A 56203-nucleotide genomic window follows, 5' to 3' on the forward strand; every position below is an offset into this window, starting at 1 on the left:
AAAAAGTGACTCGCCGTAAGGGCGAAAAGGTGATTAAGCGTCTCCATCGCAAATGGACCATGCCCATTATCAGCACCCACAAAAAGCAATAAAGCTTCAAGCTTCAAGCTTCAAGCTTCAAGCTTCAAGAAGCTTCAGAGCAGCCGCATAAGCCAAGCAAACCGAATCTACCCATCAAGCCCCTACCGTTCGGTTACCGAACACTTACCCCGACGTAGAATTGACGCCACAGACATCACTCCCCACCATGCACCAGCCTCGCGTGCCTCTGCCCAAAAACGGCCACGCCCACCGCTACTGACTACAATTTCAAGAACGAGCAGTTTTATGACCCACACCCACCCAGCCCCCTCAAAGCTGCGCAGCGCCCTCGCCGTCGGTAAAACCCGCTGGGGCATGCTCGCCCTGGTGTTCTTCGCCACCACGCTCAACTACATAGACCGCGCGGCCCTGGGCATCATGCAACCCGTGCTGGCCAAGGAAATGAGCTGGACGGCCATGGACTACGCCAATATCAACTTCTGGTTCCAGGTCGGCTACGCCATCGGCTTTCTGCTGCAAGGCCGGCTGATCGACAAGGTCGGCGTCAAGCGCGCGTTCTTCTTCGCCGTGTTGCTGTGGAGCCTGGCCACCGGCGCCCACGGCCTGGCTACCTCCGCGGCAGGCTTCATGGTATGCCGGTTCATCCTGGGCCTCACCGAAGCCGCCAACTACCCAGCCTGCGTCAAGACCGTGCGCCTGTGGTTCCCAGCCGGCGAACGCGCCATCGCCACCGGTCTGTTCAACGCAGGCACCAACGTGGGTGCCATGGTCACCCCCGCGCTGCTGCCGGTGATCCTGGCCGTGTGGGGCTGGCAGGCCGCGTTCATTGCCATGGGTTGCCTGGGGCTGGTGTGGGTGGTGTTCTGGCTGCTCAAGTACCACGACCCTGAGCAACACCCCAGCGTGCGCCAGAGCGAAGTGCAGTACATTCAACAGGACGCCGAACCCGAGCCTACCCGCGTGCCCTTCAGCCGCATATTGCGCCTGCGGGGCACCTGGGCCTTCGCGGTGGCGTATGCCATCACCGCGCCAGTGTTCTGGTTCTACCTGTACTGGCTGCCACCGTTTCTCAACCAGCAATACAGCCTGGGCATCGACGTAACCCAAATGGGCATCCCGCTGATCATCATCTGGCTCACCGCCGATTTCGGCAGTGTGGGCGGCGGCGTGTTGTCATCGTGGCTGATCGGCCGTGGCGTGCGCGCCACCAGCGCGCGGCTGGTGTCGATGCTGGTATTTGCCTGCACCATGATCAGCGTCACCTTTGCCGCCAATGCCAGCGGCCTGTGGGTAGCGGTGCTGGCCATTTCGCTGGCCGTGGGCGCCCACCAGGCCTGGACGGCCAACATCTGGAGCCTGGTGATGGACTACACGCCCAAACACCTGGTCAGTACGGTGTTCGGCTTTGGCAGCATGTGCGCCGCCATCGGCGGCATGTTCATGACCCAGATCGTCGGCAGCGTGCTAACCGCCACCCACAATAATTATGCCGTGCTGTTCACCATGATCCCGGCCATGTACTTCCTGGCCTTGGTCTGGATGTACTTCATGGCACCGCGGGCGATCGAGCAGGCCTGATCGCCGCGGCCAGTGGCTACAACGCCCAGTCGGCCTCCTGGCCGAAGAACGCCTGGGCGTTGGCTTGCAGGCTTGCCAGGTGATAGCCCCCCTCCTGCACGATCACGCTGGGCAGCCGTAGGGCGCGAACACGCTCGCCCAATGTGGCAAAGCCTGCGGTGGTGACCGCTACCTTGCTCTGCGGGTCGAGCTCGTAGATGTCAAAGCCCAGCGACAGCACCAGCACCTCGGCGCCAAAATCCCGCACCGCAGCCAAGGCCACCTCCAGGCTGGCCATGAAGTCCGCTTCACTGGCCCCGTGCGCCAGCGGCAGGTTCAGGTTGTAACCCTGCCCTTCCCCCGCGCCACGCTCATCATCGAAGCCGGCCACGCCCGGGTAGAAGTTGGTCGGGTCGCCATGTACCGACACGTACAGCACGTCATTGCGCCCGTAGAAAATTTCCTGAATGCCCTGGCCATGGTGCATGTCGGTATCCAGAATCGCCACGCGCCGGTAACGGCTACGCAGGGCCTGGGCGGCGACAGCTGCGTTGTTGAGGTAGCAGAAGCCCCCTGCCGCATCGAAGCGCGCATGATGCCCCGGCGGGCGACACAAAGCGTAGGCGGCGGGCTCGCCATCCAGGATGGCCTGGGCCGCAGACACTGCGCTTTGCGCCGACCAGTAGGCCGAACGCCAGGTGTGTTCGCCCACCGGGCAACTGCCGTCTGCGAGGTAGCGACCCGCCTGGGCAAGCACACCGCGCAAGGCATTGGGCTCACGCACGAAGAGGTTGGACATCACCTCGTCCCCCCAGTCTTCGGGCACTTCCTTCCAATGTGCGTGGGCGCTTTGCAGAAAGGCCAGGTAGGGCTCGCCATGCACGGCTGCAAGGGGCGCCAAGCCGGCATCGGCCGGTGCACAAATGTCGAAACCCAGGGTCTCGGCGGCCCGCACCAGGTTGAGCGCCCGCTCAGGCACCTCCTGAGGCGTACGCATGGCGCCGCGGGAATAATAGCTGCGCGGATGATGCAACAGCTGGTCGGGGTGGAAGTAGCAACGCATCAGGCTTCTCCTTCATCGACGCGGCCCGCGCGCGCGAGTACCGCATTAAGCAGTACATCGGCGCCCTGGCGGGCGTCATCAAACAGCACGTCTTCGGCTTCGTTATGGCTGAGCCCGCCCACGCAGGGGATGAACACCATTGCCGTGGGGCAATGCCGGGCCAACAGGATGGCGTCGTGACCGGCCCCGCTCACGATGGCTTGCTGGGCATAGCCCAGGCCGTCCACAGCCTGTTGCACGGTGGCCACGCACGCGGCATCGAACGGTGTGGCCGGGCTCACCCAGTGGCGCTCGATACGCACCTGCAAGCCACGGTTACGGGCGATGGCCTGCAGCTTCAGGGTCAGTTCGTGCTCCATCGCTTCGATGGCCTGGTCGCGGTGGTGGCGCAGGTCAACGGTGAACCGTACCTGCCCTGGGATGGTATTGCGCGAGGCCTTGGCAATGGCCAGTTCGCCTACGGTGGTCAGCCCCTGCGGGGCAAAGTCGGCCGCCAGTTGCTCGACGGCCTGAATCATGCGGGCGGCGCCGTAGAGCGCGTCCTTGCGCAAGGCCATGGGCGTGGTACCGGCGTGGGCAGCCATGCCCTCGACGGTGATATCCAGCCAGCGGATGGCCTGGCCGCCACTGACCACGCCAATGGCCTTGGCATTGTCCTCCAGAATCGGACCTTGCTCGATATGAGCCTCGAAGTACGCATCCACCTCGCCGCCAAGCGGCCGCTGGCCTGCGTAGCCGGTGGTGCGCAAGGCCTCGGCCACCGTAATGCCCTCGGCATCACGGATGGCCAACGCCGCCTGCAGCGTCAGCGCGCCAGTAAACACCGCCGAACCGAACATGGCGGGCGTGAAGCGTGCGCCCTCCTCGTTGGTCCACACCGCAACCTCCAGCGGCTTGCGGGTTCGGATGCCCAGGTCATCCAGGCGCCGCAGCACTTCCAGCCCCGCCAGCACCCCATACACGCCGTCGAAGCGCCCACCCTCAGGCTGAGTGTCCAGGTGGCTCCCCATCATCACCGGGGCAGCCGTGGGATCGATGCCGGCGCGGCGGGCAAACAGGTTGCCGATGGCGTCCACGGTCAGCGTCAGGCCGGCTTCCCGGCACCAGTGGCTGAACAGGTCACGCCCGGCCTTGTCCTGTTCGGTCAGGGCCAGGCGGCAGCTGCCGCCCCGTGCCGTGGCGCCGATCTCGGCCATGGCCATCAGGCTCGCCCACAGGCGCTCGCCATTGCTTTTCAACATGCGGGTACTCCAGAAACAGTGGGGGTTCATCAGGCCGGCTGCAGCTGCTGGCTACGGGCGTACTGGCGCGCCAGGGCCAGCACGCACACCAGCGACACACAGGCGATCAAGGTGTAGAACAGCGCCATCGGCCACCATTGGCCGGTGAAGGTATGGGCCAGCCAGGTGCCGATCAGCGGCGTGAGCCCGCCGGCAATGGCACCGCACACCTGGTAGGCCATGGAGATCGCGGTGTAGCGCACGCGGGTCTCGAACATGCCACTGACGTACCCGGCGATTACCGCGTAGAACGAGGCCATGCAGGCTGCAGCCAGGGCAATGCCCAGCACGATCATCGGCCCCTGCCCGGAACTCACCAGCACGAACATGGGGTACGGTGAGGCCATGGCCAGCAACGCCACCCACGCCAGAAAACGCGTGGCACCGATTTTTTCCGAGAGCCAGGCAGCCAACGGCTGCACGCAGAACTGAATCACGGCGACGAAGAACAGGCATTGCAGAATCAGCGAGCGCTCCAGGTGCAGTTGCTGAGTGGTGTAGCTGATCATGAAGGTGTTGGTGAAGTAGACCCCGGCGATGCCAAGGGTATTGGCACCAATGCACAGCAGCAGAGGTCGCCAAGCCGTGCGCAGCACCTCCAGGGCAGGCGCCTGTTCCTGGCACCGTGCGGTTTCGGCTTGCTGGCGGCTGGCGAGGAACTCGGGCGACTCGTTGACCCCCAGGCGAATCGCCAACCCCACCAGCAACAGCAGCGCGCTGGCCAGGAACGGCACGCGCCAGCCCCAGCTCATCAGGTCTGCTTCAGGCAGGCGAGTCACCGCACCGAAGGCCAGCAACGAAAGGATCAGCCCGGCCGGGCTGCCCAGCTGGGCAAACGAGGCAAAGAAGTTGCGCCGGCCCTTGGGTGCATGCTCGCCCGCCATCAGCACCGCCCCGCCCCACTCGCCGCCAACGGCAATGCCCTGCACGATCCGCAGCAGTATCAGCAGCACTGGCGCCGTTGCGCCGATCTGCGCGTAGGTCGGCAACAGGCCGATGCACACGGTGACGATGCCCATCATCAGTAGCGTGATCACCAGCGATTTCTTGCGCCCGATGCGGTCGCCCACGTGGCCGAAGATGATGCCGCCCAGCGGCCGGGCGAAGAACCCGACGGCAAAGGTGCCGAAAGCGGCCATGGTGCTGAAAAGGCTGTCGTCGGAGGGGAAGAACAGCGCCCCGAACACCAGCGCGGCGGCGGTGGCGTAGATGTAGAAGTCGTACCACTCGATCATGGTGCCGATAAAGGCGGCGGCGGCCGCACGGCGCGGCTGAGGGGCTGCGGTGGCTTGCATGGAAGGCTCCCTTGCTTGTTTTTTTGGCAGGAGTGTGGGGTCACGGTTGCGCTCTGTTGGCGCTTGGCAGGTTGCTGGATCTTGGCAATCGCAGCGGCCCTGGTGCCTGGGATTTATCGTCTGGGGGCTATGATTAGTCAATTTTCTATTTATTATTCCAATTATTAGCCCTGCTTATTATCGAGCCTGCCATGTCTGAGCGCCTGCTGAATGATCGACTGGACTGGAACCTGCTGCGTACCTTCCGCGTTATCGGCCAGGAGCTGTCCATAAGCCGCGCAGCCGCCCGGCTGCACCTCACCCAACCGGCAGTGAGCCAGGCGCTCAAACGGCTGGAACAGCAACTGGGCCGTCAACTGATTGCCCGCCGCGGCCCACGCTTTGTGCTGACCGACATGGGCGAGCAGGTATTCCGGCTGGCCGGCGAGGTCTACGGGCAGATGTCGCAGATCGGCGGCTTGCTGGAGCACCCGGGGGATGAACTGGTGGGCAAGGTACGGCTGCTGATGATCAGCCGCATCGTCAACGAGGCGTTCGACGACCTGCTCGCCGCTTTTCATCGCCAGCACCCCCGGGTGGAGCTTGAAATCGAGGTAATGCGCAGCTCCGACATTGTCGCCGCCCTGCAGGAGAAAACCGCCACTGCAGGCCTCAGCCTCAACCGCCGTGCCCAGACACGGCTGGAGCAACGGCTGTTTCTGCGCCAGCGCTATGCCTTTTTCTGTGGCAGGCACCACAGGCTGTTCGGCGAGGCCGAAAGCGACCTGCAGCGGGAGAACTTCGTCAGTTTCACCAGCGACCAGATTGGCGGCATGCTGTCACCGTTGACCATTTTCCGCGACCAGCAGGGGTTTGCCGGGCGCATCGTGGCATCGTCGCCCAGCCTTGAAGAAGTCCGCCGGCTGGTGATTGCCGGTTTCGGTATCGGCTGCCTGCCCGAACACGTGGTGGCGCCGGATGTACAGCAAGGCTTGCTGTGGAAGCTGCCACCGCTCGACGGTATTGCCGATGTCGATATCCACCTGCTGTGGAACCCGGGCCAGCGCTTCAGCCGAGCAGAACAGGTATTCATTCAGACCTTGCAGCAATGCACCACCGAGGCTGGCCGCTAGGCAAAGGAACGGTTGGTGGATAGCGCCCGACAGGGTATGCTGGCTGATATCAATGAGCCACTACCCAGCCAGGCTCGTTGCCCCTTCAAGGAAGACCCCCGTGCCCAGCCAGCCCACCCGCCAGACCATTGCCCGCCAGTGGGAACTTCTCAAACTGCTGCCTGGCCGCCAGCCCGGCCTTAGCTGCAGCCAATTGCAGGCTGCGCTGGCCACGGTTGGCCATGTGACCACCAAGCGCACCGTAGAACGCGACCTGGTGGAGTTAGCCGCCCTTTTCCCCCTGCAGTGCAACAGCAGAAGCCTGCCCTACAGCTGGCACTGGCAACCCGGCCTGAAGGCTAGCCACACGCAGCAATGGCTGGCTGAAGACATGGCCGGCCCCGCGCAGATAGAACTGCACGCCTGGGTCGATGATGCGCTGGCACGCGACCTTCAACAGCGCCCGGTGGGCGTGGGCATGCTATTGCTACCCCAGGCAGACGGCGGCGCCACCCTGGTGACCACAGTGGCTGACAGCCCCACGCTCATGGCGTGGCTGTTGTCTCAGGCGGGCTCGATTCGTGTTCAAGCCCCAAAGGAAATACGGGTAGCCATGCTGGACCAGTTGCGCCACAGCCTGGCACTGCACGAAGCTGGCTGAGAAACGCCGGGTCAGGCGATGCGGCGGCGTGAGAGGCAGGCGTAACCCAGCACCAGAACCACGCACACGAGCCCCGCGAGCAGTGCCATCAACTCTGTGCTGTAGCGGGCGACCCAGGCCGGGAAGCCGATGAAGGACTGGTAGACCTGCACCTCAGCCACGCCATCGGCATAGCTGATACCTACACCCCCCTGACGGATCTGCGAGTAATCGGCGTCGAAGTACACCCACACCTTGCTTTCCCCACCGGGCTCGATGGCGGGTATCTCCAGCTGGGCGGTGGCGTTTTCCAGCAGGGTATCGTTGCCGGCCGAATCCCGAACCTGCACAAGTCCCTTGGCAGGCAGGCGCACTTTCACCTGGTTGACCGGTGCGTCACCGGCATTGCGCAGTTCGATAAGAAGGCCGGTGCGATGGTCTACCAGGCCAGCCTCGAACGGCTTGGCGAACAGGCGGGCGTAAGGTGCCTGCGCCATCTCCACCAGCCGCTCGACCTGTTCGTGGCTCATTTCGCCCTGGCCGATGGCGTTGATGCGCCCGTGTAGCTGCTCGTACTTGAGCTGCTCGCTGGCCTGGCTGATGCGTTCGCTGAACTGGCCGGGGTAAGTCAGGTAGGAATAGGTAAGGGATGCCTCCAGGCGAGGGTTGCCGCCCAGCACCTTATAGGCGAGCAGCAGGGCCATCAGCCCGATCAGCACGGCTACGAGGAGTTTCCCCACCTTGTCCCAGCTCAATGAAAACTTCCTTATGTCGAGGTACAGACGATTCAAGCTGCCCAAGGGTGCCAACTTCGCAGCCCCCAGGCAAGCGTGTCGCTCGACTAGGTGCCGCCCTGCTCTTCCCGGGCCTGGCGCAGTTGCTGCACCTGGCCATCGATCAGCGCCTTGGCCATGCCGGCCAGGTAGTAAGTAGCCTGCATCATTACCTTGCGGTCTTCGGGCCTGTCGATGGCCTTGCGCGTAAGCTCGGTGACGCAGCCCATGATGCCTGACGCCTCCATCAGTGCGGTGCGCATGGGCAGTTTGGCCTTCATGTGCACCAGCTCGTTGTCGGAAGGGGCGAAGCGGCCCGCGGCGTGCAGCACGTTGGGGTTGCCGGTGGGTGTGAGCGTTTCTCTGTCCATGGTGTTTTCTCCTGTTGGCGAGCCTCCCGAGACTAGGGCCACACTCGCCCTCACCACAACGCCCCGACCGCGCCAAAGGCCATTTTCGGAAACTGCCTACAAGTACGGTGCCACTTGACCACTTTGCCCACGTCGCGGACGATCAGCGCTTCCCAAACAAGGACGTCATCATGCTACGTATTCTGGGCAGGGCCTCTTCGATCAACGTGCGCAAGGTGCTCTGGGCGTGCGCCGAGCTTCAGTTGCCGTATGACCGCGAAGACTGGGGTTCAGGCTTCCAGGCGACCCACACGGCGCAGTTTCTTGCACTCAACCCGAATGCCATGGTGCCCGTGATCCAGGACGGTGACTTCACGCTGTGGGAGTCCAACAGCATCATCCGCTACCTGGCCAACCGCTACGGTGATGGCACCTTGTATCCGGTGGACCCGCAGGCAAGGGCCAGGATCGACCAGTGGATCGACTGGCAGGCTTCTGACCTGAACCGGTCCTGGAGCTACGCTTTCATGTCACTGGTACGCCACTCCCCCGTCCACCAGGAGCCCCAGGCGCTTGCGGCCGGTTGCGCAGACTGGTCGCGGCACATGCGCATCCTCGACCAGCAACTGGCCCGCACCGGTGCCTATGTGGCAGGCAATCATTTCACCCTGGCCGACATCCCGATTGGCCTGTCGGTAAACCGCTGGTTCGAAACGCCCCTGGAGCACCCGGCCCTGCCAGCGGTACGTGATTACTACGAACGCCTGAGCGAGCGTGCCGCGTACCATGAGCACGGCCGCAACGGCACGCCTTGAACTGCTGTGGAGGTAGACCGATGAGCGCAACCCTGCGCCTGGCAACACCGGGCGATGTCGACGTGCTGTTCGACATCCGCACCAGCGTTACCCAGAACCATTTATCACGCCAGCAGATGCACGCGCTGGGCATCACCGCAGAGGTACTGACCGAGGCAATCAACAGCGCGCCCTGCGCTTGGGTGGCCGAATGGCACGACCAGCCCGCAGGCTTTGCCATGGTCGACCTGCAGGAAGGTGAGCTGTTCGCCCTGTTTGTGCGCCCCGGGCTGGAAGGCAACGGGTTGGGTACGCTGCTGTTGCAACAAGCCGAGCAAGCTCTGTTTGAGCACCACGCGGTCATTCACCTGACCACCGACGGCGACCCGGCCATGCGGGCCAATGCGCTGTACCGGCGTGCCGGCTGGGTGTGCACCGCTCAGCTGGATGCGCGAGACGTGCGGTTCGAGAAACACCGGCCCGTGGCAGCGGGCCGGTAGCCGCCCTCACACTGCGACCTGAGCCGCGCTGGCACGCCCCCGCCAGGCGAAAAGCACTACCATGGCCAGGCCCAGCGCAGCGGTAGCCGCCCCGGCGATGGCAATTGCCCGGTAGCCCAGCCCGGCATTGATCACTGCACCGCCCAAGGCAGCGCCGATGGCGTTACCCAGGTTGAATGCCCCGATGTTTACCGCCGAGGCCAGGTTCGGCGCCTGCCTGGTGGCTTCCATCACGCGCATCTGCAGGGGCGGCACCAACGCAAAGCTGGCCGCCCCCCACACCACGATGGCCATGGCCGTTGGCAGCGGCCAGGCGAGCACCCACGGTAACCCCAGCAGCACGGCAATCAGCACGGCCAGCGATACGACAAGGGTGCGGTCAACCGAACGGTCCGCTGCCTTGCCGCCCCAGACGTTACCCAGCGTCAGGCCAATGCCGAAAAGCACCAGCATGCCGGTGACGAAGGTCGTGGAGGCCCCTGCTTCGTTCTGCAAAATCGGTGCAATGTAGGTGAATACCGTAAACATCGCACTGGAGCCGACCACCGTCAGCAACAGCGCTGCCAGCACCGGGCCACGGGTCAGCACGCGGATCTCCGCCAGCACCCCGTCACCTTTGGGCGAGGGCACATTCGGCAAGGCGTACCACAGGGTAGTCATCGCCACCAGGCCAAGCCCGGCAATCCCCCAGAACGCGGTTCGCCACCCAAGCATTTCGCCGAACCAGGTCGCCAGCGGTACCCCGCCAATGGTGGCCAGCGTCAGGCCCATGAACATGGCGGCCACCGCCCCGGCGCGTTTGTCCGGCGGCACAACGCTGGCTGCCACTATGGCGCCGATACCGAAAAATGCCCCGTGGTTCATCGAAGTGACCACCCGCGCCACCAGGAGGCTGGTGTAGTCGCTGGCCAAGGCCGACATCACGTTGCCTAGGGTGAAAATCGCCATCAGACCAATCAGCAAATAGCGCCGCGGGATGCGCACAGTGGCCAAGGTCATCAACGGCGCGCCAATCAGCACGCCCAGGGCGTAAGCACTGACCAACAGCCCTGCAGCCGGGATGGAAACACCCAGGTCGGTGGCGATGCTGGGCAGCATGCCCATGGGGGCAAATTCAGTGACGCCGATGCCGAAGGCACCGATGGCAAGTGCAACAAGTGGGGGGTTGATACGCATGGCTGGCTCCTTATCTGTGCTGCAAATGCTACGATCTGTTTCGAAGCCCTACTAGACCGCTTTTTTACCAACCACCTTTGCTTGAGAGGCACAAATGGAACTGGCTGGACGCTCCGGTGAAATGGAGGTGTTCGCACGTGTGGCGCAAGCAGGCAGCTTGTCCGCCGCCGCCCGGGCGCTAGGCCTGACCCCCTCCGCCGTCAGCCGCATCCTGGCACGCACCGAGCAGCGCCTGGGCACGCGCCTGATGTTGCGCACAACCCGGGCGATCACCTTGACCCCAGAGGGCGAGGCCTACTTGCGCGGTGCGCACCGGGTACTTGCCGACATGCTCGAAGTGGAACAGGCCATCACCGACCAGGGTGTGCCCCGTGGCCGCCTGCGGGTCAGCGCCGCACTGGGGCACGGCCGCATGACCGTGGTGCCCCTGGTAGCAGCCTTCAGCGCCCGCTACCCGCAGGTGCTGGTGGACCTTACCCTCAGTGACGAACTGGCGGACATCCTGGGCGGCCAGGCCGACGTGGCCCTGCGTTTCGGTGAGCTCCCCGACAGTTCCTTGAGCGCACGCCTGATCGGCGACACCGGCCAGGCCATCGTGGCCTCGCCTGGCTACCTGCAGCGCTGCGGCACGCCCCACGTGCCAGAAGACCTGCAAAACCACAACTGCCTGCGTTTCAACTTCCGCCGGGCGACACCCGACTGGCCGTTCAGCCGTGACGGTCAACTGTTCAGGCTGAAGGTGAACGGCAACATCCAATGCAGCAGCGGAGAGGCATTGGCGCAGTTGGCCAGGCTGGGCGCGGGCGTGGCACGCATTGGTACGTTCACCGTGGCAGAAGACCTGGCTAGCGGGCGCCTGGTATCACTGCTCGACGGCTACAACCCCGGTGACCGCGAACCGATCCATGCCGTGTTCGCGGGCGGGCCGTCCATGCCCGCGCGGGTGCGGGTGTTCGTCGACTTTCTGGTGGCGCACCACCAAGGGCATCAGCATTGGGCTACGGCGTCGCCCCAAACGCCGCACAGATAGCACCTGTGGGGGTCAACCACCTGCGACGCGCCCTGCCATCCCAGCCAGCGCCTTGCGCAGGCTTGGCAGGTCGCTGTAGCGGTGCTCGGCGGTAACCTTGCCATGGCTCAGTTCCAGCCACTGCACCGAATCGCGGTCGCCCCCATACTGCGCTGCCACTTCGCCGCTGCGGTCGAGCAGAATGCGGTAATTGGCCGAGCGCATGGCTGGCACCATCACGGCCTGGACCATGCTGGGCATTTTCTCGATGTCGGCCACAAACACCACTCCGCGGGCCTCCAGATAGCCTGCAGGCGTATGCTCCACGGCGCTGTTGACCAACCGTGCACTGGCCATGCTGCGGGCCACCATCACCACCCGCGTGTCATCAGCAAGGGTATAGGCCTTGTCGTGCTGGTCATTCAACGTCCAGTTGCCGGCAGCCTGCGCCAGGGGCGTGAGCACTAAGGTCAGAAGCAGTAACAATGAGGGGCGCATGCGGCTGTCTCGCAGTGAAGGTTCACACACACTAGACGGGTTGTTCGCGCTCGCCAAGCCGCCGTGCTTGAAGCGGTGGGCAGATGTTGCACAATAGCGCGGTCAGATGCCCGTCAAAGGAAGCCTCATGCTGTATGTCGTCATGCTGGGCGGCCGCCACCCAGGCGCCAAGATCGAAGTGCACGACGTGGTCTTCGCCCAGGCCGAAACCCTTCAGCAAACCTACCCGCAGCTACGTGACGCCTGGTTCGGCAGCCTGCAGGGCCTGCACGTGGACAGTTGGCTGGAGGTAGACGGGGTGGACGGCCAGCGCATCGAGTGGCACACCCAGCCCCCTGCTCGCGGGGCCAACCGCCTGTATTTCATCAACCTGGGTGGCTACGAGCGGGGTGTGTTCGGCGAAGCGCACCGGTACCTGCTGGTGAGTGCCCGCAACAAGACCGATGCCAAAGCGCTGGGAAAACTGCAGATGGCTGCCGGGTGGTTGAAGCCGCATACCGACGCGCTGCTGAACGTGGACGACTGCCTGGCTATTGACCAGGTGGGCGGGCTGCACCTGCACCTAGTGCCGGGGCCACACAAACCGACCGTCGCGCGTAACGACTACATCCCCATCTGACTCGGACCCTTCAACCGCTGGCCCTACCCTTCCCCGCAGCCGATGGAGCTTCGGCGCCCTGAAGTGGTCTACCCCTCAAGCCGAGCCCACCGCCCCGAGGGGAATACCATGAGCCTGATCCCAGCCTTGCCTGGCCCCGCCAACGTACTGATTTGCGGCGCCAGCCGTGGCATCGGGCTGGCGCTGTGCAAAGCGCTGCTGGCCCGCGACGATGTGCGTGTGCTGGTTGCCGTGGCGCGCCAGGCCAGCACCTGCGAAGCGCTGGGGGCACTGGGCAGGCAGTATGGCGAACGTGTGAGGCTGGTCGACTGCGACGCCAGGCACGAAGGCTCACTGGCGCTGCTGGCCACGGAGGTGGGTAGGGTTTGTGAGCACCTGAACCTCGTTGTCAGCACCCTCGGCATCCTGCACCAGGAAAACGCCAAGGCGGAAAAAACCCTGGCACAGCTTGACCTGGCGGGCTTGCAAGCAAGCTTCGCCACTAACGCCTTTGCGCCAATCCTACTGCTCAAGCACGTGCTGCCTTTTCTGCGTAAGCAGCCTGCCACGTTCGCGGCGTTGTCTGCCCGTGTCGGCTCGATAAGCGACAACCGGTTGGGCGGTTGGTACAGCTACCGATCAAGCAAGGCGGCCCTCAACCAGCTGCTGCACACGGCCAGCATCGAGTTGAAGCGGGTCAACCCGGCTGCCACGGTGCTGGCACTGCACCCCGGTACCACCGACACAGAGCTTTCCCGGCCCTTCCAAGGGAATGTGCCGGAAGGCAAGTTGTTCGAAACAGGGTTTGCAGCGCGCTGCGTCATCGAACTGGTGGGGCGCTTGGGGCCGTCGGTGACGGGCAGTTTCTGGGGGTGGGATGGTGAGCGGATTGGGTGGTAGGGAACCTTACCTCGACCCTGCACCCGCTCGTCGTTGTGCGCACTAAAAAACGCGAGGCCTGTTCAATTTCCCCCATGACCCGCCGATACACCGTCAACGACTTGCCGTTTCCGGAGCCTTTCAATGTCACTGATCCCCGCACGTATCTCGCAGCGCATGACGTTAGCCATCCTGGCTTTGCTGGTTCTTACTGCTGCTGCGATATTTGCGGTGATTACCCTGGGTGGCAAACCCCGGCTGCTGGCCGCCGGAACGGACGCGGCCGAGCAGTCGGCAAAGGCCCTGACCAACGAACTGGCCCTGCCGCTGAACCGCATCGAGGGTACGGCCTCTGCCATGGCGCTGCTGGCACAGACCCTGCCTCACGATGTGGCGCTTTTCCAGGATAACCTGGCGGGCATTATCGACAGCCAAGGCAATGCCGCCATCGCAGGCGGCGGCGTTTGGCCAGAGCCCAACGCGTTCACGGCGGGGACCGAACGGCGTAGTTTTTTCTGGTCACGTAACGCCGACAACAAGCTGGTTTTTTCCGCCGAATACAACGATGCAAATACGCCGCCCTATCAGGCTGAGTCCTGGTATACCGGTGTCAAGTCCACCGCGCCTGGTCGTTGTGTCTGGTCGGACGCTTACCAGGACGCCGTAAGCGGTGTGGCAATGACCACATGCAGTGTGCCCTATCGCAATGGGGCCGCGTTCGCAGGTGTGGCCACCATCGACTTGAAGCTGGACGGCCTGGCCACTTTTCTCAAAGAGAAAGGCGATATAACAGGCGGTTATGCGTTTGCCGTGGATGCCTCGGGTAACGTGCTTTTCTTCCCCGATACCAAAGCCGACAAGGCACTGCTGACCGTCGCCACCCTGGGCCAGGAGCAGCCCTGGCTCAAGCCCGTGGCGAATCGCCTGGCCGACAAGTCGCAGGCCCTCTCAACCTTCAGGCTGGATGACGATGGTAGGCTGGGCACGCCGGCGTACGTGACGCTGGCAACCATGGATAGCACCGGCTGGCGAATTGGCCTGGTAACGCCTGAATCCAGAGTTGTGGGCCTGGCAAATCATCTGACCGCGCAGATACTCTTGTTCCTGTTACCCCTGATGGCCATCCTGCTCGGCCTCGCCTGGCTGGCCGGCAAGCGGCTGTTGGTGCAGCTTGAGGAAACCACGCGGCAAATCGATACCCTGGGCCAAGGCGGCCAGGCCGGGGCTGGGCTGGAAATCGTACGCGCCGATGAAATTGGTGCGCTACGCGAATCGGTCAATCATTACGCGGGCTCGTTGCGCGACATGCTGCACCGCATCGCCCAGGAATCTGTCTCGCTTGAGCGTCAGGCTGACGAGCTGGCGCAATTGTCACACGGCTTGGCTGAACGCGCAGAGGCCCAACGGCAGGACAACACCCTGCTGGCCACGGCAATCACCGAAATGTCGGCCAGTGCCAATGAAGTCGCACACAACACGTCTGATTGTTCCGACACTGCCCGGCGCTCATTGGATGACGCGCAGCAAAGCCAGAACCAGGTCAACGGCAACAGCCAGTTCATCGAGGGCCTGGCCACCGATATCTCCGGGGCTGCCGACGCTATCACGCAATTGGGAGCGGACATCGAACGTGTGGGGAGCGTGCTGGAGGTCATCAAATCCATTTCGCAACAAACCAACCTGTTGGCACTCAACGCAGCCATCGAGGCTGCGCGCGCCGGCGAGCAGGGGCGTGGTTTCGCGGTAGTGGCCGACGAAGTGCGTACGTTGGCCGGCCGCACGCAAACCTCTGCGAACGAGATTCAGGAGATGATTTCGCAACTTCGCCAGGCTTCAAGTTCAGCCGTTGCAACCATGCAAAACGGCGCCGAACGTACCCGGTCATCGGTTCAACAGGCGGCAGGTGTTGCATCCACACTGGGCACCACGGTGAAAAGCTTCGACGACATCGTCCAGCGCGCGCAACAAATTGCGGTGGCCGCTCAGCAACAAAGTCACGTCACCCACGAAATCAACGAACTCGCCGTGCGTATTCATGCCTCCAGCGAGCAAGGGGCACGGGATGCCAATGCACTGCGTGAATTAGGCAAAGGCATGCAATCGATCTCAAGCCGGCTGGGCGACTTGAGCCGGGGTGGGCGATAGTCCTTCAGTGCGGGGAGCAGTCAGGGACAGGATATTGATAGATAACAACCGCCGGCGCTGGAGTTTCCGCAGGCGGTGCTATAGGCACATCTCCCGAGCATGCGGCTCAGGAAATCGGCTCAAGGATGCTCGGTGGACACCGAGTTGTTAGCCTCAACATCCTTCATGTCCTCCTCCAGCACATCCGCATCACGGGCCTCATCCTCGTGGGTACGTGCAGTGCCGTTGTCGCGGGGTACCTGGCTGTCCTGATCGGAACCGGGGTTGCCTGGCGGTGGGTTCCAGTCTTCGGGCCGCTGCTGGGCCCCATTTTCCCCAGCACCCTGCTTAGGTTCGGATGGCGTCTGCTCCAGGCCGGAGCCATGGCCTTCACCGGTGTCAGCGATGTTGTGATCAATGGACATTGGCATTCTCCTGATAAAGGCGCTTGAATGAGCACCTGAAATTCAGAGCCGCTGGCTGACCCGGGAGTGCCTGATGGGCGACCAATGGCGCAGCAATGATCGGGAGGGTTTTTTGGACTACCACATTCGTGAAGCCACCTCAGACGATGCACAGGGCATCAGCAGCGTGATACTGGCCACGCTGCGCGTAACTAATGCGGCCGACTACGACGCGGAAACGCTGAGCCGGGTAGCGATGTCGTTCACGCCGGCTGCTGTAGCGCAGTTGCTCGAACGGCGGATAACGTTCGTCGCCGTCAGTGACGGCATCGTGGCCACCGCGAGCCTTGAAAGCGACGTTCTCAGGAGCGTGTTCGTCAACCCGGCGAACCAACGCTCAGGCATCGGTGAACAACTGGTTCACCGCGTGGAATGCGAGGCACTCAAACGCGGTTTTGCTCTGTTGAAGGTTCCGTCCTCCGTTACGGCGCAAGGCTTCTACGCCAAGCTGGGGTATCGAAAGGTCCGCGAAGTCCTTCACGGCCTGGAGCGCACCGTTGTCATGGAGAAGTCGCTGGCGGACAGCGCTAGACAACCTTGATCTGCGTAAGCCCCAACACCTCAGCCTGCGCCAGCACCTCTGCGGGCGTGGCATCGGCTGGTGGCATCACCAGGCTGTTCTCGCCATCACCAAAGTGCAGCACGATCAGGTGCAGCGCAGCGTCGTGGGCGGGGAGCTCAGCCTGGTTCAGCTCAAAGGTATGGCTCGACGCGTTGCCGTTGAGCAGGTAGTGAACGGTGAACGTTTGCATGAGCACCTCGATCATGAGTGGGGGTCTTATTACCTGACCGACAGGACAGGAAAAGATTCATGTCGGGGTGCTCGCAGTCCTATCCATCAGGGCAGACCCGCCCTGTTGAGGTAACGGTTACTGCTTCATGGTTTCTCGATAGGCCTCGATGAATGGTGCTTCGGCGGGATCGATCCGGTCCATGCCGGCCGCAATGCGGTGCCAGTAAGGGTACTGCGGTGCCAAGCGGGTAGCATTCTCGATCTGTTGCAGGTCTTCGCACGTCAGCTTCAGCGCCACGGCCTGCAGGTTGTCCTGCAACTGTTCAAGGGTGCGCCCGGCGGTGATGACGCTGGTGATACCGGGCCGGTCCTTCAGCCAAGCCAGGCATACCCGCGCGGGTGAACAGCCATGCCGCTCGCCAACCGAAATCAGCGTTTCGATGATGTCGTAGGCGCGCTCGCGGTCGTGCACATAGGGTTCCGGCCAATCGTTGCCCTGGCGCGTGCCCGTTGGCGTCTGCTGCCCGCGGCGAACCTTGCCGGTCAACAAGCCCTCCCCCAGTGGCCCCCACACCAGCGTTGCGAAGCCCTGGTCGATGGCCATCGGCAAAAGCTCGTACTCGGCCTCGCGCGACTCAGGGGTGTAGTAGATCTGTTGGGACACCGGCTGTTGCCAACCATTGAGTTGGGCACTGCCGAGGGTCTTCATCATCTGCCAGGCGGTGTAGTTGGAGGTGCCGAAGTAGCGGATCTTGCCGCTTTGCACCAGGTGGTCCAAGGCTGCAAGGGTCTCCTCGACAGGCGTAACGCCGTCCCAGTTATGGATCTGGTACAGGTCGATATGGTCAGTGCCAAGGCGCTTGAGGCTGGCTTCACAAGCGCGGATCAGGTGATAGCGTGATGCGCCGCTGTCATTGGGGTTGTCACCCATCGGGCTGCGCGCCTTGCTGGCCAGAATGACCGACTGACGTCGCTCGCCCAGCGCCTTGCCCACGATCTCCTCAGCCAGCCCGTGGGAATACAGGTCGGCCGTGTCCACCAGGTTGACGCCCGCATCAAAGGCCGCGTCGAACATGCGCCTGGCCAGGTCCACATCCACACTGCCGGTTTTCTCGAAGGCGCCGCGCCCACCAAATGGGACGGTCCCTACGACCAGTTCGGACACCATCAGCCCGGTATTGCCAAGTGCACGGTACTTCATGGGGTACTCCTTTCAAAAGACCTGAAGTACCGACGACAATGGCGGCTGAATCGTTCCATCCGTCGCACACGCACCTGGCGTGAAAACTTGTCAGGGCCGCATGAGGGGCTCTATGCCGATCCATTTCTTGACCGGGTGATAGCAGAGCTTCTGCGGCGGGATGGCCAGCGTCTGCCCCCCAACCTGCAAGCTACCCAGGTGAATGGTCCACCTGGAGTCGGCATTGAACTGGTTGGTATGGAAGATCACGTAGGCCGAGCCATATCGCTTGTTGTTGGTGAGTTTGGGAATCAGCCGGTGCACTTCATCGCTGTTGATGTCGTAGGGCGAAGGCCGGGCGGACTGCTCGGTCAACGAGGGGAAGTCGTGAATGTCGTCGCTGCCAACGTAGACCTCGGGGCGCGCGTTCAGCCGTGTACCATCGGCAAAGGTGATGTAGGCCTGGCGGCTGTCGTAGAGCACCGGCACAGGTGGCACGCCACGGGTCGAGCCTGATGAAGGCCGGGCGCGGTCCTGGTTGTAGGCAATCATCTGCACGTAGAACTCTGGCTGTTTGTACTGCTCGCCAGGGTACTCCACGTGCAACCCCTGTTCGTAGGGCTGATCCCGCCAGCGGGCGGCGTGGTCGTAGAGGTAGGTTTCAAGGTACACCGTGGTCTCACCCTGCGGGCCGGGCACCTTGAACTGGAACTCGGACTCGCACAGGTCCGCATACGCAGCACGCTCGCGCTGCCAGGGGACGCAGGCAGTGAGTGAGGTCACTGCAAGCATCAGCAGGGTAATACGGGCGCGTTTGAGCACTGCCACCACCTCCCTCGTCACGCTCGTCAGGTGGCTGAAGCCTGGTCAGCCAATTGAGCATGGGTGGCCAGTTCTTCGGCGATGAACGCCGAGATCATTGCCCGGTAAACCTGCTCGACGACTACCGGCGAGGCACCGGTTTCTTGCGCCATGGCGCGTACCTTGGCGATGACCTGCTCGACGCGCGCCGGGGCACGTACGTCGTCGGTGGTTTTCTTGAAGCCGGCAGCTTGCGCCACCAGGTCGCCGCGGCTGGCCAGCAGCGACACGACCTGCCGGTCGATCTCATCGATGCGCTGGCGGACTTCGTCCAGAGAGGTGCAACGCGTATCCATTCGCCAGGTTTCCTTGTGTTGGTGTTGAGGATGGTACCAATGGTTTGTCAGGTTCGATTTGACCCAGCCGGCAAGCGTAGAGGCTCGCGCGGCGTGCGGCAACCGCACGGCCAGTAGAAAACGTCAAACCCAATTACCCCCCTACAACACTGGCTTACGCGCAACCCCACTGCGAGCCTTGGCCATCGCCGCCAACCGCACCGCCACGTTGGCCGCCCCATACCCCGCGTACCCCCCTTTGCGCTGGATAATCTCGAAGAAGAACCGATCCTCGAACGGCTCGGTATACACGTGGAACAGCTCTCCCCCCTGCGCATCACGGTCATAGAGCACGTTGTAATAAGCCAGCTCGCTAAGAAACTCGTCATCGAAGTCAAAGCGCGCAGCCAGGTCATCGTAGTAGTTGAGCGGGATTTCCAGCAACGGCGCCCCCGCCAGCTTGGCCCGGGCCACTTCGCGGAAGATGTCCGCACAGTCGAATGCGATGTGGTGCACCCCCGACCCCCGGTAACTGGACAGCGCATGGGCAATGGCGGTGTTGCGGTTTTCCGAGATGTTCAGCGGTAAGCGCAGCGTACCGCAGGGGCTGCGCAGGGCACGGCTTTTCACCAGACCGTAAGGGTCAGGCAGCACCACTTCGTCATCAGCGGCAAAGCCGAACAGGCTCTTGTAGAACAGCACCCAGCTGTCCAGCGACTCGGCCGGCAGTGCCAGCGCCATGTGGTCGATACGCTGCAGCCCACCAGTGGGCGCGGCGCTCGGGTTCAGGCTGAAGTCGGTGTCATACAGGCTCTGGCCCGCACTGCCCTGCTCCACCAGATACAGCAGGCTGCCATCCGGGGCGCGCACGGCCGGCACCTCGCACTCGTTGGGCCCGACCAGCCCGCGGAACGGTTGGCCCCGGAACGCCGTGGCGCGCTTGAGGGCCGCCTGCTGGTCCTTCACCCGCAAGGCAGTAGCGCACAACGAAGGCCCGTGGGCTTCAAAGAAGTTGTGACCGAACGAGTAAGGCTCAGCATTGAGCACGATGTTGATATCACCCTGGCGCAGCAGTTGTACGTCCTTGCTCCGGTGCTGGCCCGCTTCGGCAAAGCCCAGTTTCTTGAGCCAACCGTTCAGGCGCGCGCCCACCGCTTCATCCACGGCAAACTCCAGAAACTCAACGCCGTCGTAGGTGCTGGCAGCAGGCGGCGCGAACAGCACGCCCGGTTCGATGCCAGTGCCTTCCTGCTCCAGGCGCAAGCGCGTCTGTTCTTCGAGGTACAGCAGTGAACGCAGGCCGTCGGCGGCGTTCTGCCGCGGCGGCGCAGCGCGGAAACCGTCGTTGAAGATTTCCAGGGACAACGGCCCGCGGTAACCCGTGGCCAGAATCGGCGCCAGGAACCCGGCCATGTCCATCTCACCCTGCCCCGGGAAACAGCGGAAATGGCGGCTCCACTCCAACACATCCATGGCCAGGATTGGCGCGTCGGCCATTTGCACGAAGAAGATCTTGTCGGCCGGAATGTCGCGGATGGCGGCGGGGTCACCCTTGAGCGACAAGGTGTGGAAGCTGTCCAGGATCACACCCAGGGCGGCGTGATCCGCCTGGCGTACCAGGTTCCATACCTGCTGGTAGGTATTCACATGGCGGCCCCAGGCCAAGGCCTCGTAGCCGATGCGCAAGCCGCGCTTGCCAGCGTGCTCTGCCAGCAGGCGCAGGTCGTCGACCAGCAGTTGCTCGTCGCCCAGCGCGTCGGCCTGAACGTTGCTGCACACCAGCACCAGGTCGGTGCCCAGTTCCTGCATCAGGTCGAACTTGCGCTCGGCTCGGTCAAGGTTTTTCTGCAGGCGGTCGCGGCGGCAGCCTTCGAAATCGCGAAATGGCTGAAACAGCGTCACGGCAAGCCCCAGGTCGGCGCACATCTGGCGTACCTGGCGCGGGCTGCCGGCGTAGTACAGCAGGTCGTTCTCGAAAATTTCGACGCCGTCGAAGCCGGCGGCGGCGATGGCCTCGAGCTTTTCCGGCAGGGTGCCGCTCAAGGACACGGTGGCGATCGAACGCTGCATGGCGGGAGTTCCTTGTTGTCAGGGGGATCACAGGCCAGCGGGGATGCAAAACCCCCGTTACAGTTTCTGGCACGATGGATTATTCGCAGGTAAAGTCGGCGCTTCAATCTCTTTGTACGGAATGGTTAGTTTTGCGTTCGATTATCGCACGAAACCCGTTTTAGCGAATTGCCTGACCGCTGGCCCGTGGTCAACATGCATCACAGACGCAGGCCCAATGTTCACCGCCTCCTGCCTTGGCGTTTCCAGCCGGAGCCTGCGCTACAACAATAACAACGGAGACAACGATGGCTCACTCCAGCTCTCAAGCCAAGAAAGCGACCGCCAGTGGATGGATAGGCTCGGCACTCGAGTACTACGACTTCTTCATCTACGCCCAAGCCGCTGCACTGATTTTCCCGCAGATATTCTTCCCCAATACCGACCCCAAAATGGCCATCATTGCCTCGCTGGCCACCTACGGTGTGGGCTACCTGGCGCGCCCGGTCGGGGCCTTCGTGCTCGGCCACTGGGGCGACACGCGCGGTCGCAAGAACGTGCTGCTGTTGTGCATGTTCCTGATGGGCATCTCGACCATGGCCGTCGGCCTGCTGCCCACCTACCACGACATCGGCATGCTGGCACCCGCCCTGCTGGTGCTGTTGCGGCTGGTTCAGGGCTTTGCCGTGGCGGGTGAAATCTCCGGCGCCAGCTCGATGATCATGGAGCATGCGCCGTTCGGGCGACGCGGTTACTACGCCAGCTTTACCCTGCAAGGGGTACAGGCGGGCCAGGTGATGGCTGCCGCCGTGTTCCTGCCGTTGGCTTACTTCATGCCTAGCGAGGCGTTCAATGACTGGGGCTGGCGCATTCCGTTCCTGATGAGCGCAGTGGTGCTGATTGCAGGCTTCATCATCCGCAAGGAAGTGCATGAAACCCCCGCGTTCGTGAAGGAAGAAAAGCAGGACAAGGTTGCCAAGTCCCCCATCAGCGAGGCCTTCCGCCACAGCTGGAAGCACATGGTGCTGGTGATGTTCATGGCACTGATGAACGTGATCCCAGTGGTCGCCACCATCTTCGGCGCGGCCTACGCGGTGCAGCCAGCCTATGGCATCGGGTTCGACAAGAGCGTGTACCTGTGGATTCCGGTGGTGGGCAACATCGTGGCAGTGCTGGTGATCCCGTTCGTGGGCAACCTTTCAGACCGCATTGGCCGTCGCCCGACCATGATTGCCGGGTGCCTGGGGTCGGGGCTGCTGGCATTCGTGTACCTGTACGCGATCAGCATCCAGAACGTGCCGCTGGCCTTCGCTTCGTCGATCGTCATGTGGGGCATGGTCTACCAGGGCTACAACGCGGTGTTCCCAAGTTTCTACCCAGAGCTGTTCCAAACCCGCTACCGCGTTTCGGCCATGGCCATCGCGCAAAACCTCGGCACCATGCTCACCGCCATGTTGCCGGCACTGTTTGCCATGGTGGCGCCGCCTGGCTCGGACAACATTCCGCTGGTGGTCGGCGGCCTGGCCTTCTTCATCACTTGCGTGTGCGCACTGGCGGCCTACATCGCGCCGGAAACCCATCGCCTGGCCATGGAAGACCTGGGTAATCCGCAGGCCAAACCGATGGAGAAAGAGGCCTACGAGGCCAGCCGCAAGGGGAGCTTGCAGGCCGTGAGCCAGTGATGGGTCATTGAGCCCAGCGCCTTGGGTGGCGGATCGCAAGCTGCGCTCCACCACCCAAGGCGCTGTCTGACAATCAGTTCACCACCCCCTGCAGCCCCCGCCACAGCCGCTCCACATCTGCCCGTTCGGTTGGCAACGCGCCAATCGAAACCCGCACCATCCAGCGGCCATCCAGCGTGGCCGGTGTCACGTAAGCTGCCCCGGAAGCGTTCAGCCGTTGCGCCCAGCCCCGGGTGTGGGTATCCAGCGCCTCGCCTTCCAGCCCCGCAGGCCGATGCCGAATGCACAGGGTTTGCAACTGCACCGGCGCCAGCAACTCCCAATCGGCGGCAGCCGCTACCTGCCCGGCCAACCATTGCGCATTGTCCAGGTCACGCCGCAGACGTGCCTGCAACGCCTCTACCCCTTCGCTGCGCAACATGAACCACAGCTTCAGGGCCCGGAACCTGCGCCCCAGCGGGATACCCCAGTCGCGCAGGTTCTTCACCTCGCCATCCACGGCCGACTGCAAGTAGCTGGGGTTGGTGCTCATGACGCGGATCAGGTGCTGCGGGTCGCGCACGTAGTAGATCGAGCAGTCGAACGCCACCCCCAACCACTTGTGCGCGTTGACCACCACCGAGTCCGCCAGCTCGATGCCGTCCCACATCCACCGGCACTCGGGCAGGATCATCGCCGAACCCGCCATGGCGGAATCCACGTGCAGCCACAGCTTGTGCGCCTGGGCGATGGCGCCGATAGCGCTTAGCGGGTCGAGGGCCGTGGTGGTGGTAGTGCCGGTGGTAGCAACCACTGCACACGGCTGGTTGCCTGCCGCCAGGTCCTGTTCGATGGCGGCCTGCAGTGCCTCGGGGCGCAAGGCGTAGCGTTCGTCGGTGGGGATAAGCCGAATGTTGGCGCGCCCGAAGCCGGCCAGCAGCGCCGCCTTGTCTACCGAGCTGTGGGCGTGGGCGCTGACATACACGATCAGCGGCCTGGCTTCGGCCTGCAGGCCGCCACGCACCAAGGCGTAATCGGTGGCGCGTTCACGGGCGCTGATCAGCGCAACCAGCGTGCTGGTCGAGGCGGTGTCCTGGATCACCCCGCTCCACTGGGCCGACAAACCCAGCAACTCACGCAACCAGCCCAAGGTGGTTTCTTCCAGCTCGCTCAAGGCCGGGCTGGACTGCCAGGACAGGCCCAGCACGCCCAGGCCGGTGCTGAGAAAATCGCCCAATACCGACGACAAGGTGCCGTTGGAGGGGAAGTAGCCATAGAAGTCCGGGTGCTGCCAATGGGACAACCCAGGCATGATCGCCTGCTGGACATCCGCGAGGATCGCTTCGAACGCCTCGCCCTGTTGCGGAGCGGCGTCAGGCAATACCGCCTTCAGGTAGCCGGGCTCAACCTGGGCCATCACCGGCCGCTCGCCCACGGTCTGGCGGTAGTCGGCAATCAGGTCGATCAGCTGGTGGCCGTATTGGCGGAATTGTTCGGGGGTCACGGGGGCTCTCCTGAGGAATGTGATTGCCAGATACTGCTCTAGTCTAGGCACAGTGCCCCTGGCGAATAACCCCGCTTCGTGCATAGCTGCTATGGCGAACCCGCAAGGCTCCTCATGCCAGCAGGTATACCGGGAAGCACTCACACAGATGCATCACACGGCGTCGGGTGTTTTCCAGCAGTGCGCTGTCGTTGGGCTGCGCCAGCAGGTCGGCGATCAGGCCAGCCACTTCAGCGCATTCAACCTCGCCAAACCCACGCGTCGTCAGTGCGGGTGTGCCAATACGGATGCCACTGGTGATCGTCGGTTTCTGCGGATCGCCTGGAATCGAATTTTTGTTCAGGGTGATATGGGCGCTTTCCAGCAGGGCTTCCGCATCCTTGCCGGTAATGTTCATGGCGCGCAGGTCAAGCAGGAACATGTGGCTGTCGGTGCCGCCGGACACAACCCGCAAGCCGCGCCGGGTCAGCACATCAGCCATGGTCCGGGCGTTGTCCACCACCCGTCGCTGGTACTGTTTGAAATCGTCGCTCAGGGCTTCGCCGAACGCCACCGCCTTGGCGGCAATCACGTGCATCAGCGGCCCGCCCTGGTACACCGGGAACACCGTCTTGTCGAGCAGGGCCGCGTATTCAGCCTTGGCCAAAATCAAGCCGCCGCGCGGGCCGCGCAGGGTCTTGTGGGTGGTCGAGGTGATGAAGTCGGCGATACCGACTGGCGAGGGGTACACGCCTGCCGCTACCAACCCAGCGTAATGGGCCATGTCGACCATCAGGTAGGCGCCGATTTCATCGCAGACTTTGCGAAAGCGCGAGAAATCAATGACGCGGGAATAGGCCGATGCACCTGCGATGATCATTTTCGGCCGATGCTCGCGTGCCAGCGCTTCCATCTGTTGGTAGTCGAGGGTCTCAATGCCTGGCTCAAGGCCATAGGCAAAGGCCTGGAAGAACCTGCCCGAAAAATTCACCGAGGCGCCGTGGGTCAGATGGCCGCCGTGAGCCAGTGACATCCCTAGAATGCTGTCGCCCGGCTCAAGCGCCGCAAGGAAAACTGCCTGGTTGGCCTGTGAGCCGGAGTGCGGCTGAACGTTGACATATTCGCAGCCGAACAGTTGGCGGGCTCGGTCGATGGCAAGGTTCTCGATTTCGTCGACGACCTTGCAGCCACCGTAGTAACGGCGGCCTGGATAGCCTTCGGCATACTTGTTGGTGAGTACCGAGCCTTGGGCCTGGAGCACCTGTTCGCTCACGTAGTTTTCCGAGGCGATCAGCTCCAGGTGGGTTTCCTGACGATTGCGCTCGCGGTCAATCAGACGAGCGATGGCGGGGTCGCGAAATTGCAAGCTCATGCGGAGATTCCTTGTGATGGCGCTGTGTTCAACGGCGTCGGCAACTGACCCGCCAGTGCGCCTGGCGGGCCGCCGGCGCTGCCGGAGAGGAAGATGGAGGTGTCTTTCAAGCCGCTGCCGGTGATCAGCACCACAGCGGTCTGCGCGGTATCGGGATGTGCCTGGGCATACTTGATCAGGCCGGCGAAGGCGCTGGCAGCACCCGCTTCGGCGAATACACCGGTGCGCGAGGCAAGCCTGGACGCCGCTGTCACGATGTCCTGGTCACTGACGCACATGAATTCGCCGTTGCTGGCTGTTACCGCGCGCATGGCCTTGAGGCGATCGCGTGGCAATGCCACGTTGATGCTGCTGGCCAGGCTGGTAGGTGCGATGCGTGCGGTGCGTGCCATGGAGCGGTCGCTGCGCCACGCCCGGTACATGAAGTTACTGTGTTCGGCCTGCACACCGATCAGACGCGGCATACGGTCGATCCAGCCCAGTTGCAGCAAATCGAACAGGCCCTTGTAGACTGAACCCAGGATGCAGCCATTACCGACCGGCACGAATATCAGATCGGGCACCTGCCAGTGCAGCTGTTCACAGATCTCGAAGGCAACGGTCTTCTTGCCCTCGCTCATGTACGAGTTAATACCGGTGGTTCGGTTGTACCAGCCGTGCGCCTGGCAGCCGGCCAGGCATTGCTCGAATGCCTCATCGTACTGGCCGTCCACCAATACGATCTCGGCCCCATAGCCCAACATCTGCGCGCGCTTTTCCCGGGGTGCGGTGCGTGGCAGATAAATCACATTGTGCAGGCCCATGCTGGCACTCATCCCGGCCAGCGCCGAGGCGGCGTTGCCCGTGCTGGCCACGGCCACGGTGCGGGCGCCCGACTGCAAGGCATGGGCTACAGCCAGCGCACTGGCGCGGTCCTTCAGCGACCCCGTGGGTTGCCTGGATTCGTCCTTGATCAACACCTTGATCGCCGAGCCTTCGCCAAGCAGATCGGCCGGCGCATACAGCGGCGTATTACCCACCAGCAGCGGCGGTACGTACTGGGTCGAACTGAGTGGCATCAGCCGGTCATAGCGCCACATGCCACGGGCCTGCTGGTCCGCCAGGGCTGCTCGGGGCCATTCACGCTTCAGCGTGGGGTAGTCGTAAAGCACATCGAGGGCACCTTCGCCCTTGCAATGTGGGCAAAAGTAACTGACCTCATGGGGCTGGTATTGGCGGTCGCACACCAGGCACTGCAATGCATACGCTTTGTACGAATTCTTCATGGCCATCCTTAGGAAGTGTGCTGTGCGGGTGCTTTCCCTGCCGACGTCGGTCCGCTGCACAGAACCGACGGGCACTCGCTGATAAAGGGCGCTTCAGACCACCATGATGGCGTCGATGGCAACCAGGGTATTGCGCGCCAGGGCGCTGGCCCCTGCGGTGGTGCGCGCCGGGTATGGCGAGGTGAAGTACTCTTGCATCACGCGGTTCAGGGTGGGGAACTCACTCAAGTCGGTGATGAACGCGGTTACCTTCACCACGTTTGCCAGTGTTCCGCCTGCCGCCTCGGCCATCTGCGCCAGGTTGTCGAGGGTCTGGCGCAACTGGCCTTCGAAATCCTGTGCCAACACTTCGTTGGTCAACGCCGAAACCGGTGTCTGTGCCGACAGGTAGATGGTCTGCCCGCGGCTCACCTTGATGCCCTGGGAATAAGTGCCCAGCGGCAACGGGGCCTTGTTGGTGAAAATCACGTTTTCCTCGGCCAGGAAAGGGGTGCCAGCAGTATTGATTTGAGCAGTGCTTTGCATGGAGACGGTCCTTGTTGAGTGTGAGGGTTAGTGCAGGTCGGCAACCTTCTTCACGGCCAGGCTGGCGAACGCCGTATCACGGCATCGCGCCGGGGAAAAAAGCAGGTAGTTCAGTTGCAGGGCCGCCAGGTCCTGCGGTACGGCCACGCCCAGCGCAGCATGCGCACACAGCCGCGCGATGGCGGGGGCGGCCTGAATGCCATAGCCACCCAGTGCGGCCAACCAGATGAAGTTTTCGTGTTGCGGGTCCTGGCCGAGCACTGGAGAGCGATCGGCAACAAACGTACGTAGGCGCGCCCACTTATTGATGATCGCCCGGGGCCGCAGCCGCGTTACGGTTTGCAGCCGGTCCATGGTGATCGCCAGCCCCAGCTCATCCGGCAACGCATCGCAGGGTGGCGAAGGGTCTTCATCGCACGGCGAAACGATCAGCCGCCCGGCTTCGGGTTTGATGAAGATGTCTTCGTCGACCGTGCCCAGGTACGGCGTGCCATGGACGTCGCACTGCGGGTCCACGGCCAGTACGGTACGGCGCAGCGGCCACACGCCAACCCTGGATACTGAGCAGCGCTCTGCCAGCTCGTCGGCCCAGGCGCCGGCGGCGTTCACGACGATGGCTGCCTGCAGGCGCTGACCGTCCTGGGTAAGCAATGTCCAGTGGCCGGGCTGCCATTCGCCTCTGAGCACTTCGCACGCCCGCTTGACCACCCCGCCCCGTTTGCGCAGCCCGCCAAGGTAGGCACCGTGGATAGCATGCACATCCAGGTCGAAGGCGCTGGGCTCGTAGATACCGGCGGCCCAGGCACCTTCGGCCAGGTAAGGCACATGCTCCAGCACCTGCTTGGCATCGAGGTAGCAGGCGCTGGGCACCTGGGCCGACACGGCCTTGAACCGTGCCCTGAGTTTGTCTTCGCGGCTTGCTTGCGCCACGATCAGCGCACCCCGGGGTGCCCACAGCGGGTGCTCGGCCAGGCCTTCGGGCGGGTTTTCGAAGAAGGCCCGCGAGGCACAGGTCAAGGAGCGGATTTGCTGGTTGCCATAGCTCTCCATCGAGATCGCAGCCGAGCGGCCCGTGGTGTGATAGGCCAGTTGCTGCTCCTGCTCAAGCAGGCACACGCTGCCATGAGCGGCCAGTTCGTAAGCCACCGACACCCCGGCGATGCCGCCACCCACCACAATGAAATCGTAAGACCCGCTCATGGTCGGCTGCCCTCGGTGATGGCGACGGTTTTGCTTTCCCGGGTCCAGGTCAGCGCGAAGTGGGCGACCAGGCCGAACACCAGCCCCCAGAACGCAGCCGCCAGGCCCAGGAAGCTCATGCCCGAGGCGGTGACAAGGAAGGTGATCAATGCGGCTTCGCGCTGTTTGTCGTCTGCCATGGCGCCGGTCAGGCCGGCACTGATCGCGCCGAACAAGGCCAGGCCCGCAAGGGATGCGATGAGTTCTTTGGGCAGCGCGGAAAAGACCGACGCCAGGGTCGCACCGAAAATCCCCATCAGAATGTAGAAGAGGCCGCAGGCGATTCCGGCGACATACCGTTTGTCACGGTCCTCGTGGGCCTCGCGGCCCGTGCAGATCGCTGCCGTAATGGCCGCCAGGTTCAAGCCATGGGAGGCAAACGGCGCCATCAGCACCGAACCGATCGCAGTGACCGAGATGATCGAGCGCGCCGGGGTGGTGTAGCCCGAGGTGCGCAACACGGCCATGCCGGGTACGTACTGGCCGGTGAGCGTCACCAGCGCCAGCGGCAGGCCCAGGTTGATGATGGCGTGCCAGTTCCACTGCGGTGCGGTGAATACGGGGTGGGCCACCGCGATCACGATCGAGTCGCTGTTGAGGGTGCCGAGCGAGCCCGCTACGGCGCAGCCGACAACCAGCACCGAGAGGATTGCGTAACGGGGGGACAGGCGCCTGAAGATCAGGTAAGCCGCGATCATCGACAACACCAGCGCCGGCTGTAGCGTCACTGAAGTGAATAGCTCGGTGCCGAAGCGGAACAGAATGCCGGCGAGCATCGCCGCAGCGATGGCTTTGGGTAAACGGTTCATCAGTTTGTCGAATGCACCGGACAAACCCACCGCCGCAATGATCAGCGACGCCACCACGTAGGCGCCCACGGCCTGTGGCAGCGTGATGGTGGGCAGTAGCGACACCAGCAGGGCCGCCCCTGGCGTCGACCAGGCTGTGATGACTGGGATGCGCAGGCGCCAGCTGAGCAAAAGGCCGGTGACCCCGCTGCCGATGGAAATTGCCCAGATCCAGGACGACACCACATCATCCGGCAGGTGCGCTTGCCTGGCGGCCTGGAACACGATGATCAGTGGCCCGGCATAAGAAATGATCACGGCGATGAGGCCTGCGATAACGGCGGAGAGCGATAGATCCTTTCTGATTGTGTCCATGAGGCCTCGGCTTGGCGCGGCGGCATTGCGCATTGGTTAGCAGGATTGAGTCGATTGATTCGATGCACAATGAGTGTATTGCAACAAATTGAAATGATTCAATACCTGATTGCCATCATTGGCTCAATTTTCATGAATACAGACTGTGAAAACAGCCTAACGACGATGTAGCACGTTGATTTATATGGAGTTAAAACGTAGATGAAATTATTCCACCCCCAGCGGCCACTGGCTTAGATCATTGATTCGAATCAATGAATCGCTGTTGCTGGGTTTTACTGGTGGATCAATGCCGCTGTGATATCCTCGGACATTGATCATTTATTCGATGGGCAGTGTCATTCATGTGGGTTCCCCAGCTAAACGAGTCCAATCAGCCGATGTACCTGTCGATCGCCGATGCGCTGGCACGGGATATCAACAGTGGCGTCTTGAACCAGGGTGATCGGCTGCCGACGCTGCGCGAGCTGGCGACTACCCTGAACGTCACACCCGGTACCATCAGCCGAGCCTACAACGAGGCCCATCGCCGTCGCCTGGTACAGGGGGAAGTGGGGCGCGGCACCTACGTGCTCAGCCAGGGCCAGCTGGAACTGCCGGCCAGCAACAGCGCTGCCCCGCTGAACCTGGGGCAGTCGGAGCTGCTTGATCTGTCGATCATCAAGCCCTATAGCGAAACCCTCGAGTACTGGCTGCGCGGCGCCCTGGTCGGCATGGCCAAAAGCACGGATTTCGCCCGCGCCCTCGATTACGCACCTGACGGCGGCCACCCTGCCCACCGTGAGGCGGGTGCGCAGTGGTTGCGCCACGCCTTGCCCGATGCCCAGTGGCAGCAAGTCGTGATCACTGCCGGGGCGCAACACGGCCTGATGGTGGCAATGAGTGCCTTGACCCATGCCGGCGACCTGGTGCTGTGCGAAGCGTTGTGCTACCCCGGCATCATTTCGGTTGCCCACAGCCTGGAGCGCCGCCTGCGCGGCATACCCATGGATGACGAGGGCATCCTGCCCGATGCGTTACGCGAGCTGTGCCTGCGTGAAAAGCCGGCCATGCTGGTGTGCGTTGCGACCTGCCAGAACCCCACGGCTGCCATCATGTCTGCTGCTCGCCGCGCGCAGATCGCGGCCTTGGCCGAAGAGTTCGACTTCATCATCCTCGACGACGATATCTATGGCTTCCTGGCTACGGACCCGTCTATCAAGCCCCTCTCGGCGTATGCACCAGACCGGTCGGTCTACCTCACCAGCCTGTCGAAGGCGATCATGCCGGCACTGCGCGTGGGGTACCTGTACAGCCCACCCAAACTGCTGTCGCGCCTGACCTCCATGGTGCGCAGCAGTGTGTGGATGCCCTCCCCGCTCACGGCCCAACTGGCCAGTAATGTCATCACCGAAGGCCTGGACAGCAAGCTGGTGCGCATCCAGCGTACCCAGGCGGCAGAGCGCCAGGCAATCGCCCGGGAAATCTTTGCAGGCTTCCAGTTCAAGACCCAGCCTTACTCGTACCACCTCTGGCTCACCCTGCCTGAGCCTTGGAGCGCCGACGAGTTCACCCTGCTCGCCCGCGCCAACGGCGTGCTGGTGCTGAGCGGCACCCAGTTCCAGGCCGAGCGTGGGGGGGATAACCGCTGCGTGAGGCTGGTGCTGATGTCGCCAACCAGTCACGATGAATTGCGCTTTGCCTTGACCAAGTTGGCCAGCCTGATCGATTCGGACCCGCGACGGTACTATTGAAGCCAACCGCCCTGATGCCCGTGGCTGTCAGGCGACCCCACCCTGCACGCCGAACTGCGACTGACGCCACAGCTCGAACACCCGGTTGCGCAACCAGCGATGCTCAGCCGAGGCCTGCAGGCGCTGATGCCAGACCACCCAATAACGCTGGGTGTGTTCCACGAAGCCCAGTGGCCGCCAGGCCAGCGCATGCAGCCGGCACAGTTGCCGCGCAATATGCTCGGGCACGGTCGCTACCGCCTGGCTGGCCACGATCACCTGCACCGCAGCGGAGAAGAACGGCACCTCCAGGCCTACCCGACGCTGCAGGCCCTGCGCCCGCAAATGGCGGTCGATGAAGCTGTCCTTGTCGCCACCCCCGGAAATACGCACGTGCTTGTGCGCCAGGTAATCGTTCTGGCCGAGCACGGGGTGGGCGGCCAGCGGGTGGTTGCGCCGCATCAAGCACACGGCCCGGTCCTCGCCCAGCAGGCGCCCGTGCAGGTTGGGCGGCGACTCGTCGAACAGGGTGGTGGCCAGGTCGATTTCGCCACTGGCAAGCAAGGCGTATTGCCCGGCCTGCCAGGTGCGGTACTCCAGACACACCCCAGGCGCCTCCTGCTCCAGCGCTGCCACCAGCAGCGGCAACATGTGCTCGGCCACGTAATCCGAGGCGGCCAGGCAAAAACGCCGTTCACAGCGGGCAGGGTCAAAGACGGCGGGCTGGCGCAGGCTGTGAAGCTCTTCAAGCACCTGGCGCAGGGGTTCGACCAGGGCCTCGGCGTGCTCGCTGAGCACATAGCCACGCCCTTGGCGCACCAGCAGCGGGTCGTCGAATGCTTCACGCAGGTGGGCCAGTTGCCGACTCAGGGCCGACTGGCTGACGCCCAGCCGCTCGGCAGCGTGACTCAGGTTCTTCAGTTGCAGCAGATGCTCCAGCGTGCGCAGGTGCGCCAGGCTGAGGGAGGCGAAACCAGGGTTCATACAGGCTGCCCTCGGGGGTATCGACAGCCCACAGACCAGGCGCAACCTGGCGGAGGTCACGCGCGGCCGTGGCCGCCGGCGTTGCCGGCGATCGGGCCGCGAAAGCGGCCCAGGCAGGTCACTCGGTCAGGCCCACGTACACGTTCTGTACGTCATCGTTTTCGTCGATGGCTTCCAGAAATGCTTCGACCTCGGCCAAGGCTTCGGCACTCAGGCTGGCCGCACTCACCGGGTTTTTGGGGGTGTAACCCAGCTTGGCAGAGGTCACGGTGAAGCCCTGCTCCGGCAACGCCTTCTGCACCGCATCCAGGTCTGTGGTGTCGGTGATGAACAGCGTGGAGCCTTCCTCGTCACCGGCTTCGAAGTCCTGGGCACCGGCTTCGATGGCAGCCATTTCAGGGTCGGCGTCGCCGGTGGGGGTGGCTTCGATCAGGCCAACGTGGTTGAAGTCCCAGGCGACCGAGCCGCTGGCACCAAGCTGGCCCTTGCGGAACAACACACGAATCTGCGCGACGGTGCGGTTGACGTTGTCGGTCAGGCACTCGACGATCAACGGCACCTGGTGCGGCGCGAAGCCTTCGTAGCTGACCGCCGCGTACTGCACGGCATCACCGTCCAGGCCCGCACCTTTGCGAATGGCCCGTTCCAGGGTCTCGCGGGTCATCGACGCTTTCTTGGCCTGGTCGATGGCCAGGCGCAGGCGCGGGTTCATGTCCGGGTCGGCGCCAGCCTTGGCGGCAATCTGGATTTCCTTGGACAGCTTGCCCATGACCTTGCCTTTGGCGTTGGCCGCGGCTTCTTTATGTTTGGCTTTCCACTGTGCGCCCATGTCGACTCTCTTGTTTCAGCGGCCGGTTCAGGAAGCGACCGGCACAAAAAGTGGGTGCATTTTATACGCCTCTGCCCCGTGATCGACAACACATGTCGGCATCAGGCCGCGCCTCAACGGGTCGCGACCACGAACAACCGCGGAAACGGCAACAGCACCTTGCCATCGCTGGCCGCCGGGTAGGCGTGCTGCATGGCCTGCAGGTACAGCTGCAGGAACTGCGCCTGCTCCTGGGCCTGCAAGCGTGCCAGGTAGGGCCGCAGGGCTGAGCCCTTGAACCACTCCACCACCGCCTGGGCGCCGCCGACCAGCGGGTGATAGTAGGTGGTACGCCACACATCCACCCGCGTGCACAGCGGGCTGAGCACATCGTAGTAGAAGCTGGCGCCGTGCCTGGGTGGCAATCGGAAATCAGCGAACGTTGCCGCCCATGGGCCCTGGCTGGCGATTTCACGCAGGGCGGCATGGGCCGGTTCCTCCAGGTTGTCGGGGGTCTGCACGGCCAGGCTGGCGCCCTCGCTGAGCTGCTGGACCAGGTGCGGATAAAGGCTGGCGTGGTCGGGTACCCACTGCAGCGACGCATTGGCCAGGATCAGGTCCTGGGGTTCGGCCGCGCACCAGCCGGTAATGTCGGCAGTGACCATGCGCACCCGCGGAATGCACAGGCGCTTGCGCTCACGGGCCTTGTCGATCATGTCGGCGTCACTGTCCAGCGCCGTCACCTGGGCGTCGGGGCAACGCTGCAGCAGCACTTCTGTCGAGTTGCCAGGCCCGCACCCAAGGTCCGTGGCGTGGCGCACCGGGCGCGGGGGCACCGCGGCCAGCAGGTCGCGCACGGCGCGGGTGCGTTCGTCTTCGAACAGGGAATACTGGGTGGCGGACCAGGACATGGGAGCAATCTCCTTGAGCGATGGGTGCAGCATATGCCATCTGCCGGGTGTCTGGGGCTGGGGAAGGCCCACAATGCAAAACGGCCGAGTCCCAAGGGAGCCGGCCGCAGCGTAACGCCGTTGACGCTTAGTGCTGGCGGCTGCTGCGCAGCTGATGCACCACGCCCATTGCCACCACCACCGCAGCGGCGATACCGGTGGAGATCACCAGAATCTGGTAGTCAGGCATGAAGGCCATGGTCACCAGGGCAGCAACGATGAACGCGATCACCAGGTAGGTCAGCCAGGGGAACAGCCACATCTTCAGGCGCACTTCCTTGCCCTCGGCAATCAGCTTGCGACGCATGCGCAGCTGCGAGCAGGCAATCACCAGGTACACCAGCAAGGCGATCATGCCGGTGGTGTTCATCAGGGTGTCCAGCACGTCCTTGGGGCGCAGTGTCTCGCTGAAGTTGATCAGCGCGCAGACGATGGCCACGGCGCACGAGCCCATGATTGCGTACACCGGTACGCCGGTGCCGGCCCGGGTGATCTTGAAGAACGACGGTGCATCGCCGCGCTGGGCCAGGGAGAACAGCATGCGCGAAGCTGTGTAATGGCCGGAGATCAGGCAGCTGCTTACCGAAGTCAGGACCACGAAGTTCATCAGCAGCTCGGCGTAAGGCACGCCCAGCAGCTCCAGGGTACGGCGGTAGGCACCGTAACCGGAGACGCCCAGGTGCGGGTCGTTCCACGGCACCAGGCAGACGATCAGGAAGATCGAGCCCACATAGAACAGGCATACGCGCCACACCACCGAATTGGTGGCCTTGACGATCTGCGCGGCAGGGTCCTTGGCTTCGGAGGCGGCGATGGTGACGATCTCGGCGCCCAGGAAGGCGAACATCACGCCCAGCAAGGCCCCGATCACCGTGGTGATCCCGTTGGGCATGAAGCCTTCGGCGGTAAGGTGAGTGATGCCGCGCACTTCACCGAACTGCCAGATGTTCAACACTGCGGCGGTACACACGATCAGGAAGCAGACGATCGCGATCACCTTGATCAACGCGAACCAGAACTCGAACTCGCCGTAGTGCTTGACGTTGAAGAAGTTGACCGTGATCAGCACCAGGGTGGTGGCCAGCACGAAGACGTTGACGCTGACATCCGGGAAGAACCCATGCAGGATCTTGCCCGCCACGTAGGCCTCCCAGGCCATGAGGATGACCCAGTACCACCAGTACAGCCAACCGATGGTGAACCCGGCCCAGCGGCCGATGGCGCGGTCGGCATAGGTGGAGAACGAACCGGTGTCGGGCGACGAGGTCGCCATTTCGCCCAGCATGCGCATGATCAGCACCACCAGGATGCCGCCTGCCAGGTAGGCCAGCACCGCAGCCGGCCCGGCGCTGTGAATCACGCTGCCGGAGCCGACGAACAAGGCGCCGCCGATCACCCCGGCGATGGACATCATCGTCAGGTGGCGCGACTTGAGCGAGGCACTGAGCTTGCTCTCGTGCCCGCCTTTCGCGGTGGTTGTTGTGGATGTTGCGTCCATCAGTTGTGTACCCCGTGCTTCTTTTTATCCAAGGAAATGCGTGAAACCCCGATGGCTGGCGGCTTCACCTGTACATCAGTGCTAATGCGGGCAGGATGGTGTGACAAACACACGCAGGCCTTCCATGGCGGCCTGCTGACGCGCCCCAGGGCTGACACCTGGGGCGAACTGAACATGCTTTATGTGGCGATATCCGACACCTAATGTAAAAATGTCCGACGCAGAGAGCCATGCACAGTGGCATGAAACTCGCACTGCACTGTATAGGCCGCCGACCCAGTACACCGGCAAGGCGCCTGGCTACACCCACCTGAAGGCACCCCATGCTGCAACTACATCCAGAGTCCACGACGCCGCTGGTCAACCAGATCATCGACGGGCTTCGCACCCTTATCGACAATCAGACGCTCAAGCCCGGCGCCAAGGTGCCGTCGATCCGCGCCTTTGCCGCCACCTACTCGGTGAGCACCTTCACCGTGGTCGAGGCGTACGACCGCCTGGTCGCTCAAGGCCTGCTGGTGAGCCGGGGCAATGCGGGGTTCTTCGTCAACCGGGCCGCGGGCGAACTGCTGGAGCAGCACACTGCCGAGGCTGACGCCAGCCGACCAACGTTCAACTCCGAATGGTACCTGCAGCAGATCTTCGAGATCCGCCAGCTGCCGTTCAAGCCGGGGTGCGGCTGGTTGCCCAACGACTGGATGTACGAGGACGGCCTGCGCCGGGGTTTGCGCCAGGTGGCCGGCAGCCCGCTGGAGTTGTCCGGTTACGGCGACCCCATGGGGTTACCGGAGCTGCGTACCCTGACCGCGCAGAACCTGCAACAGGAGCTGTCGATCGTCGCCAACCCTGCGCAATTGATGCTTACCCACGGCGCCAGCCAGGCCCTGGACCTGGCGGTGCGCACGCTGGTTCGGCCGGGTGACGTGGTGCTGGTGGACGACCCTGGCTACCCCAACCTGATGAGCATCCTGCGTACCCAGGGCGCCACATTGGTGGGCGTACCGCGCACGCCTACCGGCTACGACCTCAACCACCTCGAGCACCTGCTGACGCAGCACCGCCCGACGGCGTTCTTCACCCAGCCGCACCTGCACAGCCCGACCTGCTCGCGCACCCCGCTGCCGCAACTGCACCGCCTGCTGCAACTGGCAAGCCAGCATGGCTTCCGGTTGGTCGAGAACAACCTGTACGCCGACATGATCGCCGAACCCCAGCCGTGCCTGGCCAGCCTCGACCATCTGCAGCAGGTGGTGTACGTGGGCAGCTACTCGAAGAGCATCTCACCCAATGTGCGGGTGGGCTACATGCTGGCCAACCCGGGCCTAGCGCAGCAGCTGTTGCAGATGAAGATGCGCTCGGGGCTGACCACGTCCCAGGTGATGGAGCGTGTGGTGTATGCCGCGATCATCGACGGCCGCTGGCGCAAGCACCTCAAACGCCTGCGCCAGCGCCTGGCCGAAGCCCACCAGGAAGTCGGCCGGCACTTGCACCGGCTGGGCTTCGAGCTGTTCACCGAGTCGGACGAAGGCATGTACATCTGGACCCGCCACCCGGCGATTACCGACAGCGCGCTGCTGCTGGACGATGCGCTGGAAAAAGGCATCATGCTCGGGCCTGGCCAGCTGTTCATGGTCGATGCCGGGCAGACCGGGTGGATGCGCTTCAACGTGGCATTCAGCCTGGACCCGCTGATGTGGGAGATGCTGGAGCAGGTGCTGGCCAAGCATGTGCGGCGTGGGGGGGTGTGAAAGGGCGATGGCTGCAAGCAGCGCCGCTTTGCGGCGCATCGCTCGCTTCTACGAAACGAAGGTGGCTTTGGCGAGTACGGCTTTGGCCCGTTGCAGGGCCATGCGTGCCCGTTGTTCGCCACTGATACCCTGCTCCAGCAACTGGCGGGTCGGTATTTCCAGGCTCAGCGGCACGTTCGCTGGCAGAGCACGCAGCAACCCTACGAGGTCGGCATCGCCGCCGCCCGGAAAGCGCCGTTCGTTGCGGGCCTGGCGCAGGATTTCGTCCATGTCATCCGGTACCGGGCCCGCCACATCACACAACTGGGCATAGCGCATGCGCTCGGGTGCCAGCGTGGCCAGGTCTGCCAGCGCCGAAGCCGAGCGGTTGAAATGGAAGGCATCCACCAATACACAGGCATTGCCGCGATCAGCATTGGCTACAACGCGCATGGCCTGGCGCAGGTCACGCACATCTGTCCAAGGCATGAACTCCAGATGCGGGTAAATGCCGTAGTCTGCGGCCAGGTCACACAAGTGCGCGAACCGCTCGGTTAGCCGCGACTCGTCAGGGTCGTTGCCTGCCACCAACAGTTCGGTACCGCCCAGCTCCGCGCCCACGTCGAGAATGGCCTTGAAGTCCGCCACGCAGGTATCCGGCTTGAGCCGCAGAATCTCCAGGTCCAGCACTTTGATGCCGGTGTCGCGCAACCGCGCCTGGGTTTGCCGGCGCAAGCTCGCGTCGGCCACCAGCGGGAAGTGCTGTTCCTGCTCTGTCGCCGGCACCAGGCGCAGGCCTACGTGGCTATACCCCGCACGGGCAGCGGCTTCCACCATGTCCGGCGGCGACAGCTCCAGTACCGTAAGCGCTGCCAGGGAAAAAATTCGATCCGTCATTTTGCTTCACCGTCAATAAAGAACACGCCCGTCAGGCGATCAATTCTGGAGCACAGGCCCGGCCGCTGGCGGCTGCCCGGCGGATAGCGTCGACCAGTGCCAGGGTACGCCCACCATCGGCCGCATCAGTCAACGGGGCCTGCTCGCCACGGGCCACGCGCACGAAATGCTGCAACTGAAGGGTCAAGGCTTCGCCAACCGGGATACTTTCCTGACTTTGCAGCAATGGCGTATGCCACCCCGCCCCCGCCTGGGCGTAATGCCAATGCTTGAGCTGCGGAATGCTCAGTGAGCCCCGGGTGCCCGCCAGCAGGTAGCAGGGCTGATCCGGCTGACGTGGGTAAACCGGGCTTTCGCCCGAGTCCAGTTCCCAACTCCAGGGCGCCGCCACAGCGTCTGAACCGGTCAGGCTGCCCAGGGCGCCGTTCTCGAACTGCAGCAGCACGGCCGCGCTGTCTTCATTGGCAAAACCGCGCACATCGTTGCGGGTGAAAGCCTGCACCTGCACCACTTCACCGCACAGGTAACGCAGCAGGTCGAGGTCGTGAATGAGATTGGTCAGAAGAAAGCCCGCCCCCGGCTCGCGTCGCCATGCAGTGTCGAAGTAACTGTCAGGCTTTTGCAGTTGCCACATGGCCGTCACATTGATCAGCCGGCCGAGCGCGCCGTCGCCAATGACCTGATGGGCCTTAGCGATCAGCGGGTTGTGCCGGCGGTGGTGCCCGACAAGCACGGGCACACCCGTGCGCCGTGAAGCCTCCACCAGGGTGCGCACTTCATCCAGGTGCACACCCACCGGCTTTTCCACCAGCACAGGCACTCCCGCCTGCACACAGTCCAGGGCCGTCAGCACGTGCTGGTTGTTGGGGTTGGCGACGATCACGGCCTGCGGCTGCACCTTGTCGAGCATCACGCGGTGGTCCGCGAACCAAGGGACTGCGCATTCAGCAGCGAACGCCTCGGCCTGTGGGCCTGGGTCTGCTACCGCGCACAGCTGCGCGCCCGGCACGTGCTGCAGGTGCCGGTAGTGCTGGCGGCCCATGATGCCTGCGCCGACCAGCGCGATACGTAGAGGTGAACTCAAAGGAAGGTCCTCGGCAGATTATTGTTGGTTTTCTGGAACAGGATTCCGGATTCAATAACCAGCACTGTAGAACTTCGTTCCTGTTTTCGACATCCCTGCCATCAGACACTGTTCGGTAATCGACCAGTAAACGCCTTAGGCAAACAGCTCGCTGGCCGGGCTTGCCACCGACAGCTCCTGCGCCGCCGCCAGCAACAGTGGCGCTAGCTCGGCCAGGCGCCCTGGCGCAAGCCGTGCACTGGGCCCGGCAATGCTCAGCACGCCGATCACCCCCAAGTCGCTGGGGCGTCGAATCACCGCCGCCAGGGCAGACATGCCCACTGCGGACGTCTGCTCCACCCAGGCGTAGCCCCGCTCCCTGGCCTGGTGCAGGTAGCCGAGCAACTGGTCCATGGAGCGCGGCGCGTTCGGCCCAAACTGTTCCGGGTCGGCGATGCCCTGGCGCAGCACCATCTGCACGGCCTGCTCGTCCTCCAGGCTGGCCAGCCAGGCATGCCCGGAGGCGGTATAGAACAGCGGCGCGTCACGGCCCATGTCCGGGTCGTACCGCAGGCCGGAGCGCGCCCCCTGGGATTTTGCGATCCACACTTGGCGGGCACCGTCGATCACCCCAAGGCGCACCAGTTCACCACTGTCCTGGGCCAGGCGATCAAGGATTGGCTGGACGATGTCAGCACCACTGCTGGACAGGTACCGGAAGCCCAGCGCCACCAGCTTGGCCGACAACTGGTAGCGGCTGGTGTCACGGTTCTGGCGCACGTAGCCCAGCCGCACCAGCTCGGCAAGCATGCGGTGAGTGGCGCTTTTGGGAATACCCAGGCGATCCGCAAGGGTTTGCAGGGCCAAGCCCTGGGGCTCGCCGGTAAGGCTTTCGACAAGGCTGAATGCGCGCTCGATTTGACTGCCGGCCATAGGGAGTGTCCTGAAAAAGGGAACGAATTGTGAAAGATGATTCCATGTCGATAAAGGCGCGTGCAGTGTTGAACGGGCCGATTCGACCGATTATCGCCCAATAAACGCGGACTTTGACGCTTCGCTACTTGCGGCCAATGCCGGCCCTCATAAGAATATGGAATCAAGTTCCAATAAAAATACAGGAATCTCGCGATGTCTGCCGCGCCCGTTGAAACCGAATGCGATGTACTGGTCATTGGCTCTGGTGCTGCCGGCCTGGCCGCTGCCGTTACGGCTGCCTGGCACGGGCAAAAGGTAGTGCTAGTGGAAAAGGATGACGTGTTCGGCGGGGCCACCGCCTGGTCCGGGGGTTGGGCCTGGGTACCGCGCAACCCCTTGGCGCGGCGTGCCGGCATCGAAGAAGACCTCACCCAGCCACTGACGTATCTACGCCATGAATTGGGCGAGTTCTACGACGCAGAGCGCGTCGAGGCCTTCCTGCACGCCTGCCCGCACATGGTGGCGTTCTTCGAGCAGCACACAGCGCTGCAGTTCGTGGACGGTAATGGCATCCCCGACATGCACGGCGATACCCCAGGCGCGGCACAAGGGGGGCACCAGGTGATTGCTGCACCCTACGACGCCCGCGAAGTCGGCGCGCTGCTGCCGCGCCTGCGCAGGACGCTGCGCGAAACCTCGTTCATGGGGATGCCCATCATGGCGGGGCCAGACCTGGCCGCGTTCCTCAACATGACCCGCTCGCCCAAAGCGCTGCTGCATGTGTGCAAACGCTTCGGCCGCCACCTCTATCACCTGGCACGCTACGGCCGGGCCATGCACCTGGTCAACGGGGTGGCGCTGGTTGCACGCCTGGCCAAGTCGGCGCAGGACCTGGGTGTGCGCCTGCAGGCGTCGTCGCCGGCCAGGCACCTGCTGATCGAGCAAGGCAGGGTCTGTGGCGCATCGGTCACCACACCCAATGGCGAGCAACGCATCCGCGCCCGCGCCGTGGTGCTGGCCGCGGGCGGGTTCCCCCACGACACCGCGCGCCGTCAGCAATTATTCCCCCGCGACAGTAGCGGCCACGACAACCTGGCCCTGCCCCCCAAGGGCTGCTCAGGCGATGGCCTGCGCCTGGGTGAGTCGGCGGGCGGCATCGTTACCACCGACTTGAAGTCTCCCGTGGCCTGGGCGCCGGTCTCCCAGGTACCGCACAGCGACGGCAGCATCGGCCACTTTCCGCACATCATCGAGCGAGGCAAGCCGGGCATCATCGGCGTGCTCGCCAACGGCAAGCGTTTCGTCAACGAAGCGCACGGTTACTACGACTACGTATCTGCGATGGTGGCGGCGGTACCGGAGGACCAGGAGGTGTGCTCCTGGCTCCTGTGCGACCATCGGTTCATTCGCCGTTACGGCTTGGGCCATGCACGCCCGGCACCGCTGCCGGTGGGCCCACATGTGCGCAGCGGCTACCTGAAGCGGGCTGCCACCCTCGAGTTGCTGGCGCAGGCATGCGGGATCGACCCTGCGGGGCTGCGCGCGACGGTGGATGCCTTCAACCTGCATGCCCGCAATGGCCAGGACCCGGCCTTCGGCCGCGGCTCGACACCGTTCAACCGCAAGCAGGGCGACCCGCAGCACAACGGCGCGAACCCCTGCGTGGCCCCTATAGAACATGGCCCGTTTTACGCCGTGAAGGTCAAACCAGGTTGCTTTGGCACCTTCGCCGGCCTGCGCACCGATGGCAATGCCAGGGTGTTGGACGCCAACGGGAAACCGGTCGAAGGGTTGTACGCGGCGGGCACGGACATGGCCAGCATCTTTGGCGGTTGGTACCCCTCAGGGGGCATCAACCTGGGGCCTGCGCTTACATTCGGCTACGTGGCAGGCCGGCACATTGCCGGCGCCACCGCGTATGAACAGCCAGCGGCGGCCAACGGTTCAGACATGCTGGGTGAAGGCGCCACCCGCTGAGGCGTCCAGCCGGTTCTGGCACCACGCGCCCGTGGTGCCGCCGGCCTGCCCTGCGCTTCGCGTAAAGACCCTGCGCATGGCCGTGCAGACCGGCGAATCGGCCAGCGCCAGGTTCACCAGGCACTGCTCTACGGTCTGCAGGTGCACCTCCAGCCGTTGGCGCACCTCACGCTCACCGCACATGGCCAGCAGCGTGGACTTGCCCTGGTCCAGGCCTGTGCTCTTGCCGCTGGCCGGGTCGCGGTCGTGCAGGTCATCGTGCAGTTGAAACGCCTGGCCCAGGGCGTCGGCCAGGCGGTGCAAGCAGGCCAGCTGCGCAGTGCCGGTACCGGCCAGCCGGCCTGCCATGCCCAACAGCGCAGCGAACAACGCGCCCGTCTTGAGCTGGTTGGTCTCGGCGATTTCCGCCGCCGTGCGCGGGCGCGCGCCATCGCGCAAATCCTGTAGCTGCCCTTTGACCAAACCCTCGCTGCCAATGGCAGCGGTGAGGGTTACCACCAGGTCGCTGCGCACCTCCGGTGCCACCGTCTGCAGCCCGGCGACCACGCCAAAGGCGCGCGACAGCAATGCAATCGCCGTCAGTACCGCTACATCCTCGCCGAAGGCCAGGTGCAGCGTTGGCCGGCCACGGCGCAGCGCTGCGTTGTCCATGCAAGGCAGGTCGTCCAGCACCAGGGAGGCCGCGTGCACCATCTCCACGGCGCAGCCCAGGTCAAGCGCTGCCTGCGGGCAAGCCCCCAGGCCCTTGGCCGTGAACAGCAGCAACATGGGCCGCAAGCGTTTGCCCGGTGCCAATGTGCAGTCACGCATGGCCGCCGCGACCAGGTCCCGTTCATGCCCGGCGGGGGGCAACAAGGCGGCCAGCCGGGCTTCGATGGCGGCATGCGCTGCAGCCAGCTGGTGATCGTGGCCGGCGTCGGCGGCGCTGAGCGTGGGGGCTGTGGTCGTCATCCTTGCCTCGCGATGTGGGCGGCCCATTGACCGTAGTAGAAAAGGAACGACTGATGCACGCCGTTGCCTGATGCTGTGCCAATTTTCAGCTTAGCTATACAAAGCGCGTCGCGTTGTACAAGTTGTCTGGCTCATGCACACAGACCGCACGCACCGCAGGATGATTCCCTGGCAATGGAGCCGGCATGAACAAAAGCCCGTTGAGTCAACGCAAGGACGATCATTTGGATATCGTCCTGGCCACCAGCAGCGCCAGCCATGGGGTCGACCCCGGGTGGTCGGCGCTGCGTTTCGAGCACTGCGCCCTGCCTGAAATGGCACTGGACGACGTAGACCTGGGCACCCAGCTGTTCGGCATGCCCCTGCGGGCGCCCTTGCTGATCAGCTCGATGACCGGAGGGGCGGAACGGGCCCGTTTTATCAACCATCACCTGGCCGAAGCGGCCCAGGCACTCGGCGTTGCCATGGGGGTGGGTTCCCAGCGGGTCAGCCTGCGCACCGGCCAGGACCAAGGCCTGACTGGTGAATTGCGCCGCCTGGCACCTGATACACCGCTGCTGGCCAACCTGGGCGCCGCGCAGCTGCGTGAGCTCGATGGCCTGGACCTGGCCCGGCGCGCCGTGGACAGCTTGCAGGCCAACGCGTTGATCATCCACCTGAACCCTTTGCAGGAAGCCGTGCAGCCCGAGGGTGATCGCAACTGGCAGGGCGTACTGGCGCACATCGAGCACTTGTGCCGGCATCTACCCGCGCCCGTTGTCATCAAGGAGGTAGGGGCTGGCATCTCCCCGGCAGTGGCACGCCAGCTGAGCGATGCCGGCGTCGCGATGATCGACGTGGCAGGCGCCGGCGGCACCAGCTGGGCTGCCGTGGAAGCCGAACGCGCGCAGAATGCCGCCGATCACGCGGTGGCGATGGCGTTCAGCGGGTGGGGTATCCCAACGGCGCAGAGCCTGCTGGCGGTGCACCGCGCCGTACCCGGTATTGGCCTGATCGCCTCGGGCGGTGTGCGCGACGGGGTGGATGTGGCCAAGGCCATCCGCCTGGGCGCCGACCTGGTGGGCCAGGCCGCCGGGGTGCTCACAGCGGCCATGGCGTCAACCGAAGCGGTGGTGACGCACTTCGACGTGATCATCCGCCAACTGCGCATCGCCTGCTTCTGCACCGGCTCGCAAAACCTTGCCCAGTTGCGTCGGGCACGCCTGGTGCCGCCGCGCCTGGACCTGGTATGAGCCACTTTGCGGTCGTTGCACCGCCCTACCCCAGCCACTTTGCGGCCATGCAGGCGCTGGGCGCCGAGTTGGTTGCGCGTGGGCACCGGGTGAGTTTTTTCCATCAGCCTGAAGCGCAGCGCTGGGTCAGCGATACACGGCTGGGTTACGTCGAGGTTGGCCATGCCGACTGCCCGCCGGGTAGCCTGGACCACGCCATGGGGCTGGTGGCCAGGCCAACCGGGCCGCTGCAACTGCGCCAGCTGATACGGCACCTGGCACAGACCACCGCCATGCTGTGCAAATGGCTGCCTGCGGCGCTGCGTGAACAGCACGTGGATGCGGTGATCTGCGACCAGATGGAGCCCGCAGGTGCACTGGCCGCCGAACATTGTGGGCTGCCGTTCTTCTCGGTGGCCTGCGCATTGCCGATCAACCGGGAGCCCGGCCTGCCGCTGCCCGTCATGCCCTTCAACCATGGCCTTGACCCGCGCATCTACGAAGGCAGTGAGCGCGTGCATGACTGGCTGATGCGGCCCATGCAACATGCGTTGGAGCAAGCGTGCCTGGCGCTGGGCCTGCCGGCACGCCAGGCGGCCCACCAGTGCCTGTCGCCCTTGGCCCAGTTGAGCCAGACACCCTGTAGCCTGGACTTCCACCGGCAAGGGCTACCCGCACACTTCCATGCGGTGGGCCCGTTGCGCGGCGCACCTTCCACCGCAACCCCCGACTGGGCGTTCGACGCCGGCAAACCACTGGTATTCGCCAGCCTGGGCACCCTGCAAGGTCACCGCTTCGAGCTGTTCGCGCGTATCGCCCAAGCCTGCCGTCGCCTGGATGCTCAACTGCTGGTTGCCCACTGCGGCGGGTTGAGCCCGGCACAACAGGCCAGCCTGCTGCACCTGGGCGCCACCCTCGTCACCGATTTCGCCCCCCAACACTGGGCCGTGCGCCAGGCCAGCGTGGTGGTCAGCCATGGCGGCCTGAACACCGTGCTCGATACCGTGGCGGCTGGCACCCCGCTGCTGGTCATCCCCATCGCCTTCGATCAGCCTGGCGTGGCTGCGCGCGTGCGCTACCACCGGCTCGGTGAGGTGCTGTCGCGCCATGCCGGGGTCGGCCCCATCACCGATGCACTGGGGCGGCTGCTCAGCCAGCCAGCCCCCACACACCCCGCGCTGCAGGCCGAACTCGCCACCTGCGGCGGCGTCCAGCGCGGCGCTGACATCCTTGAAACCGCATTACGCAGCGGCAAACCTGTGCTGAGGGAGGGCAACCTGTGCGCCATGACCTGATTCTGCTGGGCGGCGGCCTGGCCAATGGCCTGATTGCCTGGCGCCTGCAGCAACTGCGACCGGAACTGCGCCTGCTGTGCCTGGAGCAAGCCGCCGAGCTGGGTGGCAACCACACCTGGTCGTTCCATGATGCCGACCTGACGCCACCGCAGCAGCGCTGGCTGGCACCGCTGGTGGTCAAGCGCTGGCCGGCCTACCACGTGCACTTCCCGGCTTTTTCGCGGTGCCTTGCCAGTGGCTACGCCAGCATCACCAGCGAGCGCTTCGCCCAGGTCATCACCCCTGCCCTGGGCCCCTCACTGCGCACGGGCTGCCACGTAACCGAGGCTCGCCCCGACCAGGTCACCCTGGCCAGTGGCGAAACCCTGCACGCCAACGTGGTGCTGGACGGGCGTGGCATTCAGCCCAGCCCGCACCGGGTACTCGGCCAGCAGGCGTTTCTCGGCCAGGTGCTGCGCCTGACCGCCCCCCACGGCTTGCAGGCCCCCATCCTGATGGATGCCCGGGTGCCGCAAGGCCAAGGCTATCGCTTTGTTTATGTGCTGCCGTTCAGCAGCGACACCCTGCTGGTGGAAGACACCCACTACGTAGACCGCCAGGCACCGGCCCCCGAGCAGTTGCGCGAACATATCGGCGCCTACCTGCAACAGCGCGGCTGGCACGTTGCCGAATGCCTGCGCGAAGAACAAGGCGTACTGCCCATCACCCTGGCCGACGATTTTCCCGCCTGGTGGGCGGCGCAGCACCGCCAGCCTGCGGTCGGCCTGCGTGCCGGGCTGTTCCACTGCACCACCGGCTACTCGTTGCCGGACGCGGTACGCCTGGCTGACTGGCTGGCCGCCCAACCACTGGACAGCGCAGCCTCGCTGACCGAGGCGCTGGGCGGCTACCTGGAACAACGCTGGCGAGACCAGCGCTTCTACCGACTGCTCAACCGCATGCTGTTCCTGGCCGGGCGACCGGACCAGCGCTGGCGTGTGATGCAACGCTTTTACCAACTGCCCGAAGGTTTGATTGCCCGGTTCTATGCGGGCCACAACACCTGGCGCGACCGCCTGCGCATTTTGTCTGGCAAGCCGCCAGTGCCGGTCGGTGAGGCCATCCAGGCCGCCTTGCGCCATTCTCCAGCCCATTTCAAGGACCCTTCATGAGCAACGAACGATCCGCTTTGGTTGTCGGCGCAGGCCTGGGCGGCCTCGCTCTGGCCATTCGCCTGCAGGCTGCCGGCGTACGCACCACCCTCCTGGAGGGGCGCGACAAGCCGGGCGGGCGCGCCTACGTCTATCACGACCAAGGCTTTACCTTCGACGCCGGCCCCACGGTGATCACCGACCCGAGCGCCATCGAGGCGCTGTTCACCCTGGCCGGGCGCCCCATGCAGGACTACGTGCAATTGCTGCCGGTGGCGCCGTTCTACCGCCTGTGCTGGGAAGATGGCCGCGCCTTTGACTATGGCAACGACCAGGCCGAACTGGAGCGCCAGATCGAAGCTTTCGAGCCAGCGGATGTAGAGGGTTACCGGCAGTTTCTGGCCTACTCCAAGGACGTTCTGCAGGAGGGCTACATCAAGCTCGGCGCGGTGCCCTTCCTGTCGTTTCGCGACATGCTCCACGCTGGCCCGCAACTGGCGCGGCTGCAAGCGTGGCGCAGCGTGTACAGCATGGTCGCCAAGTTCATCAAGAACGATCAGCTGCGCCAGGCGTTCTCGTTCCACGCCTTGCTGGTCGGCGGCAACCCGTTCGCCACTTCATCGATCTACACGCTGATCCATGCCCTGGAGCGTACCTGGGGCGTGTGGTTCCCCAAAGGTGGCACCGGCGCCCTGGTACAGGGCATGGCCAAGCTGTTCACCGACATGGGCGGCACGCTGGCGCTCAACGCCCAGGTGGAGGCCTTCGAAACCCAGGGCAGCCGCCTGACCGGCGTGCGCACCCGTGACGGGCGCCGCTGGGAGGCCGACGCGGTGGCCTCCAATGCCGACGTGGTGCACACCTATGCCGACCTGTTGGGCGGGCACCCCCGCGGCGCTCAAGAGGGCAAACGGCTCAAGGGCAAGCGCTTCAGCAATTCACTGTTCGTGGTGCACTTCGGCCTCAAACGCCCCCAGCCCCACCTGCAGCACCACACCGTGTGCTTCGGCCCGCGCTATCGTGAGTTGATCGACGATATCTTCAACGGCTCCACCCTGCCTGATGACTTCTCGCTGTACCTGCATACCCCCTGCGCCACCGACCCCAGCCTGGCGCCCGAGGGCTGCTCGAGCCACTACGTGCTCGCGCCGGTGCCGCACATGGGCAATGCCCCTATCGACTGGGAAGTGGAAGGCCCACGCTTGCGGGACCGTATCCTGCAGTACCTGGAGCACCACTACATCCCCGGCCTGCGCGACGACCTGGTCACCTGCCGCATCTTCACCCCGCAGGACTTCCACCACGAGCTCAACGCCCACGTAGGGTCGGCCTTCTCGCTGGAGCCGTTGCTGACCCAAAGCGCCTGGTTCCGCCCGCATAACCGTGACAGCCAGGTGAGCAACCTGTACCTGGTGGGCGCTGGTACTCACCCAGGTGCCGGGGTACCCGGCGTGATCGCTTCGGCCAAGGCCACCGCCGCCCTGATGCTGGAGGACCTGCACCCATGACCCCGGCCAGCCATGACGCGTTGCTGGCCCACGCCGAACACAGCATCGCGGTGGGCTCCAAGAGCTTCGCCGCCGCCTCCCGCCTGTTCGACGCGCAAACCCGGCGCAGTGCTGTACTGCTGTACGCGTGGTGCCGGCACTGCGACGATGTGATCGATGGCCAGCAGGCGGGCCACGATGCGGTGGTGCTGACGCCTCAGCAGGCCCGCGAACGCCTGGCCACACTGCAATTGCAGACCGACGCCGCCTGCGCCGGCCGGCCGGTGCATGACCCGGCCTTCGCCGCCTTGCAGGAGGTGGTGCGCCGCCATGGCGTCACCCGGGACGAGGCATTCGCCTTGCTGGAGGGCTTTGCCCAGGATGTCTCGGGCTGCCGCTATCAGACCCTGGACGAGGTAATGGGCTACTGCTACCACGTGGCCGGCGTGGTCGGCCTGATGATGGCGAGGGTGATGGGGGTTCATGAACAACAGGTACTAGACCGGGCCTGCGACCTGGGCCTGGCCATGCAACTGACCAATATCGCCCGGGATATCGTCGACGATGCCCGGGTGGGCCGCTGCTACTTGCCAGCCACCTGGCTGGCAGAGTTCCAGGTACCCGCCCAGGCACTGGCCGACCCCCGCCACCGCCGCGCCGTGGCGAGCATGGCCCAGCGCCTGGTGGCCGAAGCCGAGCCTTACTACGCCAGCGCCCAGGCGGGGCTGGCAGCACTGCCGCTGCGCTGCGCGTGGGCCGTTGCCACCGCTGGCCAGGTGTATCGGCGTATTGGCCACAAGGTGATGCGGGCAGGCACCGACGCCTGGGACGGGCGCCTGTCCACCACACGGCTGGAAAAGGTGGGCGCGTTGCTCAGTGGCCTGTGGCAGGCCCTGACCCGGCGGCTGCATCGCCACCCTCGGCGGCCTGCGCAGCTGTGGCAGCGCCCTTGCGACGCAGTGGCCCATCATGATGAGCACGCAGTTGCCGACGCAGCCGCTCGATAGACGGCGCGTACAGGAAGCCGAACGAGACGCACCCCTCTTTGCCCGGTACCGCGTGATGCAACAGGTGGGCCTGGTAAAGCCGCTTCAGGTAGCCCCGGCGCGGCACCACCTTGAACGGCCAGCGCCGGTGCACCAGGCCATCGTGGGCCACGAAATACAGCAGGCCGTAGGCAGTCATGCCCGCGCCTACCCATTGCAGCGGGTACCACCCGGCGTTGCCCAGGGCGATCAGAATGATGGCCAGCACGGCAAACACCACCGCATACAAGTCGTTCTTTTCGAACAGGCCAGTGCGCGGCTCATGGTGCGAGCGGTGCCAGCCCCAGCCGAAGCCATGCATGATGTACTTGTGCGCCAGCCAGGCAACGGCTTCCATGGTTGCCAGGGTGCCGAAGAAGGTCAGCAGCGTAACGGTCATGCTTGCGCTCCGGGCGATGTCGGACAACGAGGGCGTCCGGTGGTGGATAGTGCAGCTAAGAGTACGAGGGGGCGCTCAGTGTTCCATCACAGCGCTGCCCAAACGGTGTTCATGCTGCCAATCGGCAGTCTCACACAGGATCCCGTATGCTGCCAGGGCAGTGAACGGGTTTAGCCAAGGTTGCTCATGTATTCCTCAGAACGCCTGAAAGGCATTGATGTGTTCGTTACCGTGGCCGACCTCGGCAGCTTCACGGCAGCCGCCGAGCGGCTGAACCTTACCGGCTCTGCGGTGAGCAAGAGCATTGCCAGGCTGGAGGCGCGCCTGGGCACGCGGTTGTTCAACCGCACTACTCGCCGGTTGGCACTCAGCGAAGCCGGCGTGACGTTTTATCGCACCTGCACCTGCGTACTGGCCGACCTCGAAGAGGTGGAGCACGCATTGCTGGTAACAGGCGACCAGCCCCACGGCAAGGTACGCATCGAGCTGCCGGCGTCCTACGGGCGCCTGCATGTGTTGCCGCTGATCCTCGACTTCATTCGCCTGCACCCTTTGCTGCAGCCCCATGTGTCGTTCTCGGACCGTTTCGTCGACCCGGTCTACGAAGGCATCGACATCGTGGTACGCATCGGCGGCCCCGACACCTGGCCAGCAGCGCTGGGGCACCAGTATTTCGGTGCGCAGCGCCTGGTGTTCTGCGCAGCGCCCGCCTACCTGGCCGAGCACGGCGTACCCCAGCATGAGCGGGACCTGGAACACCATCACTGCGTCGGCTATGGGCATACCGACGGCCAGGTCAGCCCCTGGTTGTTCAAGGGCCGCCAACCGGGCGAGATGGAGCAACGCACGCTGCAACCGCGTATCGCGGTGGGCGATGGCGAGGGTGAGGTCGCGGCGGTGCTGGCCGGCCATGGGATCGGTCAGTTGCCCACCTGGCTGACCCAACGGCACCTGGACCGGGGTGACCTGGTGGAAGTGCTGCCAGGGCTGGCGACCGACGGCCTGCCGATGAACCTGGTATGGCTGAAAAGCCGCGAAGCCCTGCCCAAGGTACGGGCGTTGCTTGACTACCTGCTGGCGCGGCTGGCGCCACACGGCACACGGCCAGGGCCGTCAGCCTGAGGTGCAAGGCCCCGCACCAAGGGCACCAGCAACAGCGCCAACAACGCCACCGCTGCGGCCACATAGCCCAGGTTTTCGATGCCAAGGGCAGGAATGGCCAGGCCACCCAGCACGGCCCCCAAGCCGATACCGGCATTGGCTGCGGAAACGTTGGTGGTACCTGCCAGCGCTTGAGCGTGGTTTACCGACGCCATCACCCGGACCTGGCTGATGGGGTACAGCGCGGTGTTGGCCACGCCCCACACCGCCAGTGCCAGGCAAAACAGCACGCCCATATGTGCCAGCGGCACCAGTGCTGCCATGCCCATGCCCAGCAACGCCAGAAAACCGGCAGTGGCCATAAGCGCCGAACGCTCCACCGCCCGGCCACCGGCCCAGTTGCCGAGCAACCCGACTGCCCCGAAGCCCATCAGCCACCAGCCGGTGTGGGCTGCCGGCACGCCGGCGACGCGCTGCAGCAGGTCGGCCAGGTAGGTGTAACCGGTGAACATGGCGGTAAACACCACCACTGACAGCAGCACGTTGGCGAGGAAGAAGCGCTCGGTGAAGATCCGCGCCTGACGGGCAAAATCCACCTTCGCCGTACGGGGCACCTGCGGCATCCACACCCACATGGCCAGGGCCATCAGCAGCGACAAGCTGGCCAGCACCCAGAACGCGCCGCGCCAGCCCATGGCCTGCGCGGCCAGGGTGCCAAGTGGAATGCCCAGCAGCATGGCTGCCGAAATGCCCAGGTATACCCTCGATACCGCCCGCCCGGCGTTGCCCGGCCCGGCCAACTGGCCAGCCGTCTCGCTGGCAGTGCCCCAGAACACCGGCAGCGCCAGGGCTGGAATCACCCGCGCAATGGCCAGCACCCAAAAGCTGCCCGAGACGGCGGCCAGCGCATTGGAGGCGGCAAACAGCACGAGAATGCCGATAAACAGCCGCTTGCGGTCCAGGTGGGCCAACAGCGCGGTCAGCAAGGGCCCCGCCAGCATGACCGTGAACGCGAACAGGGTGACCAATTGCCCAGCCACCGAAATCGACACCCCCAGGTCGCGACTGAGCGCGGGCAACAGGCCGACGATCAGAAATTCGGTAGTCACGATTAGAAAGGCGGAAAAGGCCAGGATGGCGATGCTGATCCCGGCGTTTCGATCACCGGGGGGAACGGCAAGATCAGGTTGTGCAACAGGCATCGGTTAGTACTCACAACAGTAAAGCATCAGTCTATTCGTTCTCTGGCTTCTTATTGCCGGCCATATTTCACAAATTGCCTGAATCCAGATCATCAATTAAGCGCTGATGTATACAACTTTTCAGATTCCTGATTACATAACCTCTCGCCTACGACGTCTGTCATCGCTGACGCGTATTGCGACAGGCTCAAGCCATGTCACTCGTACAACCCAAAAAAACACTGCTGGTCAAAAATGCTGAACTGCTGGTGACCATGGACGGCCAACGCCGCGAAATACGCGGCGGCGGGCTGTTCATTGAAGACAACCTGATCACCCAGGTCGGCCCCAGCGACACCCTGCCCCAACACGCGGATGTGGTGCTGGACATGGCCGGCAAGGTGGTTATCCCAGGGCTGGTCAACACCCACCACCACATGTATCAGAGCCTCACCCGGGTAGTGCCTGCCGCCCAGGATGGGGAGCTGTTCAACTGGCTCACCCAGCTGTACCCGATCTGGGCACGGCTGACCCCGGAAATGATCGCGGTATCGACCCAGACCGCCATGGCCGAACTGATCCTGTCCGGTTGCACCACCTCCAGCGACCACCTGTACATCTACCCCAACGGCTGCAAGCTCGACGACAGCATTCACGCGGCCGCCGACATCGGCATGCGCTTCCATGCCGCGCGCGGCAGCATGAGCGTGGGCCGCAGCCAGGGCGGCCTGCCACCAGACTCGGTGGTGGAGAAGGAACCCGACATCCTCAAGGAGTCGCAACGGCTGATCGAGGACTACCACGACGCCAGCCACGGCGCCATGCGCCGCATTGTGGTAGCGCCCTGCTCGCCGTTCTCGGTCAGCCGCGACCTGATGCGCGAAGCGGCCGTGCTGGCCCGGCACTACGGTGTGTCGATGCACACGCACCTGGCGGAGAACGTCAACGACATCGCCTACAGCCGGGAAAAATTCGGCATGACCCCTGCCGAATACGCCGAAGACCTTGGCTGGGTGGGGCACGATGTCTGGCACGCCCACTGCGTGCAACTGGACCAGCACGGCATCGAACTGTTCGCCCGCACCGGTACCGGTGTTGCCCATTGCCCATGCTCGAACATGCGCCTGGCTTCGGGTATTGCCCCGGTGCGCCGCATGCGGGATCACGGGGTGCCGGTGGGCCTCGGGGTGGACGGCTCGGCGTCCAACGATGGCGCCAGCATGATTGGCGAGGTACGCCAGGCCTTGCTGCTGCAGCGGGTAGGATTCGGCCCGGATGCCATGACCGCGCGCGAGGCGCTGGAGATCGCCACACTGGGCGGGGCGAAGGTGCTTAACCGTGATGATATCGGCGCACTGGCCCCTGGCATGGTGGCCGACTTCGTCGCTTTCGACCTTGGGAACGTGGCCTATGCCGGGGCTCACCACGACCCGCTGGCGGCGTTGGTGTTCTGCACCCCAACCCAGGTGCACACCAGCGTGATCAATGGCCGCGTCATGGTGCAGGGCGGGCACCTGGTTACCGTGGACCTGCCACGGGTACTGGAGCGCCACAACCAGCTGGCGCGCCAGCTGGTCAGCGGCGACTGACCGCCCAGCCGGGCCCGCGCAGGGTGTGCGCAGGCCCGGCCGTTTTCACAGCGCCATCACCATCTCGTGCCAGGCCATGCCCCCATGCTCGGAGGGTGACGGCTGCACATAGCGGTAGCCCATCTTCTCGTACAACGGCACATGCTGGGCCTTGCACATCAAGTGGATGGTCTGTTTGCCTGCGGCCTTCATCTGGGCGACAAAGGCCTGCATCAGCTGCCTGGCGTAGCCCTTGCCCTGCTGGGCGGGGTCGACCACCACCGACATGATCACCACGTTCGGTGCGGCCGGGTCGTGCCCCACCAGCTCCTTGAAGGCCTCGTCCGACATGACTACCTGGTGGGCACAACCGCTGTTGATGAAGCCAACGATATCGCCATCGCTCTCCAGCAGCAGGAAGCCTTGGGGGTATTGGGTGATGCGGGTGGCAATCTTTTCCAGCGTGGCGGCTTCGTCCCCTTCGTAGGCGCCAGTTTCGATGGCATGGCAGCGGTAGGCATCCTCTGCGACCGGGGAGCGGAATTGAAGCGTGGGCATGGCGGTTATCCTTGGGTGAGGCGTAGGGCTGGTCTATGGTAACCGCCCGTCAAGCTTGCCGCGATGCCGTAATGGCAAGCATCATGGGCACCTTACTTGATGCTGCGGATTTACCGATGACCGTTGTACCCTTGCCACCTGCTGAAGCAAGCCGCTGCAAACGCCTGAAAGCGTCCACTCACCGGGAGCACGACAGCGTCGATCAGCTGGTGGTGGCCGCACGGCCATTCGAAAGCCGCGAACGCTATGCCCGTTTCTTGCAGGTGCAGTACCAGTTCCACGGCAGCCTTGTGGGGCTTTATCAGGATGAACAGCTGAACCGGCAACTGCCGGGCCTTCATGGGTTATCGCGTTTTGCCGCAGTGCAGCAGGACATGCAGGACCTGCTGCTACAGCAACCGCCCCTGCCCACGCGGGTACGGGTAAGTCCGGCCCAGGCGCTGGGTTGGCTGTACTGCTGCGAGGGTTCGAACCTGGGGGCGGCCTTTCTGTTCAAGTGGGCCCAGCACCTGGGCCTGGACGGCACTTGCGGTGCCCGCCATCTGGCCGCCCACCCGCAAGGGCGCGCCCTGCACTGGCAGGCCTTCGTTGCCGGCGTCGATGAACTGAGCCTGACGCAGCTGCAGGAAACCGAGGCGATCGACGGCGCCATTGCCGCATTCGACGCCTACCGAAGCCACCTTCACAACGTGTTCGACGCCAGGCATTAGCGTAGCGCCCTTAAAACTTGGCCAGCTCTTCCCGGCAAAACTCGACGAACAACTGTGCAGGCTTGGTCAGGTGCACCCGCTTCAACCAGGCGGCAGCCAGACCCGACAGGGCGACCGGCTCGGTAATGTCGAGCATCGCCAGGCGCTGGCCATCGTAGGTGTAGGGCGAATGAGGGCGGGTGACCAGCAGCGAGAAACCAAAACCCTGCCCCACCATGCCGCGCACCATCTCGATGGAGGGTGAGCTGAAGACGATGTTGGGGGTAAGGCCCATTTCATTGAACAGGCTGACGAAATAGGTGCGGCTCGGAGCAACATCCAGCAGGATCATCGGCTCCGGGCACAGGTCACGCAGCGACACCTGCGCCTGCCCAGCAAAGCGGTGGTTTTCCGGCAGCAGCACATAGGGCTTCTGCGGCGGCATCAGTGGCTCGGCCTCAATGGTGCCATCCAGGTCATGGTCGTACAGAAACGCCAGGTCGAAGGTGCCCGCCGTCAGGCCTTGAATCAAATCTTGCTGTTCGCCGTCGCGCAAGCGGATGTCCACGCCGGGGTAGCGTTGCCTGAACCCTGCGATCAGGCGCGGCAGGTACAGGGGCGCGACCGTTTCGAAACAGCCGATGTCGATCTGCCCGGCGACGGTGTCATTGTCGGCCAGGGCATTCTGCTCGAACTCATGGGCCATTTGCAGCAGCGACTTGGCCTTGGCGTAGAAGCGCTTGCCGCTAGGGGTCAACGATACGCCCTGGGCGTGATGGCGGATGAACAACTGCACGCCGAAGCTTTCTTCCAGGCCCTTGATCGCCGTGGAAATGGACGGCTGTGCGATGTAGAGCTGCCGTGAGGCCTCGGCCACGCTCCCGGCCTCAACGGTGGTAACGAAGTACTTGAGTTGTCGCAAGGTGTAGGCGGCCACAGGTTCCTCTCTGACGCGTCAGGGCGCTCGGGAATGATGACCACACTTTACCCCCCGCAGGGTCACGGGTGGCGCAGTACTGGCAAGCATTTGGCTATGACCAGAGCAGGTTTTTTATGGTCACCCGCTGCGCCCAAGGCTGGTCAAACCCGCGAGAGCGTCTTTACTGGTAGTAACAGCCCCAGCCCAGGTGCATGCCT

General features: G+C 64.0%; 52 protein-coding genes and 2 pseudogenes. 23 read left to right on the forward strand and 31 right to left on the reverse strand.

Annotated features, from left to right (window positions below; translation table 11 throughout):
- The first annotated feature begins 327 nt into the window (after positions 1-327).
- The gene (locus PPA02S_RS07000; protein ID WP_028634329.1) at positions 328-1620 is read left to right on the forward strand and encodes an MFS transporter; all 1293 of its coding nucleotides are present in this window, start codon (positions 328-330) and stop codon (positions 1618-1620) included.
- Positions 1621-1636: 16 nt separating this feature from the next.
- Here PPA02S_RS07000 and PPA02S_RS07005 read toward each other — a convergent pair whose 3' ends face one another.
- From PPA02S_RS07005 to PPA02S_RS07015, 3 genes are read right to left on the reverse strand one after another with little or no spacing between them, the layout of a single operon-like run.
- Complete coding sequence (locus PPA02S_RS07005; protein ID WP_028634330.1) at positions 1637-2662, reverse strand: histone deacetylase family protein; 1026 nt, start codon at positions 2660-2662, stop codon at positions 1637-1639.
- Positions 2662-3903: a Zn-dependent hydrolase gene (locus PPA02S_RS07010; protein WP_028634331.1), complete on the reverse strand. Its 1242-nt coding sequence runs from the start codon at positions 3901-3903 to the stop codon at positions 2662-2664. Before PPA02S_RS07010 ends, PPA02S_RS07005 begins: the two co-directional genes overlap by 1 nt.
- A gap of 29 nt (positions 3904-3932) precedes the next feature.
- The gene (locus tag PPA02S_RS07015) at positions 3933-5237 is read right to left on the reverse strand and encodes an MFS transporter (RefSeq protein WP_028634332.1); all 1305 of its coding nucleotides are present in this window, start codon (positions 5235-5237) and stop codon (positions 3933-3935) included.
- Between the two features lie 191 nt (positions 5238-5428).
- On the opposite strand from PPA02S_RS07015, the gene PPA02S_RS07020 reads away from it, so the two are divergent.
- The gene (locus PPA02S_RS07020; protein ID WP_028634333.1) at positions 5429-6349 is read left to right on the forward strand and encodes a LysR family transcriptional regulator; all 921 of its coding nucleotides are present in this window, start codon (positions 5429-5431) and stop codon (positions 6347-6349) included.
- Positions 6350-6449: 100 nt separating this feature from the next.
- Positions 6450-6989, forward strand: coding sequence for a WCX domain-containing protein (locus tag PPA02S_RS07025; protein ID WP_028634334.1), 540 nt, complete (start codon positions 6450-6452; stop codon positions 6987-6989).
- Positions 6990-7000: 11 nt separating this feature from the next.
- Here the strand turns inward: PPA02S_RS07025 and PPA02S_RS07030 are convergent, their stop codons facing one another.
- Together PPA02S_RS07030 and PPA02S_RS07035 are read right to left on the reverse strand one after the other, a co-directional pair.
- Complete coding sequence (locus PPA02S_RS07030; protein WP_028634335.1) at positions 7001-7723, reverse strand: hypothetical protein; 723 nt, start codon at positions 7721-7723, stop codon at positions 7001-7003.
- Between the two features lie 86 nt (positions 7724-7809).
- Entirely contained in the window at positions 7810-8112 is a 303-nt protein-coding gene (locus PPA02S_RS07035) for a DUF3077 domain-containing protein (protein ID WP_028634336.1), read from the reverse strand.
- Between the two features lie 170 nt (positions 8113-8282).
- On the opposite strand from PPA02S_RS07035, the gene PPA02S_RS07040 reads away from it, so the two are divergent.
- Positions 8283-8906 carry a glutathione S-transferase family protein gene (locus tag PPA02S_RS07040; RefSeq protein WP_028634337.1) on the forward strand — a complete coding sequence of 208 codons (624 nt, stop codon included), beginning with the start codon at positions 8283-8285 and terminating at the stop codon, positions 8904-8906.
- 20 nt (positions 8907-8926) lie between these two features.
- Positions 8927-9385: a GNAT family N-acetyltransferase gene (locus PPA02S_RS07045; RefSeq protein WP_028634338.1), complete on the forward strand. Its 459-nt coding sequence runs from the start codon at positions 8927-8929 to the stop codon at positions 9383-9385.
- Positions 9386-9391: 6 nt separating this feature from the next.
- Here the strand turns inward: PPA02S_RS07045 and PPA02S_RS07050 are convergent, their stop codons facing one another.
- On the reverse strand, positions 9392-10561 hold the full coding sequence (locus tag PPA02S_RS07050; protein ID WP_028634339.1) for an MFS transporter: 1170 nt from the start codon (positions 10559-10561) through the stop codon (positions 9392-9394).
- A 94-nt stretch (positions 10562-10655) separates the two neighbouring features.
- On the opposite strand from PPA02S_RS07050, the gene PPA02S_RS07055 reads away from it, so the two are divergent.
- Positions 10656-11591: a LysR family transcriptional regulator gene (locus PPA02S_RS07055; RefSeq protein WP_042141427.1), complete on the forward strand. Its 936-nt coding sequence runs from the start codon at positions 10656-10658 to the stop codon at positions 11589-11591.
- A 12-nt stretch (positions 11592-11603) separates the two neighbouring features.
- Here PPA02S_RS07055 and PPA02S_RS07060 read toward each other — a convergent pair whose 3' ends face one another.
- Positions 11604-12068 carry a hypothetical protein gene (locus tag PPA02S_RS07060; protein ID WP_028634340.1) on the reverse strand — a complete coding sequence of 155 codons (465 nt, stop codon included), beginning with the start codon at positions 12066-12068 and terminating at the stop codon, positions 11604-11606.
- 127 nt (positions 12069-12195) lie between these two features.
- On the opposite strand from PPA02S_RS07060, the gene PPA02S_RS07065 reads away from it, so the two are divergent.
- The 4 genes and pseudogenes from PPA02S_RS07065 to PPA02S_RS23735 all read left to right on the forward strand — a co-directional run bounded on the left by PPA02S_RS07065 (position 12196) and on the right by PPA02S_RS23735 (position 15690).
- Positions 12196-12687, forward strand: coding sequence for a DUF1543 domain-containing protein (locus PPA02S_RS07065; RefSeq protein WP_028634341.1), 492 nt, complete (start codon positions 12196-12198; stop codon positions 12685-12687).
- 108 nt (positions 12688-12795) lie between these two features.
- Complete coding sequence (locus PPA02S_RS07070; protein WP_028634342.1) at positions 12796-13566, forward strand: SDR family NAD(P)-dependent oxidoreductase; 771 nt, start codon at positions 12796-12798, stop codon at positions 13564-13566.
- 336 nt (positions 13567-13902) lie between these two features.
- Positions 13903-14295: pseudogene (locus PPA02S_RS23730) on the forward strand (cache domain-containing protein); the annotation flags it as partial.
- Between the two features lie 162 nt (positions 14296-14457).
- On the forward strand, positions 14458-15690 hold the full coding sequence (locus PPA02S_RS23735) for a methyl-accepting chemotaxis protein (RefSeq protein WP_500799102.1): 1233 nt from the start codon (positions 14458-14460) through the stop codon (positions 15688-15690).
- A 119-nt stretch (positions 15691-15809) separates the two neighbouring features.
- On the opposite strand, the gene PPA02S_RS07080 is transcribed toward PPA02S_RS23735, so the two are convergent.
- A complete protein-coding gene (locus PPA02S_RS07080; RefSeq protein ID WP_042141430.1) occupies positions 15810-16094 on the reverse strand; it encodes a hypothetical protein in 285 nt (94 codons plus the stop codon).
- Between the two features lie 73 nt (positions 16095-16167).
- On the opposite strand from PPA02S_RS07080, the gene PPA02S_RS07085 reads away from it, so the two are divergent.
- Positions 16168-16674 (forward strand): GNAT family N-acetyltransferase, encoded by a 507-nt coding sequence (locus PPA02S_RS07085; RefSeq protein WP_245614647.1) that lies wholly within the window; start codon positions 16168-16170, stop codon positions 16672-16674.
- On the opposite strand, the gene PPA02S_RS07090 is transcribed toward PPA02S_RS07085, so the two are convergent.
- From PPA02S_RS07090 to quiC, 5 genes are all read right to left on the reverse strand, one after another.
- The gene (locus PPA02S_RS07090; RefSeq protein ID WP_028634346.1) at positions 16661-16885 is read right to left on the reverse strand and encodes a hypothetical protein; all 225 of its coding nucleotides are present in this window, start codon (positions 16883-16885) and stop codon (positions 16661-16663) included. The two genes, PPA02S_RS07085 and PPA02S_RS07090, sit on opposite strands and share 14 nt — an antisense overlap.
- 117 nt (positions 16886-17002) lie before the next feature.
- Positions 17003-18067, reverse strand: a complete 1065-nt coding sequence (locus tag PPA02S_RS07095; RefSeq protein WP_028634347.1) for an aldo/keto reductase — start codon at positions 18065-18067, stop codon at positions 17003-17005.
- Between the two features lie 90 nt (positions 18068-18157).
- The gene (locus PPA02S_RS07100; protein WP_028634348.1) at positions 18158-18844 is read right to left on the reverse strand and encodes a hypothetical protein; all 687 of its coding nucleotides are present in this window, start codon (positions 18842-18844) and stop codon (positions 18158-18160) included.
- Positions 18845-18894: 50 nt separating this feature from the next.
- On the reverse strand, positions 18895-19203 hold the full coding sequence (locus PPA02S_RS07105; protein WP_028634349.1) for a chorismate mutase: 309 nt from the start codon (positions 19201-19203) through the stop codon (positions 18895-18897).
- A 141-nt stretch (positions 19204-19344) separates the two neighbouring features.
- On the reverse strand, positions 19345-21252 hold the full coding sequence (quiC, locus tag PPA02S_RS07110; RefSeq protein WP_028634350.1) for a 3-dehydroshikimate dehydratase QuiC: 1908 nt from the start codon (positions 21250-21252) through the stop codon (positions 19345-19347).
- A gap of 287 nt (positions 21253-21539) precedes the next feature.
- Between quiC and PPA02S_RS07115 the strand changes: the two genes are divergently transcribed.
- Complete coding sequence (locus PPA02S_RS07115; protein WP_028634351.1) at positions 21540-22913, forward strand: MFS transporter; 1374 nt, start codon at positions 21540-21542, stop codon at positions 22911-22913.
- Between the two features lie 73 nt (positions 22914-22986).
- Here the strand turns inward: PPA02S_RS07115 and PPA02S_RS07120 are convergent, their stop codons facing one another.
- From PPA02S_RS07120 to PPA02S_RS07145, 6 genes are all read right to left on the reverse strand, one after another.
- A complete protein-coding gene (locus tag PPA02S_RS07120) occupies positions 22987-24396 on the reverse strand; it encodes a DOPA decarboxylase (protein WP_028634352.1) in 1410 nt (469 codons plus the stop codon).
- Between the two features lie 112 nt (positions 24397-24508).
- Positions 24509-25747, reverse strand: a complete 1239-nt coding sequence (gene glyA / locus PPA02S_RS07125; RefSeq protein ID WP_028634353.1) for a serine hydroxymethyltransferase — start codon at positions 25745-25747, stop codon at positions 24509-24511.
- A complete protein-coding gene (locus PPA02S_RS07130) occupies positions 25744-27012 on the reverse strand; it encodes a threonine synthase (protein ID WP_028634354.1) in 1269 nt (422 codons plus the stop codon). The genes glyA and PPA02S_RS07130 overlap by 4 nt, the downstream gene beginning before the upstream one ends.
- Positions 27013-27105: 93 nt before the next feature.
- Complete coding sequence (locus PPA02S_RS07135) at positions 27106-27537, reverse strand: Rid family detoxifying hydrolase (protein ID WP_028634355.1); 432 nt, start codon at positions 27535-27537, stop codon at positions 27106-27108.
- 27 nt (positions 27538-27564) lie between these two features.
- Complete coding sequence (locus PPA02S_RS07140) at positions 27565-28737, reverse strand: NAD(P)/FAD-dependent oxidoreductase (protein ID WP_028634356.1); 1173 nt, start codon at positions 28735-28737, stop codon at positions 27565-27567.
- Positions 28734-29939, reverse strand: a complete 1206-nt coding sequence (locus tag PPA02S_RS07145) for a benzoate/H(+) symporter BenE family transporter (RefSeq protein WP_028634357.1) — start codon at positions 29937-29939, stop codon at positions 28734-28736. Before PPA02S_RS07145 ends, PPA02S_RS07140 begins: the two co-directional genes overlap by 4 nt.
- Before the next feature lie 344 nt (positions 29940-30283).
- Between PPA02S_RS07145 and PPA02S_RS07150 the strand changes: the two genes are divergently transcribed.
- Positions 30284-31672, forward strand: coding sequence for an aminotransferase-like domain-containing protein (locus tag PPA02S_RS07150; protein WP_028634358.1), 1389 nt, complete (start codon positions 30284-30286; stop codon positions 31670-31672).
- Positions 31673-31699: 27 nt separating this feature from the next.
- Here the strand turns inward: PPA02S_RS07150 and PPA02S_RS07155 are convergent, their stop codons facing one another.
- The 4 genes from PPA02S_RS07155 to PPA02S_RS07170 all read right to left on the reverse strand — a co-directional run bounded on the left by PPA02S_RS07155 (position 31700) and on the right by PPA02S_RS07170 (position 35891).
- Positions 31700-32635: a LysR family transcriptional regulator gene (locus PPA02S_RS07155; RefSeq protein ID WP_028634359.1), complete on the reverse strand. Its 936-nt coding sequence runs from the start codon at positions 32633-32635 to the stop codon at positions 31700-31702.
- Between the two features lie 118 nt (positions 32636-32753).
- The gene (locus PPA02S_RS07160; protein WP_028634360.1) at positions 32754-33464 is read right to left on the reverse strand and encodes a YebC/PmpR family DNA-binding transcriptional regulator; all 711 of its coding nucleotides are present in this window, start codon (positions 33462-33464) and stop codon (positions 32754-32756) included.
- 113 nt (positions 33465-33577) lie between these two features.
- A complete protein-coding gene (gene tam / locus PPA02S_RS07165) occupies positions 33578-34354 on the reverse strand; it encodes a trans-aconitate 2-methyltransferase (RefSeq protein WP_028634361.1) in 777 nt (258 codons plus the stop codon).
- A gap of 127 nt (positions 34355-34481) precedes the next feature.
- Entirely contained in the window at positions 34482-35891 is a 1410-nt protein-coding gene (locus PPA02S_RS07170; protein ID WP_028634362.1) for an amino acid permease, read from the reverse strand.
- Between the two features lie 323 nt (positions 35892-36214).
- Between PPA02S_RS07170 and PPA02S_RS07175 the strand changes: the two genes are divergently transcribed.
- A complete protein-coding gene (locus PPA02S_RS07175) occupies positions 36215-37639 on the forward strand; it encodes an aminotransferase-like domain-containing protein (protein WP_028634363.1) in 1425 nt (474 codons plus the stop codon).
- A gap of 48 nt (positions 37640-37687) precedes the next feature.
- Here the strand turns inward: PPA02S_RS07175 and PPA02S_RS07180 are convergent, their stop codons facing one another.
- The 3 genes from PPA02S_RS07180 to PPA02S_RS07190 all read right to left on the reverse strand — a co-directional run bounded on the left by PPA02S_RS07180 (position 37688) and on the right by PPA02S_RS07190 (position 40511).
- A complete protein-coding gene (locus PPA02S_RS07180; RefSeq protein ID WP_028634364.1) occupies positions 37688-38515 on the reverse strand; it encodes a sugar phosphate isomerase/epimerase family protein in 828 nt (275 codons plus the stop codon).
- Positions 38516-38546: 31 nt separating this feature from the next.
- The gene (locus PPA02S_RS07185; protein WP_028634365.1) at positions 38547-39599 is read right to left on the reverse strand and encodes a Gfo/Idh/MocA family protein; all 1053 of its coding nucleotides are present in this window, start codon (positions 39597-39599) and stop codon (positions 38547-38549) included.
- Between the two features lie 135 nt (positions 39600-39734).
- Positions 39735-40511, reverse strand: a complete 777-nt coding sequence (locus tag PPA02S_RS07190; protein ID WP_028634366.1) for an IclR family transcriptional regulator — start codon at positions 40509-40511, stop codon at positions 39735-39737.
- A 195-nt stretch (positions 40512-40706) separates the two neighbouring features.
- Here PPA02S_RS07190 and PPA02S_RS07195 point away from each other — a divergent pair, with 195 nt between their 5' ends.
- Positions 40707-42470, forward strand: coding sequence for an FAD-dependent oxidoreductase (locus tag PPA02S_RS07195; RefSeq protein WP_042141436.1), 1764 nt, complete (start codon positions 40707-40709; stop codon positions 42468-42470).
- Here the strand turns inward: PPA02S_RS07195 and PPA02S_RS07200 are convergent.
- On the reverse strand, positions 42438-43421 hold the full coding sequence (locus PPA02S_RS07200) for a polyprenyl synthetase family protein (protein WP_080667871.1): 984 nt from the start codon (positions 43419-43421) through the stop codon (positions 42438-42440). The genes PPA02S_RS07195 and PPA02S_RS07200 overlap by 33 nt on opposite strands.
- A 185-nt stretch (positions 43422-43606) precedes the next feature.
- On the opposite strand from PPA02S_RS07200, the gene fni reads away from it, so the two are divergent.
- The 5 genes and pseudogenes from fni to PPA02S_RS07225 all read left to right on the forward strand — a co-directional run.
- Entirely contained in the window at positions 43607-44653 is a 1047-nt protein-coding gene (gene fni, locus PPA02S_RS07205; RefSeq protein WP_028634367.1) for a type 2 isopentenyl-diphosphate Delta-isomerase, read from the forward strand.
- Positions 44650-45927, forward strand: coding sequence for a glycosyltransferase (locus PPA02S_RS07210; RefSeq protein WP_028634368.1), 1278 nt, complete (start codon positions 44650-44652; stop codon positions 45925-45927). Before fni ends, PPA02S_RS07210 begins: the two co-directional genes overlap by 4 nt.
- Positions 45912-47078, forward strand: coding sequence for a lycopene beta-cyclase CrtY (gene crtY / locus PPA02S_RS07215; RefSeq protein ID WP_033728074.1), 1167 nt, complete (start codon positions 45912-45914; stop codon positions 47076-47078). Before PPA02S_RS07210 ends, crtY begins: the two co-directional genes overlap by 16 nt.
- Positions 47075-48565, forward strand: a complete 1491-nt coding sequence (locus tag PPA02S_RS07220; protein WP_028634369.1) for a phytoene desaturase — start codon at positions 47075-47077, stop codon at positions 48563-48565. The genes crtY and PPA02S_RS07220 overlap by 4 nt, the downstream gene beginning before the upstream one ends.
- Positions 48562-49494: pseudogene (locus tag PPA02S_RS07225) on the forward strand (phytoene/squalene synthase family protein); the annotation flags it as partial. The gene PPA02S_RS07220 and the pseudogene PPA02S_RS07225, both read left to right, overlap by 4 nt.
- On the opposite strand, the gene PPA02S_RS22540 reads toward PPA02S_RS07225, so the two are convergent.
- A complete protein-coding gene (locus PPA02S_RS22540; RefSeq protein ID WP_028634370.1) occupies positions 49418-49969 on the reverse strand; it encodes a sterol desaturase family protein in 552 nt (183 codons plus the stop codon). The pseudogene PPA02S_RS07225 and the gene PPA02S_RS22540 overlap by 77 nt on opposite strands.
- Positions 49970-50155: 186 nt before the next feature.
- Between PPA02S_RS22540 and PPA02S_RS07230 the strand changes: the two genes are divergently transcribed.
- A complete protein-coding gene (locus PPA02S_RS07230; RefSeq protein WP_028634371.1) occupies positions 50156-51091 on the forward strand; it encodes a LysR family transcriptional regulator in 936 nt (311 codons plus the stop codon).
- On the opposite strand, the gene PPA02S_RS07235 is transcribed toward PPA02S_RS07230, so the two are convergent.
- A complete protein-coding gene (locus tag PPA02S_RS07235; protein ID WP_042141442.1) occupies positions 51037-52272 on the reverse strand; it encodes an MFS transporter in 1236 nt (411 codons plus the stop codon). The two genes, PPA02S_RS07230 and PPA02S_RS07235, sit on opposite strands and share 55 nt — an antisense overlap.
- Positions 52273-52466: 194 nt before the next feature.
- Here PPA02S_RS07235 and PPA02S_RS07240 point away from each other — a divergent pair, with 194 nt between their 5' ends.
- Complete coding sequence (locus PPA02S_RS07240; RefSeq protein WP_028634372.1) at positions 52467-53840, forward strand: 8-oxoguanine deaminase; 1374 nt, start codon at positions 52467-52469, stop codon at positions 53838-53840.
- A 45-nt stretch (positions 53841-53885) separates the two neighbouring features.
- Here the strand turns inward: PPA02S_RS07240 and PPA02S_RS07245 are convergent, their stop codons facing one another.
- Entirely contained in the window at positions 53886-54377 is a 492-nt protein-coding gene (locus tag PPA02S_RS07245; protein ID WP_028634373.1) for a GNAT family N-acetyltransferase, read from the reverse strand.
- 116 nt (positions 54378-54493) lie between these two features.
- Here PPA02S_RS07245 and PPA02S_RS07250 point away from each other — a divergent pair, with 116 nt between their 5' ends.
- Positions 54494-55087, forward strand: a complete 594-nt coding sequence (locus tag PPA02S_RS07250) for a biliverdin-producing heme oxygenase (RefSeq protein ID WP_028634374.1) — start codon at positions 54494-54496, stop codon at positions 55085-55087.
- Positions 55088-55097: 10 nt separating this feature from the next.
- On the opposite strand, the gene PPA02S_RS07255 is transcribed toward PPA02S_RS07250, so the two are convergent.
- A complete protein-coding gene (locus PPA02S_RS07255) occupies positions 55098-56003 on the reverse strand; it encodes a LysR family transcriptional regulator (protein ID WP_028634375.1) in 906 nt (301 codons plus the stop codon).
- Positions 56004-56203 lie beyond the last annotated feature (200 nt).

The sequence above is a fragment of the Pseudomonas parafulva NBRC 16636 = DSM 17004 genome (assembly GCF_000730645.1).
GTDB classification, from domain to species: domain Bacteria; phylum Pseudomonadota; class Gammaproteobacteria; order Pseudomonadales; family Pseudomonadaceae; genus Aquipseudomonas; species Aquipseudomonas parafulva.

What these genes read in the sequence shown, in the direction of transcription:
- PPA02S_RS07000 (WP_028634329.1), top strand. Translation starts at nt 328, where the DNA reads ATGACCCACACCCACCCAGCCCCCTCAAAGCTGCGCAGCGCCCTCGCC.
- PPA02S_RS07005 (WP_028634330.1), bottom strand. Translation starts at nt 2,662, where the DNA reads ATGCGTTGCTACTTCCACCCCGACCAGCTGTTGCATCATCCGCGCAGC.
- PPA02S_RS07010 (WP_028634331.1), bottom strand. Translation starts at nt 3,903, where the DNA reads ATGTTGAAAAGCAATGGCGAGCGCCTGTGGGCGAGCCTGATGGCCATG.
- PPA02S_RS07015 (WP_028634332.1), bottom strand. Translation starts at nt 5,237, where the DNA reads ATGCAAGCCACCGCAGCCCCTCAGCCGCGCCGTGCGGCCGCCGCCGCC.
- PPA02S_RS07020 (WP_028634333.1), top strand. Translation starts at nt 5,429, where the DNA reads ATGTCTGAGCGCCTGCTGAATGATCGACTGGACTGGAACCTGCTGCGT.
- PPA02S_RS07035 (WP_028634336.1), bottom strand. Translation starts at nt 8,112, where the DNA reads ATGGACAGAGAAACGCTCACACCCACCGGCAACCCCAACGTGCTGCAC.
- PPA02S_RS07040 (WP_028634337.1), top strand. Translation starts at nt 8,283, where the DNA reads ATGCTACGTATTCTGGGCAGGGCCTCTTCGATCAACGTGCGCAAGGTG.
- PPA02S_RS07045 (WP_028634338.1), top strand. Translation starts at nt 8,927, where the DNA reads ATGAGCGCAACCCTGCGCCTGGCAACACCGGGCGATGTCGACGTGCTG.
- PPA02S_RS07050 (WP_028634339.1), bottom strand. Translation starts at nt 10,561, where the DNA reads ATGCGTATCAACCCCCCACTTGTTGCACTTGCCATCGGTGCCTTCGGC.
- PPA02S_RS07055 (WP_042141427.1), top strand. Translation starts at nt 10,656, where the DNA reads ATGGAACTGGCTGGACGCTCCGGTGAAATGGAGGTGTTCGCACGTGTG.
- PPA02S_RS07060 (WP_028634340.1), bottom strand. Translation starts at nt 12,068, where the DNA reads ATGCGCCCCTCATTGTTACTGCTTCTGACCTTAGTGCTCACGCCCCTG.
- PPA02S_RS07065 (WP_028634341.1), top strand. Translation starts at nt 12,196, where the DNA reads ATGCTGTATGTCGTCATGCTGGGCGGCCGCCACCCAGGCGCCAAGATC.
- PPA02S_RS07070 (WP_028634342.1), top strand. Translation starts at nt 12,796, where the DNA reads ATGAGCCTGATCCCAGCCTTGCCTGGCCCCGCCAACGTACTGATTTGC.
- PPA02S_RS07080 (WP_042141430.1), bottom strand. Translation starts at nt 16,094, where the DNA reads ATGTCCATTGATCACAACATCGCTGACACCGGTGAAGGCCATGGCTCC.
- PPA02S_RS07085 (WP_245614647.1), top strand. Translation starts at nt 16,168, where the DNA reads ATGGGCGACCAATGGCGCAGCAATGATCGGGAGGGTTTTTTGGACTAC.
- PPA02S_RS07090 (WP_028634346.1), bottom strand. Translation starts at nt 16,885, where the DNA reads ATGCAAACGTTCACCGTTCACTACCTGCTCAACGGCAACGCGTCGAGC.
- PPA02S_RS07095 (WP_028634347.1), bottom strand. Translation starts at nt 18,067, where the DNA reads ATGAAGTACCGTGCACTTGGCAATACCGGGCTGATGGTGTCCGAACTG.
- PPA02S_RS07105 (WP_028634349.1), bottom strand. Translation starts at nt 19,203, where the DNA reads ATGGATACGCGTTGCACCTCTCTGGACGAAGTCCGCCAGCGCATCGAT.
- quiC (WP_028634350.1), bottom strand. Translation starts at nt 21,252, where the DNA reads ATGCAGCGTTCGATCGCCACCGTGTCCTTGAGCGGCACCCTGCCGGAA.
- PPA02S_RS07115 (WP_028634351.1), top strand. Translation starts at nt 21,540, where the DNA reads ATGGCTCACTCCAGCTCTCAAGCCAAGAAAGCGACCGCCAGTGGATGG.
- glyA (WP_028634353.1), bottom strand. Translation starts at nt 25,747, where the DNA reads ATGAGCTTGCAATTTCGCGACCCCGCCATCGCTCGTCTGATTGACCGC.
- PPA02S_RS07130 (WP_028634354.1), bottom strand. Translation starts at nt 27,012, where the DNA reads ATGAAGAATTCGTACAAAGCGTATGCATTGCAGTGCCTGGTGTGCGAC.
- PPA02S_RS07135 (WP_028634355.1), bottom strand. Translation starts at nt 27,537, where the DNA reads ATGCAAAGCACTGCTCAAATCAATACTGCTGGCACCCCTTTCCTGGCC.
- PPA02S_RS07140 (WP_028634356.1), bottom strand. Translation starts at nt 28,737, where the DNA reads ATGAGCGGGTCTTACGATTTCATTGTGGTGGGTGGCGGCATCGCCGGG.
- PPA02S_RS07145 (WP_028634357.1), bottom strand. Translation starts at nt 29,939, where the DNA reads ATGGACACAATCAGAAAGGATCTATCGCTCTCCGCCGTTATCGCAGGC.
- PPA02S_RS07150 (WP_028634358.1), top strand. Translation starts at nt 30,284, where the DNA reads ATGTGGGTTCCCCAGCTAAACGAGTCCAATCAGCCGATGTACCTGTCG.
- PPA02S_RS07155 (WP_028634359.1), bottom strand. Translation starts at nt 32,635, where the DNA reads ATGAACCCTGGTTTCGCCTCCCTCAGCCTGGCGCACCTGCGCACGCTG.
- PPA02S_RS07160 (WP_028634360.1), bottom strand. Translation starts at nt 33,464, where the DNA reads ATGGGCGCACAGTGGAAAGCCAAACATAAAGAAGCCGCGGCCAACGCC.
- tam (WP_028634361.1), bottom strand. Translation starts at nt 34,354, where the DNA reads ATGTCCTGGTCCGCCACCCAGTATTCCCTGTTCGAAGACGAACGCACC.
- PPA02S_RS07170 (WP_028634362.1), bottom strand. Translation starts at nt 35,891, where the DNA reads ATGGACGCAACATCCACAACAACCACCGCGAAAGGCGGGCACGAGAGC.
- PPA02S_RS07175 (WP_028634363.1), top strand. Translation starts at nt 36,215, where the DNA reads ATGCTGCAACTACATCCAGAGTCCACGACGCCGCTGGTCAACCAGATC.
- PPA02S_RS07180 (WP_028634364.1), bottom strand. Translation starts at nt 38,515, where the DNA reads ATGACGGATCGAATTTTTTCCCTGGCAGCGCTTACGGTACTGGAGCTG.
- PPA02S_RS07190 (WP_028634366.1), bottom strand. Translation starts at nt 40,511, where the DNA reads ATGGCCGGCAGTCAAATCGAGCGCGCATTCAGCCTTGTCGAAAGCCTT.
- PPA02S_RS07195 (WP_042141436.1), top strand. Translation starts at nt 40,707, where the DNA reads ATGTCTGCCGCGCCCGTTGAAACCGAATGCGATGTACTGGTCATTGGC.
- PPA02S_RS07200 (WP_080667871.1), bottom strand. Translation starts at nt 43,421, where the DNA reads ATGACGACCACAGCCCCCACGCTCAGCGCCGCCGACGCCGGCCACGAT.
- fni (WP_028634367.1), top strand. Translation starts at nt 43,607, where the DNA reads ATGAACAAAAGCCCGTTGAGTCAACGCAAGGACGATCATTTGGATATC.
- PPA02S_RS07210 (WP_028634368.1), top strand. Translation starts at nt 44,650, where the DNA reads ATGAGCCACTTTGCGGTCGTTGCACCGCCCTACCCCAGCCACTTTGCG.
- PPA02S_RS07220 (WP_028634369.1), top strand. Translation starts at nt 47,075, where the DNA reads ATGAGCAACGAACGATCCGCTTTGGTTGTCGGCGCAGGCCTGGGCGGC.
- PPA02S_RS22540 (WP_028634370.1), bottom strand. Translation starts at nt 49,969, where the DNA reads ATGACCGTTACGCTGCTGACCTTCTTCGGCACCCTGGCAACCATGGAA.
- PPA02S_RS07230 (WP_028634371.1), top strand. Translation starts at nt 50,156, where the DNA reads ATGTATTCCTCAGAACGCCTGAAAGGCATTGATGTGTTCGTTACCGTG.
- PPA02S_RS07235 (WP_042141442.1), bottom strand. Translation starts at nt 52,272, where the DNA reads ATGCCTGTTGCACAACCTGATCTTGCCGTTCCCCCCGGTGATCGAAAC.
- PPA02S_RS07240 (WP_028634372.1), top strand. Translation starts at nt 52,467, where the DNA reads ATGTCACTCGTACAACCCAAAAAAACACTGCTGGTCAAAAATGCTGAA.
- PPA02S_RS07245 (WP_028634373.1), bottom strand. Translation starts at nt 54,377, where the DNA reads ATGCCCACGCTTCAATTCCGCTCCCCGGTCGCAGAGGATGCCTACCGC.
- PPA02S_RS07250 (WP_028634374.1), top strand. Translation starts at nt 54,494, where the DNA reads ATGACCGTTGTACCCTTGCCACCTGCTGAAGCAAGCCGCTGCAAACGC.